Annotated in this window: 48 protein-coding genes and 1 other RNA gene; 30 read left to right on the top strand and 19 right to left on the bottom strand. The window is 58.6% G+C overall.

Annotated features, from left to right (window positions below):
• The 5 genes from ABEV74_RS06655 to ABEV74_RS06635 form a co-directional block, all read left to right on the top strand.
• A partial coding sequence (locus ABEV74_RS06655; RefSeq protein WP_430144574.1) for a DUF92 domain-containing protein occupies window positions 1–303 on the top strand: 303 nt, incomplete at its 5' end.
• A 148-nt stretch (window positions 304–451) separates the two neighbouring features.
• Window positions 452–1,153, top strand: a complete 702-nt coding sequence (locus ABEV74_RS06650; RefSeq protein ID WP_430144571.1) for an ABC transporter ATP-binding protein — start codon at window positions 452–454, stop codon at window positions 1,151–1,153.
• 1 nt (window position 1,154) lies between these two features.
• Window positions 1,155–2,225, top strand: coding sequence for an efflux RND transporter periplasmic adaptor subunit (locus ABEV74_RS06645; RefSeq protein ID WP_430144576.1), 1,071 nt, complete (start codon window positions 1,155–1,157; stop codon window positions 2,223–2,225).
• 28 nt (window positions 2,226–2,253) lie between these two features.
• A complete protein-coding gene (locus ABEV74_RS06640; protein ID WP_430144569.1) occupies window positions 2,254–5,142 on the top strand; it encodes an ABC transporter permease in 2,889 nt (962 codons plus the stop codon).
• Window positions 5,143–5,146: 4 nt separating this feature from the next.
• Window positions 5,147–6,046: an ATP-binding cassette domain-containing protein gene (locus ABEV74_RS06635; protein WP_430144566.1), complete on the top strand. Its 900-nt coding sequence runs from the start codon at window positions 5,147–5,149 to the stop codon at window positions 6,044–6,046.
• Window positions 6,047–6,287: 241 nt separating this feature from the next.
• Here ABEV74_RS06635 and pepF read toward each other — a convergent pair whose 3' ends face one another.
• The 3 genes from pepF to ABEV74_RS06620 form a co-directional block, all read right to left on the bottom strand.
• Window positions 6,288–8,081, bottom strand: a complete 1,794-nt coding sequence (pepF, locus tag ABEV74_RS06630; RefSeq protein ID WP_062497042.1) for an oligoendopeptidase F — start codon at window positions 8,079–8,081, stop codon at window positions 6,288–6,290.
• 278 nt (window positions 8,082–8,359) lie between these two features.
• Window positions 8,360–8,545, bottom strand: coding sequence for a hypothetical protein (locus tag ABEV74_RS06625; RefSeq protein WP_213528363.1), 186 nt, complete (start codon window positions 8,543–8,545; stop codon window positions 8,360–8,362).
• Between the two features lie 168 nt (window positions 8,546–8,713).
• Window positions 8,714–8,947: a hypothetical protein gene (locus ABEV74_RS06620; RefSeq protein WP_062494236.1), complete on the bottom strand. Its 234-nt coding sequence runs from the start codon at window positions 8,945–8,947 to the stop codon at window positions 8,714–8,716.
• 160 nt (window positions 8,948–9,107) lie between these two features.
• On the opposite strand from ABEV74_RS06620, the gene ABEV74_RS06615 reads away from it, so the two are divergent.
• Together ABEV74_RS06615 and ABEV74_RS06610 are read left to right on the top strand one after the other, a co-directional pair.
• The gene (locus ABEV74_RS06615) at window positions 9,108–9,848 is read left to right on the top strand and encodes a class I SAM-dependent methyltransferase (RefSeq protein WP_430144563.1); all 741 of its coding nucleotides are present in this window, start codon (window positions 9,108–9,110) and stop codon (window positions 9,846–9,848) included.
• A gap of 49 nt (window positions 9,849–9,897) precedes the next feature.
• The gene (locus ABEV74_RS06610; protein WP_062494232.1) at window positions 9,898–10,095 is read left to right on the top strand and encodes a cold shock domain-containing protein; all 198 of its coding nucleotides are present in this window, start codon (window positions 9,898–9,900) and stop codon (window positions 10,093–10,095) included.
• Between the two features lie 326 nt (window positions 10,096–10,421).
• On the opposite strand, the gene ABEV74_RS06605 is transcribed toward ABEV74_RS06610, so the two are convergent.
• The 4 genes from ABEV74_RS06605 to ABEV74_RS06590 all read right to left on the bottom strand — a co-directional run bounded on the left by ABEV74_RS06605 (window position 10,422) and on the right by ABEV74_RS06590 (window position 14,514).
• The gene (locus ABEV74_RS06605; RefSeq protein ID WP_430144560.1) at window positions 10,422–11,057 is read right to left on the bottom strand and encodes a C40 family peptidase; all 636 of its coding nucleotides are present in this window, start codon (window positions 11,055–11,057) and stop codon (window positions 10,422–10,424) included.
• 218 nt (window positions 11,058–11,275) lie between these two features.
• On the bottom strand, window positions 11,276–11,923 hold the full coding sequence (locus tag ABEV74_RS06600; protein WP_062494230.1) for a nitroreductase family protein: 648 nt from the start codon (window positions 11,921–11,923) through the stop codon (window positions 11,276–11,278).
• A gap of 66 nt (window positions 11,924–11,989) precedes the next feature.
• Window positions 11,990–13,180 (bottom strand): MFS transporter, encoded by a 1,191-nt coding sequence (locus ABEV74_RS06595; RefSeq protein WP_430144557.1) that lies wholly within the window; start codon window positions 13,178–13,180, stop codon window positions 11,990–11,992.
• Window positions 13,177–14,514, bottom strand: coding sequence for a hypothetical protein (locus ABEV74_RS06590; RefSeq protein ID WP_062494226.1), 1,338 nt, complete (start codon window positions 14,512–14,514; stop codon window positions 13,177–13,179). Before ABEV74_RS06590 ends, ABEV74_RS06595 begins: the two co-directional genes overlap by 4 nt.
• Window positions 14,515–14,732: 218 nt before the next feature.
• Here ABEV74_RS06590 and ABEV74_RS06585 point away from each other — a divergent pair, with 218 nt between their 5' ends.
• Genes ABEV74_RS06585 through pfkA form a run of 3 tightly spaced genes read left to right on the top strand, consistent with a single transcriptional unit; the run spans window position 14,733 to window position 17,195 of the window.
• On the top strand, window positions 14,733–15,050 hold the full coding sequence (locus ABEV74_RS06585) for a hypothetical protein (protein WP_062494225.1): 318 nt from the start codon (window positions 14,733–14,735) through the stop codon (window positions 15,048–15,050).
• A 30-nt stretch (window positions 15,051–15,080) separates the two neighbouring features.
• Window positions 15,081–16,166, top strand: a complete 1,086-nt coding sequence (locus ABEV74_RS06580) for a tetraprenyl-beta-curcumene synthase family protein (RefSeq protein WP_430144553.1) — start codon at window positions 15,081–15,083, stop codon at window positions 16,164–16,166.
• A 60-nt stretch (window positions 16,167–16,226) separates the two neighbouring features.
• A complete protein-coding gene (gene pfkA, locus ABEV74_RS06575) occupies window positions 16,227–17,195 on the top strand; it encodes a 6-phosphofructokinase (RefSeq protein ID WP_062494223.1) in 969 nt (322 codons plus the stop codon).
• 103 nt (window positions 17,196–17,298) lie between these two features.
• Here pfkA and ABEV74_RS06570 read toward each other — a convergent pair whose 3' ends face one another.
• On the bottom strand, window positions 17,299–17,754 hold the full coding sequence (locus ABEV74_RS06570) for a peroxiredoxin (RefSeq protein WP_430144550.1): 456 nt from the start codon (window positions 17,752–17,754) through the stop codon (window positions 17,299–17,301).
• 95 nt (window positions 17,755–17,849) lie between these two features.
• On the opposite strand from ABEV74_RS06570, the gene ABEV74_RS06565 reads away from it, so the two are divergent.
• Window positions 17,850–18,050 (top strand): DUF3906 family protein, encoded by a 201-nt coding sequence (locus ABEV74_RS06565; protein ID WP_062494219.1) that lies wholly within the window; start codon window positions 17,850–17,852, stop codon window positions 18,048–18,050.
• A gap of 145 nt (window positions 18,051–18,195) precedes the next feature.
• Here the strand turns inward: ABEV74_RS06565 and ABEV74_RS06560 are convergent, their stop codons facing one another.
• Together ABEV74_RS06560 and ABEV74_RS06555 are read right to left on the bottom strand one after the other, a co-directional pair.
• The gene (locus tag ABEV74_RS06560; protein ID WP_062494217.1) at window positions 18,196–18,390 is read right to left on the bottom strand and encodes a hypothetical protein; all 195 of its coding nucleotides are present in this window, start codon (window positions 18,388–18,390) and stop codon (window positions 18,196–18,198) included.
• 150 nt (window positions 18,391–18,540) lie between these two features.
• On the bottom strand, window positions 18,541–19,374 hold the full coding sequence (locus ABEV74_RS06555; RefSeq protein WP_430144547.1) for a YitT family protein: 834 nt from the start codon (window positions 19,372–19,374) through the stop codon (window positions 18,541–18,543).
• Window positions 19,375–19,508: 134 nt separating this feature from the next.
• Between ABEV74_RS06555 and cshA the strand changes: the two genes are divergently transcribed.
• The 4 genes from cshA to ABEV74_RS06535 all read left to right on the top strand — a co-directional run bounded on the left by cshA (window position 19,509) and on the right by ABEV74_RS06535 (window position 22,783).
• Window positions 19,509–21,038, top strand: coding sequence for a degradosome RNA helicase CshA (cshA, locus tag ABEV74_RS06550; RefSeq protein WP_062494213.1), 1,530 nt, complete (start codon window positions 19,509–19,511; stop codon window positions 21,036–21,038).
• Window positions 21,039–21,233: 195 nt separating this feature from the next.
• The gene (locus ABEV74_RS06545; RefSeq protein ID WP_430144544.1) at window positions 21,234–21,992 is read left to right on the top strand and encodes a YesL family protein; all 759 of its coding nucleotides are present in this window, start codon (window positions 21,234–21,236) and stop codon (window positions 21,990–21,992) included.
• A gap of 105 nt (window positions 21,993–22,097) precedes the next feature.
• Window positions 22,098–22,281: non-coding RNA, 6S RNA (gene ssrS, locus ABEV74_RS06540), on the top strand.
• 109 nt (window positions 22,282–22,390) lie between these two features.
• Window positions 22,391–22,783, top strand: a complete 393-nt coding sequence (locus ABEV74_RS06535; RefSeq protein WP_082655300.1) for a DUF1499 domain-containing protein — start codon at window positions 22,391–22,393, stop codon at window positions 22,781–22,783.
• 62 nt (window positions 22,784–22,845) lie between these two features.
• On the opposite strand, the gene tpx is transcribed toward ABEV74_RS06535, so the two are convergent.
• Window positions 22,846–23,364: a thiol peroxidase gene (gene tpx, locus ABEV74_RS06530; protein WP_062494207.1), complete on the bottom strand. Its 519-nt coding sequence runs from the start codon at window positions 23,362–23,364 to the stop codon at window positions 22,846–22,848.
• 95 nt (window positions 23,365–23,459) lie between these two features.
• Between tpx and ABEV74_RS06525 the strand changes: the two genes are divergently transcribed.
• Together ABEV74_RS06525 and gltC are read left to right on the top strand one after the other, a co-directional pair.
• Window positions 23,460–24,098, top strand: coding sequence for a rhomboid family intramembrane serine protease (locus ABEV74_RS06525; protein WP_062494206.1), 639 nt, complete (start codon window positions 23,460–23,462; stop codon window positions 24,096–24,098).
• A 23-nt stretch (window positions 24,099–24,121) separates the two neighbouring features.
• On the top strand, window positions 24,122–25,021 hold the full coding sequence (gltC, locus tag ABEV74_RS06520) for a glutamate biosynthesis transcriptional regulator GltC (protein WP_430144540.1): 900 nt from the start codon (window positions 24,122–24,124) through the stop codon (window positions 25,019–25,021).
• Between the two features lie 84 nt (window positions 25,022–25,105).
• On the opposite strand, the gene ABEV74_RS06515 is transcribed toward gltC, so the two are convergent.
• Window positions 25,106–25,792: a zinc metallopeptidase gene (locus ABEV74_RS06515; protein WP_430144537.1), complete on the bottom strand. Its 687-nt coding sequence runs from the start codon at window positions 25,790–25,792 to the stop codon at window positions 25,106–25,108.
• A gap of 34 nt (window positions 25,793–25,826) precedes the next feature.
• Entirely contained in the window at window positions 25,827–26,303 is a 477-nt protein-coding gene (locus tag ABEV74_RS06510) for a MerR family transcriptional regulator (protein ID WP_062494199.1), read from the bottom strand.
• 460 nt (window positions 26,304–26,763) lie between these two features.
• Between ABEV74_RS06510 and ABEV74_RS06505 the strand changes: the two genes are divergently transcribed.
• The 3 genes from ABEV74_RS06505 to ABEV74_RS06495 all read left to right on the top strand — a co-directional run bounded on the left by ABEV74_RS06505 (window position 26,764) and on the right by ABEV74_RS06495 (window position 30,009).
• Window positions 26,764–28,119: an ammonium transporter gene (locus ABEV74_RS06505; RefSeq protein WP_062494197.1), complete on the top strand. Its 1,356-nt coding sequence runs from the start codon at window positions 26,764–26,766 to the stop codon at window positions 28,117–28,119.
• 67 nt (window positions 28,120–28,186) lie between these two features.
• Entirely contained in the window at window positions 28,187–29,278 is a 1,092-nt protein-coding gene (locus tag ABEV74_RS06500; protein ID WP_213528375.1) for a DUF294 nucleotidyltransferase-like domain-containing protein, read from the top strand.
• Entirely contained in the window at window positions 29,275–30,009 is a 735-nt protein-coding gene (locus ABEV74_RS06495) for an exonuclease domain-containing protein (RefSeq protein ID WP_062494193.1), read from the top strand. Before ABEV74_RS06500 ends, ABEV74_RS06495 begins: the two co-directional genes overlap by 4 nt.
• On the opposite strand, the gene ABEV74_RS06490 is transcribed toward ABEV74_RS06495, so the two are convergent.
• Window positions 29,983–30,459: a M67 family metallopeptidase gene (locus ABEV74_RS06490; RefSeq protein WP_430144533.1), complete on the bottom strand. Its 477-nt coding sequence runs from the start codon at window positions 30,457–30,459 to the stop codon at window positions 29,983–29,985. The genes ABEV74_RS06495 and ABEV74_RS06490 overlap by 27 nt on opposite strands.
• A gap of 157 nt (window positions 30,460–30,616) precedes the next feature.
• The gene (locus tag ABEV74_RS06485) at window positions 30,617–31,915 is read right to left on the bottom strand and encodes an MFS transporter (RefSeq protein WP_430144530.1); all 1,299 of its coding nucleotides are present in this window, start codon (window positions 31,913–31,915) and stop codon (window positions 30,617–30,619) included.
• Between the two features lie 138 nt (window positions 31,916–32,053).
• Here ABEV74_RS06485 and ABEV74_RS06480 point away from each other — a divergent pair, with 138 nt between their 5' ends.
• Window positions 32,054–32,620, top strand: coding sequence for a TlpA family protein disulfide reductase (locus ABEV74_RS06480; protein WP_430144527.1), 567 nt, complete (start codon window positions 32,054–32,056; stop codon window positions 32,618–32,620).
• Between the two features lie 103 nt (window positions 32,621–32,723).
• Here the strand turns inward: ABEV74_RS06480 and cimA are convergent, their stop codons facing one another.
• Window positions 32,724–34,334: a citramalate synthase gene (cimA, locus tag ABEV74_RS06475; protein ID WP_430144524.1), complete on the bottom strand. Its 1,611-nt coding sequence runs from the start codon at window positions 34,332–34,334 to the stop codon at window positions 32,724–32,726.
• Window positions 34,335–34,544: 210 nt separating this feature from the next.
• Here cimA and ABEV74_RS06470 point away from each other — a divergent pair, with 210 nt between their 5' ends.
• From ABEV74_RS06470 to ABEV74_RS06460, 3 genes are all read left to right on the top strand, one after another.
• Window positions 34,545–35,813 (top strand): DNA polymerase IV, encoded by a 1,269-nt coding sequence (locus ABEV74_RS06470; protein ID WP_062494184.1) that lies wholly within the window; start codon window positions 34,545–34,547, stop codon window positions 35,811–35,813.
• A 107-nt stretch (window positions 35,814–35,920) separates the two neighbouring features.
• Window positions 35,921–36,157 (top strand): ferredoxin, encoded by a 237-nt coding sequence (locus ABEV74_RS06465; protein ID WP_062494182.1) that lies wholly within the window; start codon window positions 35,921–35,923, stop codon window positions 36,155–36,157.
• A 138-nt stretch (window positions 36,158–36,295) separates the two neighbouring features.
• Window positions 36,296–37,684 (top strand): L,D-transpeptidase family protein, encoded by a 1,389-nt coding sequence (locus tag ABEV74_RS06460; RefSeq protein ID WP_430144521.1) that lies wholly within the window; start codon window positions 36,296–36,298, stop codon window positions 37,682–37,684.
• 8 nt (window positions 37,685–37,692) lie between these two features.
• Here the strand turns inward: ABEV74_RS06460 and ABEV74_RS06455 are convergent, their stop codons facing one another.
• Complete coding sequence (locus ABEV74_RS06455; RefSeq protein WP_201024036.1) at window positions 37,693–37,830, bottom strand: hypothetical protein; 138 nt, start codon at window positions 37,828–37,830, stop codon at window positions 37,693–37,695.
• A gap of 231 nt (window positions 37,831–38,061) precedes the next feature.
• Between ABEV74_RS06455 and ABEV74_RS06450 the strand changes: the two genes are divergently transcribed.
• From ABEV74_RS06450 to ABEV74_RS06425, 6 genes are all read left to right on the top strand, one after another.
• The gene (locus ABEV74_RS06450; RefSeq protein ID WP_430144519.1) at window positions 38,062–39,159 is read left to right on the top strand and encodes a quinone-dependent dihydroorotate dehydrogenase; all 1,098 of its coding nucleotides are present in this window, start codon (window positions 38,062–38,064) and stop codon (window positions 39,157–39,159) included.
• A 15-nt stretch (window positions 39,160–39,174) separates the two neighbouring features.
• The gene (gene yjbM / locus ABEV74_RS06445; RefSeq protein ID WP_062494177.1) at window positions 39,175–39,978 is read left to right on the top strand and encodes a GTP diphosphokinase; all 804 of its coding nucleotides are present in this window, start codon (window positions 39,175–39,177) and stop codon (window positions 39,976–39,978) included.
• Window positions 39,975–40,505 carry a DUF309 domain-containing protein gene (locus tag ABEV74_RS06440; protein WP_430144517.1) on the top strand — a complete coding sequence of 177 codons (531 nt, stop codon included), beginning with the start codon at window positions 39,975–39,977 and terminating at the stop codon, window positions 40,503–40,505. Before yjbM ends, ABEV74_RS06440 begins: the two co-directional genes overlap by 4 nt.
• A gap of 152 nt (window positions 40,506–40,657) precedes the next feature.
• On the top strand, window positions 40,658–42,310 hold the full coding sequence (locus ABEV74_RS06435) for an RsmB/NOP family class I SAM-dependent RNA methyltransferase (protein WP_430144514.1): 1,653 nt from the start codon (window positions 40,658–40,660) through the stop codon (window positions 42,308–42,310).
• Window position 42,311: 1 nt separating this feature from the next.
• On the top strand, window positions 42,312–43,061 hold the full coding sequence (locus tag ABEV74_RS06430) for a pseudouridine synthase (protein WP_235593191.1): 750 nt from the start codon (window positions 42,312–42,314) through the stop codon (window positions 43,059–43,061).
• Window positions 43,062–43,311: 250 nt separating this feature from the next.
• The gene (locus ABEV74_RS06425; RefSeq protein WP_430144512.1) at window positions 43,312–44,109 is read left to right on the top strand and encodes a Cof-type HAD-IIB family hydrolase; all 798 of its coding nucleotides are present in this window, start codon (window positions 43,312–43,314) and stop codon (window positions 44,107–44,109) included.
• A 141-nt stretch (window positions 44,110–44,250) separates the two neighbouring features.
• On the opposite strand, the gene ABEV74_RS06420 is transcribed toward ABEV74_RS06425, so the two are convergent.
• Together ABEV74_RS06420 and ABEV74_RS06415 are read right to left on the bottom strand one after the other, a co-directional pair.
• Window positions 44,251–44,355, bottom strand: coding sequence for a dihydroorotate dehydrogenase (locus tag ABEV74_RS06420; protein ID WP_430144510.1), 105 nt, complete (start codon window positions 44,353–44,355; stop codon window positions 44,251–44,253).
• 210 nt (window positions 44,356–44,565) lie between these two features.
• Window positions 44,566–45,032, bottom strand: a 467-nt coding sequence (locus ABEV74_RS06415; protein ID WP_430144507.1) for an RsmF rRNA methyltransferase first C-terminal domain-containing protein, incomplete at its 5' end; no start/stop codon positions are given.

The raw sequence follows: 45,032 nt of genomic DNA, 5'->3' as shown, positions 1-45,032 counted from the left end.
GTCTTCATCGGCGTCGCCGCCGCTCTGCTCGCGGCGCTGCCGCCGCGCGAGGCCACGGCGCTTGCCGCCGTCGCCGCCGCGGCCGGCCTGGCCGGCGCCTTCGCCGACTCGCTGCTCGGCGCCACCGGCCAGGCGATGTACCGCTGCCGCGCATGCGGCAGCGAGACGGAGCGCGCCGCACATTGCGGCGTCGCTGCCGAGCGGTTTCGCGGCTTCGCCTTCCTGGACAACGACCGCGTCAATCTGCTGTCGTCCGCCGCGGCCGGCGCGCTCGCCTGGGCGCTCGGCGCCTTGCTCATTTAGCATGTCAAAAACGGGGCGAAATGAAAAGAAAAACATGTCTCCATGATGAAAAATCTGTTAATATTGGTGTTAGCAACCACCGCAACAAAAGCACTATGCGAATCGAACATCACGATCCAAAGCACCATTAACCAAAGGGAGTGAAGCGATGACGATGACGGCGCACGAAGATGCCGGCTCCGTGCCGATGGTCAAGGCCGAACGGGTGACCCGCGTGTTCGGCAGAGGGGCCGGAGCCGTGCAAGCGCTGAAAGGGGTCGACCTGGATGTGCCGGCGCGCTCGATGGTTGCGCTGCGGGGACGGTCGGGTTCGGGCAAGACGACGCTGATCAACCTGATCGGGGCGCTGGACCAGCCGACGGACGGGAACATCCTGTTCCAGGGGGATGTCATATCGTCCTGGGATGAGAAACGAAGAAGCGCGCTGCGCCGCAAGCGCATCGGACTGGTGTTTCAATCCTTCGGCTTGATGCCGCTGATGTCCGCCGTCGAGAATGTCGAATTCGGCCTGCGCATTGCCGGCGTCCCGGCTTCCGAAGTGCGCGCCCGCGCCCGCGAGGCGCTGGAGCAGGTCGGGATGGGGAGCCGGATGAAGCACAGGCCGGGCGAGCTGTCCGGCGGCGAGCAGCAGCGTGTTGCGATCGCAAGGGCGATCGCCCATCGGCCGGTATTGCTGCTGGCGGACGAGCCGACGGCCGAGCTGGATTCAAAAACCGGGCTGCAGGTCATCGGCCTGTTCCGCCAATTGGTGCAGCGGCTGAACATGACGGTCATTCTGACGACGCATGATCCGAACGTGATGGAAATTATGGACCGGACTTTTACATTGGAGGATGGTCGGATTGTTTGAAATGAAAGCGTTTAACCAAATGAGCGGAAGTCAGGACGCCGCGCCGAACGGGCGCATCCGGCATTCCCGTCGTTCTCTGCTGCTCGGCGGCTTCGCGCTGCTGCTTGCGCTCGTGCCGGCCGGCTGTTCGCTGCTGCCGACGGAGGAAGAGCCGATTCCGCCGCCGCTGATCAAGCCGGCGGAGGAGCAGTACGACACGGTCAAGGTCGCGACCGGCACGATCGAGCGCTATTTCCAGGGGACGGCGACCTTCGTTTCCCGTTCGTCCTCGCAGGTCTATTTTACGCAATCGGGGGGAAGGCTGGTCAAGCTGCACGCCAAAGTGGGCGAGACGGTGAAGAAAGGACAGCTGCTTGCCGAGCTCGATCACGGCGATCTGGAGCTGCGAACAAGCTTGCAGCGGCTCGCCGTCGAGAAGGCCGAAATCGAGTTGAAGCGCAGCCGGGAGGGCGGCGACCCGAACGACATCCGGATGCGCGAAATCGATCTGGAGAGCGCGAAGCTGACGCTGAACGCGCTGGAGGAGCAGATCGTCCGGAACCGGCTCACGTCGCCGATCAACGGCATTGTCACGTATGTGTCCGACATTCAGCCGGGACAAACGGTGAACGCTTACCAGGCGATCTACTCCATAGCCGATCCGAATCAGGTGCAGCTTACATACGAAGCGCAGAATACGTCCGACATCATCGCGGTGCAGCCGGGCATGCAAGCGGAAATCACGTATCAGAAGGAGAAATATACCGGCACCGTGCTGCAAACCCCTTCCTCGGCGCCGCTGTCCGGCGACGAGGCCGAACGCGAGCGCAGCGCCAGGAAGCTGATCCTTCAAACCGACGCCAAAGGGGAAATCGGCCAGTTTGCCGACTTTAAAATTTTTCTGGAACGGAAGGAAAACGTCATCATCATTCCCCGATCCGGGCTTCGAACGTATCTGGACCGCAAGTACGTTCAGGTGATCGACGGGGAGCGGCGGAAGGAAGTCGACGTCGAGGTCGGCATTATGACTTCCACGGAAGTTGAGATCAGGCGCGGATTGGAAGAAGGGCAGGAAGTCATTCTGAACAACTGATCTTTTCGTTCAAGAGAGAAGGCAGGGGATGGGGTTGGCCTTATTAACGATGATATTCCGCAAAATGCTCAAAAACCGCTGGCTGCAGCTCAATCTGTGGCTGGGGTTGACCGTATGCGTCGCGCTGTTCGCTTCGATGCCGATGTATACGGGAGCGATTTTGCAGCGGACGCTGATCAAGGAGCTGCAGCAGCATCAGAGCGACACGGGACAGTTTCCCGGCTGGCTGCGGGTGACGAGCTCGCTTTCCCCCGAAGTGCCGGTAAACGAACGGCCGACCCGTATCAGGGCGGCTGACGAACGGTTCCGAAGCGGGATCGGACAGTTCGGACCGTCTGTCATCGACTGGGCGATCAGGCGCAGCACGCAAAGCTATGAGACGATTCCGCAAAATGCGACCGAGGCCGAGCTGAAATCGAAAAAACCGGCCAACGTCGTCGCCTACTCCAACCTGGAGGATCAGGCCAAGCTGCTCGACGGGCGGATGCCGTCCGCCGAGCCGGTGGACGGCGTCATCGAAGCGGTCGTGACGCAAAAATTTTTGATGGAGTACAAACGGGATCTGGACGCCGTCTTCCAGGTGAACAATTCGGCCACCGGAGAGACGCTGCTGATCAAGCTGGTCGGCGTCATCGAGCAGAAACCAATCGAGGAGGCCTATCTCCGCTCGCGGGTGGAAGGCGGCGGACGGTCGTTCATCGTGGCGTTCGACCTGTTCGAGAAGGAAATAACGGACAAGGGACGGCTGCAAATCATCGGACTCGAATGGCAAGGGGCGTTCGACTACAACGAATTGAAGGTGGCGGGCATCGGGCGGCTGGTAAGCGAGGCGGGCCGGCTCGACCGTTACTTTCTGAACCGGCTCGGCATGCATACGATGGATTTTCCGGCGCTTGCGACCGTCGGCGAATATTTGAAGACCGAAGAGCGGCTGAATCAGCTGTTGTGGGCGCTGTACGCGCCGGTTATCATCATGCTCGCTTTTTATCTGCTGCTCGTATCGAATAAAATCGTCGAAGGGCAGAAAACGGAAATCGCGGTTCTGCGAAGCCGGGGCGCGAGCCGGCTGCAAATCGTGCTGGCCTATGCGGCGGAAATCGTCATTCTCGGCTTGCTGGCGTTCGCTGCGGGACCGTTCGTCGGCTACGGCTTTACGATTATGCTCGGCGCTTCCGACGGCTTTCTCGAATTCGTCAACCGCGCCGCCTTGCAGGTGGAGTTCAATTCGAAGGCGCTCGCTTCTTCGGCGCTGGCCGTCCTCGGCGCGATCGTGCTGACGCTGCTGCCGGTCGTGCGCGCCGCGAGGGTTTCGATCGTCGACCGCAAGCGGACGGTATCCCGCACGGAAGGCTGGACCTTCTGGCACAAGAGCGGTATCGACCTGATCCTGATCGGCATATCGGTCTATTTGCTGTACGGCTTCCGCCGGCGGATGGACGATTTGCAAAATCTCGGTCTGGACGCCGGCATGATGAGCATGGACCCGCTGTTGTTTTTGACGCCGGCGCTGTTCGCGCTCGGCGGCGGACTGCTGCTGCTGCGGATCTATCCGCTGTTCATCCGGCTCGTGTATGCGCTCGGCCGGCGCCGCTGGCCGCCCGCGCTGTACTCGGTGCTTATTCAGATCAGCCGCTCGTCGAGACAATATTTGACGATTCAGATGTTTCTCATTTTGACGGTCGCGACCGGGTTGTTCAGCGCTCACGCGGCCCGTACGATCAACGATTACGAGGAAAACAAGATCCGGTATGCGAACGGCGCGGACATTACGCTGTCGACGCTGTGGGAGAACGACGCGCCTCCGCCGCAGATGATGGGCGGACCGCAGCCGCCCGCAGCGGAAGCGGCCGAGCCCGCGCCGGCGCCGAAGCGGGTGCAGTATACGGAGCCGCCGTTCCTGCCGTTCACGGAGCTGGAAGGCGTGCGGTCCGCCGCCCGCGTGTTCCGCAAACCCGACGCCAATTATGCGAGCGACGGCAAGAATGGCGGGACGGCTACGTTACTCGGCATCCGGACCGACGAGTTCGGCGCGACCGCCTGGATGCGCGACGGCTTGCTGGACCGGCATATCAATCATTATTTGAACCTGATCGCGACTGATCCGAAGGCCGTGCTCATTTCCCGTTCGGTGGCGGAGGAAAGCGGATTGAAGCCCGGCGATCCGATCCGGATCGGCTGGAACGGACTCGACAGCGCGCTGTTCACCGTCTACGGCATCGTGGACTACTGGCCTTCGTGGAACCCGAACCCTCCGCCGACGGAAGCCGGCAGCGGGAACGCCCTGGCATCGCGCCCCCAATTGATCGTCGCGCAGCTGGCGACGATTCAGAACCGCCTTGCGCTGGAGCCGTACGAAGTTTGGCTCAAGCTGGAACCCGGAGCGTCAAGTTCGGACGTTTATGAAGATATCAAAAATAAAGGGCTGCGCATCACGAGCCTCAAAGATACGTCGCAGCTGCTGATCCGGTCCAAGAACGATCCGTTCCGGATGGCGATTAACGGCGTCATGACGCTTGGCTTCGTCATTTCCATTGTGATCAGCTTTTGCGGTTTTCTGCTGTTCTGGGTGCTTACGCTGTCGGGAAGAACGCTGCAGTACGGCGTATTGCGGGCGATGGGCATACCGTACGGGCAGCTGGTCGGCATGCTCGTCAGCGAGCAGATATTGACGTCGGGCGCGGCGGTTCTGATCGGCTGGCTCTGCGGCCGCCTGACCGGCGAATGGTTCGTTCCGCTGTTCCGGATGTCCTTCCATCCGTCCGAGCAGGTGCCGCCGTTCCGGGTCGTTCACGAGCTGGGCGATTATGCGCAGTTGTTCGGCGCCGTCGCCTTCATGCTGGCGGCCGGGCTTGCGATACTCGGATACCGGATGTTCCGTATCCGCGTTCATCAGGCGCTGAAGCTGGGGGAGGAATGAACGGATGATCGTATGCGACGGACTCGTTAAAATCTATAAGAGCGCGGATCTGGAAGTCGTGGCGCTGCAGGGACTCGATCTCCGCGTCGAGCCGGGGGAGCTGATGGCGATTGTCGGCAACAGCGGCAGCGGCAAATCGACGCTGCTCAACATGCTGGGCGGCCTCGACCGGCCGTCTGCGGGCAAACTGACCGTTGCCGGCAAAGATCTGCTGTCGATGAGCGACCGTGATTTGATCCGCTACAAGCGGGAGACGGTCGGCTTCGTCTGGCAAAACAATGCGCGCAATCTGATTCCGTATCTGACCGCGCAGGAGAACGTCGAGCTGCCGATTCTGCTGCGGGGCCGCCGCCGCAAGGCGAGGGCGCTGGAGCTGCTGGAAGCGGTCGGCCTGCAGGACCGCCGCCGCAACCGGCTGAGCGAGCTGTCCGGCGGCGAACAGCAGCGGGTGGCGATCGCCATCGCGCTTGCGAACGAGCCGCAGCTGTTGCTCGCCGACGAGCCGACCGGCTCGCTCGACACGAAGACGTCGGATCAGGTGCTCGATTTGTTTCGCAAGCTGAACCGGGAGCTCGGTCTGACGATCGTCATCGTGACGCACGACCCGCATCTCGCCCGCAAGGTGGACCGGGTCGTCGCGATTCGGGACGGCCGCACCTCGTCGGAGATGCTGCGGCGGCGCTCCTATGCGGAAGAGCTGGCCGAGCTGGAGCGGAAAGGAGCGGAATCTGCCGCGGCGGAGGAAGAGAGCCATGTCGAATATGCGGTGATCGACAAGGCCGGCCGGCTGCAAATACCGGCCTCTTTCCTCGAGGCGGAAGGCTTCAAGGACCGGAACAAAGTCCGGGTCGAATGGGAAGACGGCCGCATCGTGCTCCGGCCGCCGGATGCGGATGAAACCTGACGGCAGCATCGAATTGTTTCGGGAGATGGAGATCCGGTACTCCGTCAAGTCGTCTGGTCCGGCGAACTGTTTTCTTTCTCGTGGGACAGCGTGGGCCGCTATTGGCGAGGCGGGTTTCTGAAGCCGGGGGAAGACGGCCGGCTGTACGGCACGACGCTCGGCAGGCTGTTCCGCTTCGACATCCGGCGGAGGGCGCCCCGTTTCGCGGTGAAACGGGACGCCCTCGCTTTGTCGTACGTATTTATTTGGCGGTCAATTGCTCCATCTGCTCGATCAGATTTTCGAACACGCTCATCGCCTGCTCGACCGGCTCCGGCGTGGACATATCGACACCGGCTTTTTTCAAGATGTTGATCGAGAAATCGCTGCCGCCGCTTTTCAGGAAGCCGAGGTAACGGTCCACCGCCGGCTTGCCTTCGTCCAGTATTTGCTTGGCGAAGCTGGTAGCGGCGGAGAAGCCCGTCGCATATTTGTACACATAGAAGCTGGTGTAGAAATGGGGAATGCGCGCCCACTCCATCTCGATCTCCTTGTCGACGGTCATGTCCTTGCCGTAATACAGCACGTTCAGATCGTAATAGATTTTGCACAGCTCCTGCGGCGTGAGCGATTCGCCCTTCTCGGCCTTCTCGTGAATGATCATTTCGAATTCGGCGAACATCGTCTGGCGGAACACCGTCGTCCGGAACTGATCGGCATAGTAGGTGAGCAAATACATTTTCTCTTTCGGATCGGTCGTCTTGTTCAGCATGTAGTCCATCAGCAGCGCCTCGTTCAGCGTGGAGGCCACTTCCGCCAGGAAGATGGTGTACTGCGCGTTGCGGTAATCCTGATTAGCGTCGGAAAAATACGAATGAAGCGCGTGGCCCATCTCATGCGTCAGCGTAAACATGCTGTTCAAATTATCCGAATGGTTCAGCAGCACGTACGGATGCGTGCCGTAGGCGCCCCACGAATAAGCGCCGCTGCGCTTGCCTTCGTTCTCGTAGACGTCGATCCAGCCGTTGTCGAACCCTTCCTGCAGCGCGTTCAAATAGTTCGTGCCGAGCGGCTGCAGACTTTCCTTCACGATTTTCTTCGCTTCCTCGAACGGAATTTCCATCTTGAACTCTTCAACGAGCGGAGCGAACAGGTCGTACATATGCAGCTCGTCGACGCCGAGCAGCTTTTTGCGAAGCTTCATGTAACGGTACATGAGCGGAAGATGCTCGTGAACGGTGCCGATCAGATTCGTATAGACGTCCTTCGGAATGTTGTCCCCGTACAGCGACATCTCCAGAACGGACGGGTATTTGCGCGCCTTGGCGTAAAAAATGTTTTTCGTTACATTCGCGTTCAGCGTGGCGGCGATCGTATTTTTCAGTTTACCGTACGTTTCGTACATCGCCTTGAATGCTCCTGCGCGCACGTCGCGGTTTTTACTCTCCAAAAACTGTATGTATCGGCCGTGAGTCAGCTCGACTTCTTCCCCTTGCTCGTTCTTCACTTTCGGGAATTTCAGGTCGGCGTTGTTCAGCATGTTGAAAATCGTGCCCGGCGCCTGGCTGACGTTGCCGACTTGCGCCAGCAGCGCTTCTTCGCTTCTGGACAGAATATGCGCTTTCTGGCGGCGCATTTCCTTCAGCGTATGATGGTACTTGGCGAGAGAAGGATCGGCGATCATCGCATCCAGCGTTTCGTCCGGCAATTCCAGCACTTCCGGCGTAATGAACGAGAGCGCTTCGTTCGTTTCCACGCTGAGCCGCTTCGCTTTGTCCGCAAGCGCCTGGTAGACCGGCTCCGCCGTATCCTCGTGATGCTTCATGTTGGCGTAGACGTATAGCCGTTCCGTATGAAGGGACAGGTCGTCTTCGAGCTCGAAACATGCTTTCAGCTGCTGCGGATCGGCCAGTTTGCCCTGGTAGTCGGCGATTTGTTTGATCAGTTCCTTCGCCACTTCGTATTCTTTGTCCCAGGCGGCCTGATCCGGAAACAGATCCTCAAGCCTCCAACGGTGCTCCGGCGCGATTTCGGATCGTTTCGGTACGTGTTTCATCGTATTCCTCCTCGGTAAACTGGTTGATTGACCGCTTTCCGCCGAATGGCCGAAAACCGGCGCATCTTTGGCGAACCCCGCCAGCAGACAGAACGACAGTACCAGGGACAGCCATTTCAAGCGTCGATCACCTCTTGAACGGTTTATTTGTCCCTATTATGTCCACCTGCCGCGTTTTTACCTCTGCAAGCGCGGTCTTGCCCGCAGCGGTCCGGTTCCTCCGATTCCGTAAATCGGGCAAACGGCGGCCGTTGCCGACAGCCGGCAGGGCCGGCCGCTTACTGCATCCTCCCGAAGTTGAGCAGGCTGTAGACGATCAGAAAAAAGGCGAATGCAATGAGCGCGATAGCCGTCAGCGCCATTCCGCGGCGCAAAGAAGGCGGAATGGAGTCGCGCTTCATGATCAGCACAAGGCCCAGCGAAAAAGCTAAAATGACGAAAATGACAATGGCAGTCGTATCCATGCGCCAGCCCCATCCTCCCCGTTTAGACATGTATGCGCTGCGCGTACCCGTTATGTTCGCCGCAGAGGGGCGGTTTTCCTTCCCTTCCCGGCGCCCGTGCCGGAAAACGCGGCAAAAAAAGGACAAAACGGCTGCGCAGCGCCGGTTCCCCGAGGCGTTCAAACGCTATCAAATGCTTCTGAAGGCGGACAATATTTTTTCCCGCTCCTCCGGGCGCTCCTTGAAATCTTCCTCCCGGAAGCGGTTCTCCGCCCAGTTCAGCATTTCCGGCCGGCTGAGAAACGTATGGCATTCCTCGCCCCACTGGTCGGATATTTCGCGGACGATCAGCGCCTTGCCTTGCACTTCAACGGTCAACATATTGTATTTGTCCGTTTTGTAAATCTCGTATTTCTTGAACATGACAGCTTCGTCCCCTTTTCTTCGTTTCCCCTCATCATAGCCAATCGGGAGGATAGAAATCAATACGCAGCGGTGGTAAGATAGAATTCGCAGCCATCATTTTTCGGCATGGACAAGATCAGCGCAGAAGTGACGAGAAGAGACGAGGAGAGATGAGCGAATGAAAAAGTATGAACAATCCGGCGTGGCGATGACTTGCCGGGGCATGGAGGAGTATCGTCGAATGTTCGCGCTGACGGACGGCCTGCTAGCGGCGGGCGAAATACTGGACGTGGCCGCGGGCGCTTCGTCGTTTGTCGCCGACGCGACGCGGTCCGGATATCGGGCTGTAGCCGCCGATCCCCGCTACGGGCTGCCTCCCGGCGAATGGCTGGCCGAAGCGGCCGGGGAAATCGGCGTTTCGTCGCGGAAGATCGCCGCGCTTGCGGATATTTACGATTGGAGCTTTTACGGCGATCCGGCGCATCATCGGCTGATGCGGGAAGCATCGCTTGCCCGGTTTGCCGAGGACATCGCGTCGCCGGATGCGCAAGAGCGGTACGTTCCGGGCGCGCTGCCCGAGCTGCCGTTCGCGAGCGACCGGTTCGATCTGGTTTTGTGCAGCCATTTTCTGTTCTTGTACGGCGAGCAGTTCGGCGAGCATTTTCATGAGCGGTCGTTGTTGGAACTGCTGCGCGTCTGCAAGCCGGGCGGCGAAATTCGGATCTATCCGCTCGTGGACTTGGCGTGGAAACCTTATCCCGGGCTCGACGGACTGATCGAGCGGATCGTCAGGCAAGGCGCGTCGGCCGAACGGCTGCCGTCGCAGCTTCCGTTTATTCCGCATTCGGACCGGCTGTTGCGAATTGTCAAGGGCGGTGTTCACGACAGTCATTGCATTTTGACCGAGGAAACGTTATAATGGATTTACTCGTCGTATATAACGGCGGTCAATTTAGGAGGTTGTTCATTTGAAAGGAACAGTTAAGTGGTTTAACGCAGAAAAAGGCTACGGATTCATCCAAGTCGAGAACGGCGAAGACGTCTTCGTTCACTACTCGGCAATCCAAGGCGACGGATTCAAAACGTTGGACGAAGGTCAAACGGTTGAATTCGATATCACTGAAGGCAATCGCGGACCGCAAGCAGCTAACGTCACCAAGTTATAAGAAACAAGTTCGTACGAACTTCTTATAATAGCGAGTGCAGACAGGACAGAGAATCCCAGGAACGCCCGGGGTTCTCTTTTTTTGCGTTTGCCGGACGACCATTCGGCAGCGGAGGCGTTGTCCCGCAGGACACGGTGCGGCCGGCCTTTACATGGATGCGCTTTCGAGCTGGGCGAAAACCGTCGCCGCATGCCCGTAAGGGGCCGTACCGCCGGTTGCGGATTGTGCAGCCGGCAGCGATGGGAAGTTCGCACATGCGCGGCGAGGAGCGGATAGGATGGCGGACGCAAGCGAATATGCCGCGCCTTGCGGCCCGGCAATCGTATTCAGGACGTATAGAGCAAGTTGGAGGCGGGAGAAGCGGAAGCGTAGTCGAGCTGTTCGATAAAGGCTGCGGCATCGGTGTTGTTCAGCTTGTAATTTGCGGAAGCGTGATAGCGGCGCAGGTCGCCGGCATAGACGAGCTGCAGCTTGTCGCAAGCGAGAATGTCGGCCGGCGTCATCAGCGAAGGGTGCTTGTTAGCGAGCGGCATCCCGTGGTCGTGCAGCAGCCAGGAAACGAATTCGGTGCAGAAATAAGCCTGCTTGCGCCGCAGCGGTATATCGAGCATGACGCCGAACAACCCGAGAAAATTATACCGGTATCGATTGCTGTTGCATTTGAAATATTCGATGCGCCTTCTGATCCGTTCGTATACTTCGGGCTGCACTGCAAACGAAAAGATGACGCAATTCGTAAACCGGTTCTCGTCGCGAACCAGATTTCCGAACACTTCCTCTTTGGTGAAGCCGCCGAGAAACGGATTGCGGGGGTTTAATCTTCCGAAGCCGTACACTTCGCTTAAATGTTCGTCAAATGAAATCGAGGCATGGTTGAGCGAATGCCGGGTATAAAACCGTATGCATTTGGACAGCCAGGTGCCGGTATCGCTAAGGAGGATATAGAGCTTCTTATTCTGCATAGCAACCACCTTTGAACGATTGAACTATTCCTGGAAATATTGCTTGAAAAATCCTGATGATGTCATTGTATCGTTGCGGCCGGGGGAACCGAAACCGTCTGCCGGCGGGATCGGAAGCCGGACTTTGGTCGGGGGAGCAAATGCGGTAAAAAAAGCTGCCCTATATTCAAGACGATTAAGGGGCAGCTTTGGTTGCGGGAATTTGCGAGTTGAGCCCGTCAATCCACGATGGTCAGGATGTCATCGATTTCCTTGCGGGCGAGCTTGTTCGTTTGTCCGGACGGATGGCCGAGCGCGATGACCATATTGATGTCGCGGGAATCGTCAATGCCGAGATACGCTTTGAGCTGCTTCTCCGCGAGCAGCACCGGTCCGGTCATCGGGCAGGTCGCCAGACCCAGGGCATGAGCGGCCAGCATCAGGTTTTGCGCGGCGAGGCAGCTGCTTTTGATGCCTTCCTCCCGCCATACTTCATCCGGAACGAGGCCGATCGGGTCGAAAATCCGCTCCCGAAATTTCGATTCGTAGGGAGTGGCGAGACAGACGATGAGCGCAGGCGCATCGGAGAAGGCGGTCGCATACGGTCCGAACGACTTGAGAAGAAGCTTCGCTTCCCGCTCCAGTCCCCTGCCTGCCGCTTCCTCGGCCCGGATGTGAAGCTGCTCCCATGTCATCTCTTCGATCGCTTTGATTTTGGCGCGGTTCGTAATGGCGATAAATTCCCATGTCTGCGAATTGGTGTCGCTCGGGGCGTACCGCGCGCAATCGATCAGCTCGCGAATGTGCTGGACGGAGACCGGTTCCTCGGTAAACTTGCGGATGCTCCGGCGCTCGTGGATGACTTGTTTCAAATCCTCGTATTTCATCTTATTCAACTCTTTCGTCTTTTTCTACTTCCAATATTATAGAAAATGAACGGTTGTTGCAAAAATTCAGCCCGCCCGGCGGTCGGCCCAATGCTTGGCCAGAAAACCGGCCGCGGCGATCAGGGCGAGCGCAGCCCCCAGATCGAAAAAGAGCCCGCGTCCGAAATGCTGGTAGACGTAGCCGCCGACAATGCCGCTGGCGATGCCGGCGAAGCCGGCCCAGACGATCGTATAGACGGCCAGTCCGGAGGAACGGTATTCGTCCGGGATGACGCCCGACAAATAGCGCAGCGCGGTGGCGTAGTAAATGCCGAACGTGACGCTGTGCATCGCCTGGATCACGACAAACCATTCCGGCTGCCGCACCTGGCCGAGCAGCAGAAACCGGAGCGCATACAGCAAGCTGGCGATGAACAGCAGCGGCAGCTCGCGGAATTTGTGGCCGTACTTGCCGAGCAGGTAAAATACCGGAATTTCGCTGACGGCCGATATCATCCAGGCGGCGCCTACCAGGGCGTCGCTCGCTCCCATCTGGCGCATCATCACGGCGAGAAATCCTTCGTTCAGCCGGTGCACGACCGAGAAGATGAACACGAGCGTGAAGAAGATGAGCAGATCCGGCTGCCGGATAATGCGGAAGAAGCCGGAAAACTCGATCTTGCGCAGGCTGCCGCTGTAATCCTTGAGCAGCGCGGACAGACCGAAGGTGATCCCGATCGTGGCGAGAGCGACCGCAAGCGTCCATTCGGAGCCGATCTCCTTCAGCAGAAGACCGAGCAGCAGAGCGGCGCTGGCGAATCCGAGGGAGCCGAAGATGCGCACGAGCGTAAACGGCACGCCGGTGTGGCGGACCGAAAGCAGAATGAGACTGTCGGTAAGCGGATTGACCGGCGTCTGAAAAAAATAAAAGCCGATCATCGCCGCACAGATCAGCGTGAACTGATCAAGCGGAAACAGCAGCGCAATCATGGCGAGCTGTCCGAGCAGAAGCAGCATCAGCAGCTTCTTGATCGTGCGATATTTGTCGCTGATCATCCCTGTCAGCAGATTGGCGAATATCGAGATGAAAGGGCCGGTCGAATAAATAATGCCGATCTGCTGCTCCGTAAAGCCGCGGTCGAGAAAGTAAAGCGGGAAATAGGAGACGACGACGGCCGTGGTCGTGTAAGAAAAGAAGCTGAACGACCGAAGCATAAACGTTTCTTTGGCCGCAGAGGCGGAACGTGTCTCGGCGGCCGGTGCATCTGCAGGTTTCAAATTGATCTCTCCACCTTGTTTCGTTTATCTCTAAGCGCCGTATCGATCGGATGGACGCGGCGCAGCGCGAAGCCGACAAAGGCGAACTCGGCCGCAAGGCCGAACGACTGCGCAAGCGCGCCGATCGCTCCGTTCCATGACGGATTCAACCCGATCAGCACGACCAGCATCAACACGGTCATGCCGAGGTTTGCGGCTTGCGAGCCGAAGATGAGCTTCGTCTGGCCGCGAACCATGACAAGGCCGTTAAGGGCGTCCAGCCACGGCATGACAAGCGCAAGCGGAATAAAAGCGCGCAGGGCGCTCAGGCTTTCGTCCCGAAGCTCGCCGCGCACGGCCATCGCGTGCTCCAGCAGCCATTCCCCGACCGGCGTGAACGCGAGCACGGCAATGAGCAGCGCGGGAACGAAACCGAGCGTCAGGGTGAAGCGGCGGACCGCTCCCGGATCGATTTTATAGAAATTAAGCACGATCTGGTGAAAGTAGCTGAAGAAGCTGGTCACCAGATTGACGAGACTGCCCGCGATGGCGAAGGAAGCGATGGCGAGCGCGGCATCGCCGGTTTTCCCCAGCCAGGCGTTGATCGTCGGACCGATCCAGACCGTAATGAAGGCCGACAGCAGAAGCGGGCGGTAAAAAGAAAAGACCTGTCCCTTCGATTCGACGGTATGTTCCGGATCTTTCGCCGGAAGCCGGCGGATGAGCCGGCGGCCTTCCGCGAAGCTGATCGCCGCCTCGATCATCATGCCCGCAAGGAAGATGATCGCGCCGACCCGGCCGCTCGTCACGCCCGTTCGAATAAAGTAGAGCGACAGCAAATACATGCCGGCCAGCCGGATCACCATGCCGATGGTCAGCCACTTGGTGCGCAATTGGAAAATGATGACGCCTTGATACAGACAACGAATGCCGGAAAAGACGCTGACGAACATCAACACCCGGTAGACGTCGAGAACATATGGATATTGCGAAGCCGATACGCCGAACAGTCCCATAAAGATCCATTCGCCAAGCGACGTATAGCTGACCAGAAAGCCGAGCGCCATAATGCTGACGAATACCGCTTGTCCGACGAACAGCATCGAGGAGAACGAAGTGCGGTCGCGCACCAGGGCGGAGCAGGTCTGCCTGAGCAGCACGGCCGGCCGCTCGGTGATCGTCAGCAAGCTCATGGCGACGGCATAACTGGCAATGATCGTCTCGGGATCGGGCGCTCTCGCAAGCGTGCCGTTAATAATAACGTGAGAGATGGTAACGAGACTGGCGGATATGCCGAGCGGCAAAAAAAACGTCCACAGCCGCTTCATCGGCACCCGCTGCGCGGATTCGTTCATGCGTTGCGGTTCCCTCCCGGGGTCGTTGCTTCCAGCAAGAAATTCGCTATGCTTTCTCTTTGAAAAGCTTTCTATATGAAATATATGTGAATCAGTATATCACGCCTCGGGCGGCTTGAGGGCCTTTTCCGCGAAAAAGTCCGGACTCGCCGCAGCAGATCAATTATCGCTGGATTAATAAGTCTTGGATATGGTACATTTATGTCTGGAGGTTTACCATGGGGAACTATCGGTTTGTATGGGACGAACGTCTCGGCATTCCGCTGCCGAGGCTGGAAGCGGAATGGGAGGCGTACGACGAAGACGAACGAAAAGCGATTGTCGAACAGTGGGAGACGATTCGCGGCACGATACCGGAGCGGGTGCTCCATCTGGAGCGGATCATCGTCGCCAAGCAATCGCAGCTTGAAGAAGAGGAAGACTTCGAACGTTCCTGCCGGCTGAACGGCGAAATTGCCGAACTGGCCAGCCGCATCCACGATCTGCATATCTGGTACCGCATCGATCAGGAGGTCGAACCGCGTACCCATTTCTGACAGATGGAAGGAGAGAAGGAGGCGCGGCCGATGGACGACACTGGAGGGCGCTTCAGCCTGCGCGTTCCGCAGGAGCCTCTGCTGCTCATGTATCGCGTCTATAAGTACGTGCTTCCCGATGTTTCGGCGGAGCTGGCGAAACTCCGGTCGGCGGCGGAGCGCATCCCTGACGCCGAGCTCCGCGCCCAGGCGCTGGCCAGCATGGAGGCCAAGCGATTCCATTGCCAGGGCGGCGCGGTCTACGCGGCGGCCGACCCGGACATGCGGCATGTCCTTATTCCGCTGATCGTCGCGCTGCAGACGATCAGCGATTATCTGGACAATCTGTGCGACCGGAGCACGTCGCTCGATCCGGACGACTTTCGTCTGCTGCACCGCGCGATGCTGGACGCGGTCGATCCGACGTCGCCGCTGACGGACTACTATGCTTACCGCAACGAACGCGACGACGGCGGCTATTTGCATATGCTTGTCGAGACATGCCGGCAGTGCGTGAGCCGGCTTCCGTCCTTTGCCGTCGTACAGCCGTACGTGACGGAGCTGGTCGGGCTGTACGGCGATCTGCAGGTTTACAAGCATATCCGGTTCGATTTGCGCGAATCCCGTCTGCTCGAATGGTGGGCGCTTCACCGGGATCGCTGCCCGCAGCTGTCCTGGAATGAATTCGCCGCGGCGGCGGGATCGACGCTCGGGATGTTCGCGCTGTTTCTCGCCGCGTCGCGGCCCGGCCTGACGGACGAGGCCGCCAGGACGTTCCGCGACGCCTATTTCCCGCATGTCTGCGGGCTGCATATTCTGCTCGATTATTTGATCGATCAGGAAGAGGACCGCGGAGGCGGCGATCTGAACTTCTGCCGCTACTACGACAGCCAGGAGACGCTCGTCCGCCGGATCGGTGCTATTGCGGCGAATGCCCGCCGCGATGTGCGGCGGCTGCCGGCGCACAGGTTTCACCGGCTCATTATCGAGGGGCTCCTCGCGCTTTATCTGTCGGACCCGAAAGTGCGCAGTCAGGCCGATGTTCGCCGGGTATCCCGCCTGTTGCTGCGCAACAGTCCGATGACGCGATTGTTTTTATTGGTCAACAGCAAGTGGATCCGGATTCGGAACGTTTAGGTCAAAGGAGCGCTTGCGATTGACCGGTCTTCCAAGAAACACACGAGATGGAGGTATAATATGTCAGCTGTTAAATCGATTGCCGTCCTGACTAGCGGCGGCGACTCGCAAGGAATGAACGCCGCGGTGCGCGCCGTCGTGCGGAGCGCATTGTACCACGGCCTGGAAGTGTACGGAATTCAGCGGGGATATCAGGGGCTGATCAACGACGATATCCGGCCGATGGACCTGCGCAGCGTCGGCGACATTATTCAGCGGGGGGGAACGATTCTGCAGACGGCCCGCTGCAAGGAATTTTTGACGCCGGAAGGCCAGCAGCGCGGAGCGGAGGTGCTGCGCGCGCGCGGGATCGACGGGCTGGTCGTCATCGGCGGCGACGGTTCGTACCAAGGAGCCAACAAGCTGAGCAAGCTCGGGATCAAGACGATGGGGCTGCCCGGCACGATCGACAACGATATTCCGTTCACCGACTTCACGATCGGATTCGATACGGCGGTCAGCATCGTCGTCGACGCGATTAACAAACTGCGCGATACGATGACGTCCCACGAGCGTTCGTCGGTTGTCGAAGTAATGGGCCGCCATTGCGGCGACATCGCGCTGTATGCCGGTCTGGCCAGCGGAGCCGAGACGATTCTCGTTCCGGAAGTGCCGTTCAATCTCGACGAGGTGGCGATGCGGATGCAGGAGAACTTCCGTCACGGCAAGCGGCACAGCATCATCGTCGTTGCCGAAGGAGTCGGGGACGGCGAAGAGATCGCCGCCAGAATCGCGGAGCTCAGCGGCATCGAACCGCGCGTGACTTGTCTTGGCCATATTCAGCGCGGAGGTACGCCGACGCACAACGACAGGGTGCTCGCGAGCCGTCTTGGCGATTTCGCCGTGCAGAAGCTGATCGAAGGCGAATCCGGCAAAGCGTGCGGCATCATTAAAGGCGAGCTGGTCACGACGGATATCGATCTGGTGACGAGCACGAAGAAGGAATTCAATATGGAGCTTTACAATCTGGCGCTCCGCCTCTCGCAATAAGGAGAGCCGCGGGAGAAGCCGGGCAAGCTGAAACGGCCGACCGCCCCGGTCCGAGAATGGGGGCGTTCGGCCGTTTCAGCTTCGGGAAGCTTGGCCGCCTATGTCAATGCCGCTCCTCATGCTGAAGCCGCTCCAGCACGGCCAGTATTTCTTCGGTCGGGCGGTTGCCTTTGGCCGCGAATGCGATCCGGCCGCTGCGGTCGATGACATACACGATGCGCTGCTGCGCGATCAGTCCGAACAGCTTGCCTACATCGTACGCCTTGCGAATCGATTCGTCCCGATCGGCGACGATCGGAAAATCGAAACCGTGTTTGCCCGCGAAGCGGAGGTGCTGTTCGGTAGAACCGGCATTGACCCCGATGACGAGCGCGCCGAAGCGGTCGTAGTCTTCCTTTGCATCCCGAACGGCGCACAGCTGCTTCGTGCAACCGGGCGTGTCGTCCATCGGATAAAAAATAAGAACGATCGGCTGCCGACCGATATAGTCCGCAAGACGGACGTTTCCTTTCGTGCTTTCCGCTTCGAACAGCGGCGCTTCCGCACCGACGCTTAGCATAAGTATCCCCTCCATTTAAATGGCGATTGGCCTATCCGCGCTCTGCGCGACGGCTTGCTTTCATTATACACGTAGGCGTAAGGAGAGAAGTGGCGATGATGTTGTATAAAATCGAAATTCAGTTTCCGGAACAGAAGGCGTATCTCGTGCTGCTGGCCGAAAACGACCAGAAAGCGTTTGCGGCGCTTGAGGCGCATATCGACCGGCATTATTTGAAGGCGCCCGGGCCGTACGAAGCAGCGATCGTCGAGAAAAAGCGGCCGGAGCCGGGCAGCGGCTACCTCATCGAAGGATAACAGACGCTTGAAGCAAGAAGGAAGCCTGCGCCGGCAGACGCCGCACAGGCTTCCTTCTTGCGAGCTTTCGCAAAACATAAAGCTTCGCCCTTGCGAAAGCGAAGCCGTTCTTGCGTGGAACCGTCACGGATCGTAAGATCCGTGTTCAGTGCAAAAGCGTTTCCTTCTGCACTTCGCAAATGCTGTACTGCACAATTTCGATTACATCTTCGGGCTCAAGGAGCCCCATTCCATCCCGCAGCACAATGTTGAGCTGACGTTCGCGTTCGGTCAGGCAAGGGTACAGCTCTGGTGCCAGTTTCTCGACGATCCGCGACAGTGTGACAGTTTCCATAACCATCTGCAATCACCCTTTCATGTTCATGATGAGGGTAGAACGTATGGCAAGAAACGCAAACCACGGGATACTATTATTATAACAGTTAAGCCTGCAAAAATATAGAGAGCGTATTGGAATTCCATCTTTGCCCTGCGGCCGAAAGGCAAGCCTTCAATCGTCTATCCGCCGGAATTCGCCCATAATGCCGGCCGTTTCCACAATGTTGACGAATGCCCGGGCGTCGACGGACCGGATCAATTTGCGAAGCTCGTGCAGCTCGTAACGGGTCGTGACGGTCATGAGCATATCTTGCTTTGCGGAAGAATATCCGCCCCTAGTCGGAATGACCGTAACCCCCCGCGGGCGGGTCAGCAGCCGCTGAAGCATCTCGTCGGTTTTCGTCGTGACGATAAAGGCGGTCACTTTAACGTGCCGGATATGCACCAGATCGACGACTTTGCCGGCGGTAAAAATCGATACGAGCGAATAGAGCGACGGCTCCCAGCTGCGGGTGATCAAACCGAGCAACACGACGACAAGGCCATTCAGCAAAAAAATGACCATGCCGACAGGGAAGTCCCGCTTCTGCGTAACGATGGACGCCACGATATCGAACCCGCCGGAAGACCCGCCGTAGCGCAGGGCGATGCCGCTGCCCAAACCGAGCAGAATGCCGCCGAATACCGCCCCGAGCAATATATCGTTGGCGATCGGAGCGACCGGGATGATCTGCATGAAGAAAGTGGCGGTCAATACAGAATAAATGCTCCATCCGATGAACCGCCGGCCCAGGCGATACAAGCCCCAGACGAGGACCGGAACGTTAAGGGCGAGATAGAGCCAGCCGATATTCCCGCCGACGACGTAGCCGATGATCATCGCGAAGCCGGATAGACCGCCGCTTAGCAGTTGATGGGGAATGAGGAGCCGATTGAAGCCGAAGGCGATGAGCAGGGAACCGATCGTCATAATGAGCGCCGTAATGGCGAACCGGACGTAGTTCATCCTTATCACATCCTTCCTGACCATCCGACGAACTTAGTATGCGTCATTGCGGTGAACTGGTATTCGTGTTTGCATGTGTGTTATAATGAATTGAATTTTCAAGAAGGCTGAAGATAAAAGGAGTTTGAAGAAGTTTGAAAACATTCGCTGATTTCGGCCTGGAACCAAAAGTGTTGCAGGCGATTACGGAGCTTGGATTCGAGGAAGCTACGCCGATTCAATCCAAGTCGATCCCGATTGCGATGACCGGAAGTGACCTGATCGGCCAAGCGCAGACCGGCACAGGCAAAACCGCGGCATTCGGGCTTCCGCTTATTCACAAAATTCCGGCAAGCGAGGATCGCATCGTGGCGCTCATCATGACGCCGACGCGCGAGCTTGCCATTCAAGTCTCGGAAGAAATCGGCAAGCTGTCGCGGTTCAAAGGACTGCGTACGCTGCCTATCTATGGCGGACAGGAAATCGGCCGTCAGATTCGCGCCTTGAAGAAACGTCCACAAATTATTATCGGCACGCCGGGACGGTTGCTTGACCATATCAACCGCAAAACGATCAAGCTGGACGACGTTCAAACCGTCGTGCTGGATGAAGCGGACGAAATGCTCGATATGGGTTTCATGGAGGATATTACGGCGATTTTGTCGCTCGTCCCCGAAGAGCGGCAAACGATGCTGTTCTCCGCTACGATGCCGCCGAATATTCAGAAGCTCGCCCAGCAGTTTCTGAAAAATCCGGTACATGTCTCCGTTATTCCCAAGCAAGTAAGCGCGCCTCTGATCGAACAATCCTACATCGAGGTTCAGGAACGCCAGAAGTTCGAAGCGCTATGCCGGCTGCTTGATATCGAATCGCCGGAACTCGCAATTATATTCGGCCGTACGAAACGCCGGGTGGACGAGCTTAGCGAAGCGCTTCAGAAGCGCGGCTATTCGGCCGACGGCCTGCACGGCGACCTGTCGCAAAACCAGCGCGACAATGTGATGCGCAAATTCCGGGACGGCAGCATCGACGTCCTTGTGGCGACGGACGTTGCCGCGCGCGGGCTTGACGTATCCGGCGTTTCGCATGTTATCAATTTCGACCTTCCCCAGGATCCCGAAAGCTACGTGCACCGGATCGGCCGTACCGGCCGCGCCGGCAAGGAAGGATCTGCGTGGAGCTTCGTAACGCCGCGCGAGATCGATCATCTCCGCTTTATCGAGAAAGTGACGCGCCACCGTATTGCGCGGAAGCCGCTGCCGACGATGGCGGAAGCGATCGAGGGCAAACAGAAAGTGCAGGCGGAACGGCTGCTTGAACTTGTTCATCGCGACGATATTCAGGAATATAAGGGCATCGCCATTCATTTGCTGGAGCAGTACGATTCCGTTCATCTGCTTGCGGCAGCCATCAAGCTGCTGACCGGAGAGAAGAAGGATGTCGATATCGAGCTGACGCCGGAAGAGCCGATTCGGGCGAAGAAGCGCAGACCGGACATCCGTTCGAGCGGGCGCCGTTTCTCCGGCGGATCGTTCGGCAGCAACCGCGGCAGCGGCAACTACCGCGGCCGGGGCGGCAGCAACCGCACATACGGAAGCGGAAGTTCCCGCGACGGGGGCAAAGGCCGCTTCGACAGCCGCGGCGATTACCGCAAATCGAAATCGGAAGATTATATGGACCGCTAAACGAAGGAAGCCGGAGAATGCCGACCGCGCCGGCGGGCGCCGGGCTTTCCCCGGCTTTAATTTTTTGGCGGGTGTCCGTGGCCGGCCGTATAGAATGGCCGGTAACGGCTCTGCATCCCGACAGGTCTCTGGCATATCGGTCCGCTATGTATTATAGTTAGGGTAAACATCTGTTTGCGCAGGGGGAACCGCTATATGGAAATGAGAGGCGTCATGGGTGGCTTTTATAAAATATCCGAATGGATTATGCGGTTGTCCGTGACGAATGTATTATGGTTAATCTGTTCGCTTCCTTTTGTGTTTTTTATTTTCACCACCCTGTTTTCGGAAAATGTGGATCAATTGTACAGCGGACTCTTCATTTCCGCAGTCGTTGCGCCTTTTACGCTGTTTCCGGCTACGGCCGCGATGTTTACGGTTGCCCGCAAATGGGTGATGGGGGAAGTGGACGTGCCGTTGTTCCGCACTTTTTTCCGGGGCTATAAAGAAAATTACGTGCAGAGCATGGTGGGCGGCATTTTGTATGCGCTTTTGTTCGTCATTCTGATTATCGATTTCCGCGTTTATTTGAACGGCATGACGTCGCTGCAGCTCATTTCGTATGTATTTCTCGGACTGATGTTCGTGCTGGCCGTTTCGCTGTTCAACTTTTTCTCGATGGTCGTCCACTATCATATGAAAACGCTGCAATTGATCAAAAACGCCATTCTGATTACGATCGGCAAGCCGTTGCGCTCGCTCTCGACGCTTATTATGGCCGCCGTCGTCGTCTATATCAGCTCAAAATTCACGTTCCTGATCCCGTTCTTCATGGGCAGCGTTATCGCGTATTTGTCGTTCTGGAATTTCTACATTATTTACCAGAAAATTCAGGAGCAGGCGGAGAAGGCCGCCAAGGCCGAAGAGGAAGCCGCGCTGGAGAACGGCGAGGACCGGACGGAGGAAAGCAAGTAGCCGGGCGCGTACAAGCCGGCTGGTTACCAATGTCTTTCCTTGCAGCAATTCACGCACGGCGCGACGTTTACTTTTTCCCGCGAACAGACTATAATAAGAAAGCAGAAAGTCCTGCGGTGTACGTTTCGGCTTAGTCGTTGTTTTGAACCAATGGCTGTTTCAAGGGAGTTCTATATTGGAACGAGGCTGTCATGCCCTCGAAAAGGGACTTCAAATTCGTTCCTGCGGACACCCACCTGCGAGTGCGGGTTCAGAAACATGCAGGTCGGACGGCATTTGCGGGGTTTCACATCCAAAAGTTAGGGTTCTGATTCAACAATCAGGGCCTTTTTTCATGGTCTTTTTCATGGTATGATAAGAAATAGCTTACATAGATGCCGGAGGGGGAGGATCTTGTTTTGTTAAAGCGGACCTTGGTCGGGCTGCTGCGCAGTCATGAACTGACAGGAGACAAGGCGAAAGACCCTTTGCTGAAATCCCACTATTACAAGCTGTCCAAAGAGAAGGCTTGGGAAGAAGTAACGTCCACGCTGAAGAAGATGCAGGGCTACAAAGTGTTGCACGAGGTGCCGTCCGTCGGGGAAATCGTCATGGAGAAACGAACGCTAAGCGGCCGTACGATGGATATTACGGTATCGGTGATCAGCGTGTCCCCGGTGTTGTCGGCCGTTGATATTTATTCGGCATCGCGCGGATCGTTCGGGGATTTGGGATCGAACTACAGGGTTATTCTGGAAATTTACAGAACGCTGGACAAGAAACTCGCGGCATACAAGACCGACGGTCGATAAGAACCAAACAAAGCGAGGAAGGAGCCCCTTCACTCGCTTTGTTCATATATGGATCGAAAATATCAGCTGATCGCTTTCACCGCTTCGAGCGCTTTCTCGTAATTCGGATGCTCGGTCATTTCGGACAAATATTCGACGTACTGGATCGTATCGTTCGCATCGATGACGAAGATCGACCGCATATCGAGCGCCAGTTCCTTGATCAGAACGCCGTAGGCTTCGCCGAAGCTGTTCGTTTTGTAGTCGGAAAGCATGACGACTTTGTCCACACCGGCCGCTCCGCACCAGCGGGCTTGCGCCATCGGCAGGTCGACGCTGACCGTCAGCACGACGACATTGTCGCCCAGCTTGGCGGCTTCTTCGTTAAAGCGGCGGGTTTGCGCGTCGCATACGCCGGTGTCGATCGAAGGCACAACGCTGATCAGCTTGATTTTACCGGCAAAATCGGCAAGCGTGACCGTTTCGGTCAGCGATTTGTTCAAGGTGAAGTCCGGCGCCTTGTCGCCTTTTTTCAATTCGGGACCTACGAGGGTAATCGGGTTGCCTTTGAGCGTTGCAACGCCCGTACGTTCTTGCGGCATGAATACGTCCTCCTTCAAAATTGAATGGTGGATACCAAATTCATTATAATCATAAGGAAACAGGCTTGTCCAATCGTGAAGAGGGGGCGCGAAGCGTGATTTTTTTGCGATATGAAAGTTTCCGCGGCTACTTGCGGTTATACCCGGTCAATTCGGCGCTCATTGCGCTCAATCTTGTCATGTTTATCGTACTGCTGTTTAACGGCGGCTCGCAAAACCAGGAGACCCTTGTCCGGTTCGGAGCGTTTCTGTACGGGTATAATGATCCTTACGGCTTGGCCGAACCGTGGCGCTACGTGACATCGATGTTTTTGCATTACGGATTCGAGCATTTGCTGTTTAACATGTTTTCGCTGCTCGTCTTTGCTCCGCCGCTCGAACGTCTCGTCGGCTCGGCTCTTTACGCCGTCTTCTATCTGCTCAGCGGCATAGGCGGCAACGTCCTGAGCGTGATCATGGACAGCAAGCCGTATGTCATGGCGGTATCGGTGGGCGCATCCGGCGCCATATACGGCGTGTTCGGAGCGTTTCTGTTTCTGGCGACGATGCGCAAACATTGGCTGGACGAAGCGTCGCGCAAGACGATCTATACGATGCTGATTATCGGCATCGTGTACTCTTTGCTGATGCGCGGCGTTAATCTTTGGGCCCATATTGGCGGAGCGATCGTCGGTTTTGTCCTGTTGTATGCGCTTGACCGGAGAGTGAACAGACGGTTGGGTCGACGACCTTAGGGACAGGAGAGATTAGAACATTTATGGAACTGCGGCAGCTTTATTATTTTGTGAAAGTGGCAAGAAAGGAGCATGTGACGCAAGCTGCGGAGGAGCTTCATGTGGCGCAGTCGGCGGTTAGCCGGCAAATTCATCAGTTGGAAGAAGAGCTTGGCGCGAGGCTGTTCATTCAGAAAGGCCGGAATTTGCAGCTGACGCCTGCCGGACAGCTTTTCCTGAAGCGGGTGGAGGAGATTCTGGCCGACCTGGAGCGGGCCGTTCTGGAAGTCCAGGAGTTTCTGGACCCGGAAAAAGGGGAGATCCGCTTCGGATTTCCGCACAGTCTCGGCATTTCGGTCATTCCCCAGGTGGTGGCGTCGTTTCGCAAGCTCCATCCGAATGTGCGCTTTCGTTTTCGACAAGGGATGTATCCGTCGCTGATCCGCGACTTGATGAAGGGTGAAATCGATCTGGCTTTTATATCCCCACTGCCGGACGACCACGAAGGGGTGGCCGGGGATGTGCTGCTGACCGAAGAGCTGTTCGCGATATTGCCGCCCGGCCATCCGCTTGCCGAAAAGGAATCGATCGATCTCATCGAACTGAAAGACGAGATGTTCGTCCTGTTCAGCGAAGGCTACTCGCTCCGCCCGATCGTATGGGAAGCTTGCCACAAGGCGGGGTTCAAGCCGAAAATCGGTTTCGAGGGCGAAGAAACCGAGACGATCCGGGGACTTGTCGCAGCCGGAATGGGCGTCAGCCTGCTGCCGGAGATGGCGCTTCAGCATCAGGGACCACTTCACCCGGCAATGGTAAGGCTCCGCTCGCCGCAGGTGACGCGGACGGTCGGCGTCATCTGGCGGGCGAACGAGAAGCTTCCGCTCGTGGCCAAAGTGTTTCACCGTTTTCTGCTTGATTTCTTTGCGAAACGAAAGACGGATTAGGCCGCCCTGCCGTGCGCAGGGGCGGAACAAACGCAAAACCGCCGCATGCAGGACGCATGCGGCGGTTTTGCGTTTTTGTCGCCGTTATTCTTCGCGGCTGGAAGTAAAGATCATAATATACTTGATCAATTCAAGCAGCGAGATCAGCGCTGCGGCGACATATGTCAAGGCCGCGGCATTCAGCACTTTGGCGACGCCGCGCTCTTCGTCGTTCGTAATGAACCCTTCGGCGATCATCAGGTCGCGCGCGCGGCTGCTGGCGTTAAACTCGACAGGCAGCGTGATGAGCTGAAACGCGACGGCAACCGAGAAGAAGATGATGCCGAGGCCGATCAGACCGGTTGCATTGAACAGGAAGCCGGCAATCAGCAAAAACGGCGCAGCGCCCGAGGCGATATTGACGACCGGGAAAATCCGGTGGCGCGCCACCAGCATCGGATAATGAACCTTGTGCTGGATGGCATGGCCGACTTCGTGGCAAGCTACCGAAATAGCGGCGATCGAGCTTTCATAATAGACCGGCTCGGACAGCCGGACGACACGGTTAATCGGGTCGTAGTGATCGGTCAGCGCCCCGCGCACCGGCTCGATCGGGACGTCGTGCAGGCCGTTGGCGTCAAGCATGCGGCGGGCGGCTTCGTAGCCGGTCATGCCGCTCATGGCTTGTACTTTGGCCCATCTGTTAAATGTGCCTTTAACCCGGAATTGCGCCCAAAGCGACAACCCGAAAGCGATAATGATGAGGAAATCCATCGGGTGAAAAAAATACATTCGTATCCCTCCATCTGAGTCGTTGTAGTATGTGCTACATAAAAGGTCCTTTATTCGATAAGAACATCAGCGCTTCGATGCATGCCGCCGTTTGCGGCATCAGCCGCGTAAGAAGCCGGTTTACCTGCCGGGGCTTCATCTTCCGGATAACAGGCTCAAGCTCCTTCACTTCCCGTTCCAGCTGTTCCAGATGAAGCTGCAGATCGGTAAGTTTCTTCGAAACTTGCTCCTCGGGCGTAACCGCGCTCCAGCTGTCAAGCAGATGCTTGATTTCTTCGAGCGAATATTTCTGCCGCTTCAATTGTTCAATACGCTCAAGCCGCAGTAAGGTTTCATCCCCGTACAAACGATAATTTTTGGCTGACCGGCTTGCCGGTTCGATTAAACCGATGGAGGTATAATAATCGATTGTCCGCGGACTTACGCCTGCGAGCTTGGAAAGTTCCCCGATCCGGTAGAGCCGCTGCTTATCCCCATCTTCATTCACCACCTTTTCCGGTACTGCAGTCATGCTTGATTACCGCTCGGAAAGCATACGCGCATGGCGCAAATAGGACCAAAGACTTTCCGACGGCATGAAAAGCTTCCGCTGGAATGCGGCCGCTTCTCGTCGAACAGATTTCGATGAAAGCCCAATTTTTATTTTTCATTTCTTATCCTATGATAATCGGAAAATAACCATACAGTCAAACGTTATGCTTTTTTTGGGCGAATACAATCCGGCAATCAAGTCATGAAAGGTTACATAACAAAACCGGATTGTACGTGTCAAGCCGCCTTTTTCTGAAAGAACAACGGATATCCGCCGTATCCTTGAGCTAAATCCTAACATTCAGATCATTTCGAAGGACGAACGTTAGATTTATTTGCAAAATGATCGAAAAATATATTGTCAAAACGAGACCTTATGACTATAATGACATTAAGATTTTCATTTAAAGTAATAAAACATGACACGAGGAGTGATTGTAGTGCTCAAGAGATTATTGTTGACATCGAGCCTGCTGTTGCTGGCTTTTCCGGCGATGGCTTTCGCGGAAGAACCTGCGGCCGCCACGCTGGATATGGGGCTGAACACGATTTGGATCATGCTCTCATTCATTCTGGTATTGCTGATGCAAGGCGGCTTTATCCTGCTGGAATCCGGATCGACCCGTATGAAGAACGCCGGCCATGTGGCAGGCAAAACGATCTTCACGCTGGGACTCGGGACACTGGTCTACTGGGCATTCGGTTACGGTATCGCCTACGGCGGCGACAGCCCGCTCAGCAGTTTGTTCGGATGGGGAGACTTTTTCTACAACCCGGCGATCGCCGCCGGTGAGGGCGACGCCTTCCCGCCGGCCGTATACTTCCTGTTTCAGCTGGCTTTCGTCCTGATCTCGCTTTCGATTGCATGGGGCGGCTTCGCGGAACGCGCCAAACTGTCCTCATATCTGATCTTTACCTTGTTCTTCGCGGTGATCATCTATCCGGTGATCGCGCACTGGATCTGGGGCGGCGGCTGGCTGGCCGAAGACGGCGCGCAAGACTATGCGGGCTCGACGGTCGTGCATCTGACGGGAGCGATCGCCGCCTTTGCCGCCACCGTGCTGCTCAAGCCGCGGATCGGCAAGTTCAACAAGGACGGCTCGGCGAACGAGATTCCCGGACATAATCAGGTGTACAGCGCACTGTCCGTACTTCTGCTGTGGGTAGGCTGGTTCGGCTTCAATGCGGGCAGCGCGCTCACAATCGGCGACGGCTTTCTCGGATATGTCGCCTTCACGACGATGCTTGGCGCAGGGGCGGGCGCCGTATCCGCGCTGCTTATCTCGTGGGCGGTTCAAGGCAAAGCCGACATTACGACGATGTTGAACGGAACGCTGGCGGGGCTTGTCGCCATTACGGCTTCCTGCGCCTTCGTCGAACCGTGGGCGGCGGTCGTCATCGGTCTTGCGGCCGGCGTGCTCGTATTTTACAGCGTGAAGTTTTTCGAGAAGCTGAAAGTGGACGATCCGATCTATGCCCTCTCCGTGCACGGCATGGCCGGCATCTGGGGGACGCTCGCCAACGGCATCTTTGCGACGCAAGAGTTGGCGGAGAAGGTCGGCGTCGGTCAAGGCGGTCTGATCGATACGGGAAGCTGGAGACAGCTGTGGGTGCAATTTGAAAGTGTCGTCGTTTCCGGCGCATATGCGCTGGTCCTGTCGTTCGCCATTCTCTACGTCATTAAGAAAACGGTCGGCTTCCGCGTAACGGAGGAGCAAGAAATTATCGGTCTCGATATGAGCGAGCACGGCTCGTACGGCTATCCGGAACAAATGAAAAAAGTCGAGAGTTTTTAAGGCTGGAAATGGTATAATCCCCTGAGATGCGATCGATGTTCGTTCATAGAAGAGGGGAGAGAGGCCGATGAACGATTCGGATTGGAGCCGGCTGCTCATGCGGATCGGTTCGGCCGAAGACGCGCGGGACTTGCGCGGCATGCGGAACGAAATTTACGCGCTGTCCGCCGCCTGTCCCGCATCCGGCGCAATCGACGGCTATTACAGGCGGCTCAATGCGGCGCATGACGCGATCGTTCGCCGGGCGGTCCGGCTGGCGGAAGCGGAAACGGCACGGTCGGGGATCGGATCTCCGCCCGTGCCTTACGCATATATGCTGTTCGGCAGCGGCGGACGCGGGGAACAGACGCATGCAAGCGATCAGGACAGCGGCCTAGTATACGAGGATCGGCCCGAGCGTGCGGAGGAGGCGGAGACTTATTTTGCGCATTTGTCCGGGACTGTCGTCCGCATGCTGGTGGAAGCGGGTTATCCGCCCTGCGAAGGCAACGTAATCAGCCGCAATCCGGCATGGCGCCGCTCGCTTGGCGAATGGAAGCGGCAGCTGGACGAATGGTTCGCCGATCCGACCTGGGAGGCGGTCCGCTACTTGCTGATTGTGGCCGACGGCCGCTGCGTGGCGGGGGACGAACGGCTGGTGCGGGAATTGAAAGAGTACTATTACGGCAATATGCCCGTTCACCCCGTTATCGTGGGCCGAATGCTGGACAATACGATGCGGCACAAAGTATTGGTCGGCGTATTCGGCCAGCTGCTGAAAGAACGGTACGGCGAGGATTCGGGCAGCCTGGACGTGAAATACGGCGCCTATATCCCGATGGTAAACGCCGTTCGGCTGCTGGCGGTGCAGGCGGGGCTCCACGAAACGTCGACGCTGCGCAGGCTGGAAAGGCTGCGGGAGGCCGGCTGGCTCGACGAGGACGAGAAGTCTGCATACGAAATGGCGTTTCTGCTGTTCCTCCGGCTGCGGCTGATGACGACGGAACGGACGGAAGACGGGGTAAGGACGAGCAACGGCATGGTCTCCGCCGCCAAGCTGACCAAAGACACGGTAGACGAGCTGAAAGAAGCGCTGCGCATCGGCAAACGGCTGCAGCGTGTTGTCCGGAAACGGACATTGGGTGAGCCGGGCGGTCCGCACAGAGGAGGTCGAACATGAAAGAGCAGAAAGGCGTCGGACGCATGTGGCATCTGTACAAGCTCGGAGGTTTCGCGCCGGCTGTCGCTTCGATGCTCGGCGCCCAGAACGCGCAGCAGATGGCGTTCATCCGTTCGGTTGCGAAGGAGCAGCGCAAACAGTCGATGCTGGATACGCCGCTGCAGGAGCTGGAAGCGGTCGTCTTCGATCTGGAGACGACCGGTTTTAATCCTTACGGCGGCGACGAAATTATTGCGATCGGAGGCGTGCTGATGCGCGGCGGCGAACGGGTGGCCGATGGGACGTTCTACACGCTCGTCAATCCGCGCCGCCGCATACCGCTTCATATTATCGAGCTGACCGGCATTACGAACGAGATGGCGGCGGAGTCGCCGGATTTGCTGCAGGCGCTGCACGATTTTATGGAGTTTGTCGGGAAGAGGCTGCTGATCGCTCACGGCTCGAAGCATGACAAGCAATTTTTAAGCGCGGCGTTGTGGAAAACGTCGAAAGTCGCGCTGAATCACCGGGTGCTCGATACGATGATGGTGGCCAAATGGCTGGAACCGGGCCGGCCGGCCTACGGGCTGGACGAATTGCTCGAAAGCGCGGGCATTCCGATCGAAAACCGGCATCACGCGCTGTACGATTCACTGATGACCGCCGAGCTGTGGCGGTCGTATTTGCGCCGCATCCGCGAGCGCAATATTATAACGCTCGGCGATCTATACGCTTATTTGAGCAACCATTAGCGGATCGAAACGTCCTGCGGTCACCCGGTAAGCGCGCAGCTCGGGGCTTTCCGGCCGGCGAAGCGACAAGATCCAGCACGTGAGCCCGCTCAATCCGGCCGCTCCGGCAGCATCCTGCAGCGACGGAACCGGTGCAGTCCGGGGATGGGTATGGTACCAGCCGACGACCGTGTGGCCGTCCGCCTGAATGCGGCAGAACGTCTCGACCCATTCGGCCGGGTCGAACGCGAAGGCGCGCCCGGGCGCCGGATGGGCGTTGCGGAGCGCTATTGCCGCATCTGCGGCGGCCGGGCATCCGTCCGACGCGCCGCGGCGAATGAGCAGTCCGCACGCTTCCTCCGGCCATGAGCGCCGTCCGTGAAGGAGAAGCGTACGGTAAGCGGCGTCCGTAATATAAGCTGTTCGTTCGGGATGGCGACAATTCGATTGCAGATCGGCGATATTCGGCATAAGCGGCAGTTCCTTTGCTGCGGGCGAAGCGGGAAAGCATGAAAGCTTAAAAGCTTCGGCCGTCATTTTGTCATGTCTGCCGTTTATTATACCAGCTTCGCGTCCGCCCGGCTTGATCGTTTGCCGCGGAAGAGCCGTCGGGCTGTACGGACCGGGACTAGCCGCTCGTCTTGGCCGGCGGACGGATCAGCCAGCAGACGAGGCCGAGACCGAGCAGCGACAGCGCCGCCACCGAACCGAACAGCACCGCCACGGACAAGCCGGCCAGCCAGGTGAAAATCGGCGGGCCGAAGGCGACGCCGAAGAAGCGGAGACTGCTGTACAGCGACGTGATCATGCCGCGGTGGCTGCGGTCGACCGCTCCCGTAATGAGTGTGTTCAGGCAGGGGAGCATCATTCCGGTGCCGATGCTGCTTAACGTCAGCAATCCGATCAGCAGGACGATGAGCTTGTAGCTGAAGATGGCTGCGGCGAGCGAAGCGGCCATTAGAACGAGCCCGATGATCATCAGCCTGCGCATCAGCTTCCCGTTGTTTTTCAGTACGCGGCCGGTCGTATAGGCGGTAATGACGAGGCCGAGCAGCGGGATGGCGAGCACGCCGCCTTTGGCGATGCCGTCGATATTGTAGGGCGGCTTCTCCAAAATATCGGAAAGATGAAACAGTACGCCGAACAAAATGAACAGGCCGAGCGAGCCGACGAAGAAGCAAGGCAGCAGCCATCTGCCCTTTTGCCTGAAAATGTCCTTGATGTCGGATACATAGGTTTTGACGCCGATCTTTTGGCGATTATCGGCTTTCGGCTCCGAAATAAGCGTCCAGACGGCAACGAGCGAAGCGGCGCAGAAGACCGGGAACGCGAAGAAAGGGGCGTACCAGACGATGAGCGCAAGCAGCGAACCGAGTATCGGGCTGATCACTTTGCCCGCCCCGTTGGAAGCCTCGATCAGACCGAGCGCCTCGCTTTCCTCGCCGTTCTTGTACTTGTCGCCGATCAGCGCCATCGCGATCGGCGACGTGCCGGCCGCCGCCAGCCCCTGCAGCGATCTGCCGGCAATCAGCGTCGCGTAGGAACCCCATATGGCGCCAAGGGCGCTTACGATGCCGGCCGCGCCGTATACGGCCAGAGAAGGCAAAATCACCTTCTTGCGGGTGTAGCGGTCGGATAAATAGCCGAGTATCGGGATGAAAATGCCTGCGGTAACCGAAAATAACGTAATCACGAGACTGGCTTGAAATGACGAAATGTTCATTTTCTTTTCCATGTCCGGCAAAATCGGCACCAGCATCGAATTGCCGAGCACCAGGACGAGCGGCACCGTAGCGAGCGCCGCGTATTCCGCCCATTTGCCTTTGCCGCCGCTTTTGGCTTCCGCCCCGTCTTTGCCGCTCTTGAAATCGGCCGTTCTCAATCGTCCGGTCCCGAATGAACCGATTCCCCGCTTCGTTTTCTCCATTGCCCGAGACTCCTTTGTTTTCGTCTGGTTTGACGGTTTAGTGATAAAATGCCCTTCCGCTTGAGTCTCCATTCCCCGAATGTTAACATGAATAGGAGAAGGCGATGGCGATAAAGACAGGGAAAGAAGGGAACGCCTTTGAAGCGCACAATCGGAATTTTGGCGGTCGTTGCGGTGCTGGCGGCGGTCGCGATCTATCAGTATGCGAATGAGCGAAAAGAACTGGCCGGGCCGGACGGAGCCGCGCCGGCTGCCGTTTCGGACGAGGAAAAGCCGAAACCGGGCTATGCGGCGCCGAAATTTACGCTGCCGAACCTTGCGGAGGAAGAGGTGGCGGTAGGCGGGCCGTCGGATAAACTCGTCATGATCAATTTTTGGGCGTCCTGGTGCGGCCCTTGCGAGCTGGAAGCGCCGGATTTGCAGAAGATCCATGAAATATACGGGGACCGTTTGACGTTATACGGCGTGAATTCGACAAAGTATGACCGGGAACGCGATGCGCGGAAATTTGTCGAACAGATGAATCTGACGTTTCCGATTTTGATGGACCGGGAAGGAACGGTAACGAAGCTTTACAAAGTGGATCAGGAATTCCCGACCACGGTGCTGGTGAACCGGGACGGCCATGTCGTGGAGCGGGTCACCGGCGTCATTCCGCTCGATCAATGGAAAGCGATAATCGAACAGCACTTGTCCGCCTCTTGAACCGGCGGGGAAGACGCAGCAAGGGCTGCGCCCGTATTGTCTGCCGTGACGATACAGGCGCAGCCCTTGTTCGTTTGAATGTGCGGTATAGGCGCGCGGCCTTTTAATGGTTGACCAATCCGAGCTGTTCGCGTACCGGGGTCGAAACTTCGACGGGCTCCATCCCGATTAACGCATAGCGGAAACTGTCGACGAGCGCCTCCCAGCTGGCCTCGATGACGTTGCTGGACACGCCGACCGTGCTCCATGTGTTCTGGAAGTCGGTCGATTGGATGAGGACGCGCACCTTGGCCGCCGTCGCATCTTTCTCGTCGATCACTCTGACCTTATAGTCTGTGAGATGGATGTCGTTGATTTTCGGATAAAATTGCACGAGCGCCTTGCGCAGCGCATGGTCGAGCGCATTGACCGGACCGTTGCCCTCGGCTACCGTATAGACGCTCTCGCCGCCGACCGTAATTTTGACGATCGCTTCGGACACCATATGATCCTTCGATTTCTCCACAAGCAGCTTCAGCGATTCCAGCTCGAATATGACGGGTACTTCTGCGAACGCTTCGCGAAGCAAAAGTTCCAGCGAAGCATCGGCCCCTTCGAACTGGTAGCCCTGATGCTCCAGATCTTTGATGCGGTCGATAATTTCCTTCGTTTTGTCGTTGTTGGCCGTAATATCGAGCCCGAGCTCCTGCGCTTTGGAAATGATGTTGCTTTGTCCGGCCAGTTCGGACACGAGAATGCGCTGCTTGTTGCCGACCAGCTCCGGCTTGATATGCTCGTACGTTTTGGAATCCTTCAAAATCGCCGATACGTGAATGCCGCCCTTGTGGGCAAAAGCGGCGTTGCCGACGTACGGCTGGCCGACCGGCATCGCGACATTGGCGATTTCGCTGACATAACGGGCGGTGCTCGTCAGCTGCTGCAGCTGCTCGGCCGAAATGCACGAATAGTTCATTTTCAGCTGCAGGGTCGGGATAATCGAGCATAGATTGGCGTTGCCGCACCGTTCGCCGTAACCGTTGATCGTCCCCTGGACTTGCTTTGCGCCGGCTTGTACGGCCGCGAGCGAGTTGGCGACGGCAAGCTCGCAGTCGTTATGGGTATGAATGCCGATCGGCGTCTTCAGCTCGCCGCAGACGCGGGTCACGATATCGTAAATTTCGCCCGGCAGCGTTCCGCCATTCGTATCGCACAGAACGAGCCAATCGGCGCCCGCTTCCTGCGCCTTGCGCAGCGCGGCAAGGGCGTAGTCCGGGTTATGCTTGAACCCGTCGAAGAAGTGCTCCGCATCGAATATCGCTTCGATCCCGCGGCTTTTCAGAAAGGCGATGGAATCGTAGATCATGGCGAGATTTTCTTCCAGCGTCGTCTGCAGCGCAGTATGGACGTGAAAATCCCATGTCTTGCCGACGAGCGTCGCGGCCGGCACGCCCGACTCGATGATGCGAAGCAGGCTCGCGTCGCGCTCGGCTTGCGCGTTTTTGCGCCGCGTGCTTCCGAATGCGGTAATTTTCGCCCGCAGGTTCAGGGATTTGACCCGTTGGAAAAATTCGATGTCTTTGCCGTTGCTGCCCGGATTGCCGCCTTCTATATAGTGGACGCCCAATGCGTCGAGTTTCTGGGCGATTTTCAGTTTATCGTCGGCCGACAGGCTGATCCCTTCTCCTTGCGTGCCGTCGCGCAGCGTTGTGTCAAAAATCGAAATGGCATTGGTCATTTCCGGGACGCCTCCTCATTTCATTCACGAAGCCGGATTAATGGCGAAAAAAGCCGTTCTCCGGTCAATATTCCCTATTATAGCACTACAGGGACGAAAAGTAGAAGGGTTTCAGCCGCCTTTTCCGGTTGATTAACCGGAGCGGCTTCGGTATGCTGAAATCAATCGCAGAAAACCGGAACGTATATTCGGAAGGAAGGGGAAGAGAGCATGGCCAAGGCTGGCGGGCGCATTATTTTGCATATCGATATGAATGCTTTCTATTGCTCCGTGCATGAAGCGGAAGACCCGGAAGCCTACAAGGACAAGCCGACGGCGGTGGCGGGAAGCGTGGAGCTGCGCAAAGGAATCGTCGTCACGTCGTCCTACGCCGCCCGCCGCCGGGGGGTCAAGACCGGGATGACGGTCCGCCAGGCGCTCCGGCAATGTCCCGAGCTTGTGCTCATCCGACCGGATTTCGACCTGTACCGCAAATACTCGCGCGGATTTATGGATATAGCGCGGCAGTATACGCCGCTTGTGGAGGCGACGAGCATCGACGAATGTTACCTGGACATTACCGGCTCCGGGGCGTTCGGAGAACCGCTCGCCATCGCCGAGACGATCCAGCGCCGCATCCGGACGGAATGGCAGCTGCCCTGTTCGATCGGGGTCGCGCCGAACAAGCTGCTGGCGAAAATGGCTTCGGACATGCGCAAGCCTAACGGGCTGACCGTGCTGCGCATCCGCGACGTGCCGCGCCTGCTGTGGAACAAGCCGTGCGAGGCGCTGTTCGGCATCGGGGGGAAGACGGCGGCCAAGCTGCGCAAACTGAACATTCGCACGATCGGGGAGCTCGCGGCCGCCGACGAGGAGCTGCTGATCCGGTATTTCGGGGTGTACGGCTCATGGATGAAAAATGCGGCGCACGGCATCGATCATTCGCCGGTGCAGCCGGTGCGCGGGCGCAATAAATCGATCGGCCATACGACGACGCTGCCGAGCGATGTGCGGGAGAGAGCGGAAGCGCATCGGGTGCTGCTTAACCTGGCCGATCAGACGGCGCGCCGTATGCGGCGGCAGAAGCTGATGGCGTCGACGGTGCAAATTACGGTGCGCCGGCCGGACATGTCGACGATTACCCGTTCGGAGACGCTCGAATCGCCGACCGAAACGACCGCCGACATCTATGCCGCCGCTTGCCGGCTGTTCGACCGGCATTGGCCGGAAGGAGAGCCCGCCCGTCTGCTCGGCGTCACACTGCAAAATTTGACGCCGCGCGAAGAAACGGCCGTACAGCTCGATCTGTTCAGCTACCGGGAGCAGCCGCGGAAGGAGGCGCTGACGAGAGCGATGGATCAGCTGCGTGACAAGTACGGCGAGGATGCGGTGTTGACGGCCGGCATGCTCGGCGACGATCCGTCGGCGCTCATCCGCAATAAACGAATTCGCGGAACATCCTTGCAAATGGACGAGCATTTGTTATATAGTGAGGAATGAAAAGACCAGAAAAGCTATGAACTTTGGTCGTATTTGACGCATAGAATTGCTTCCTGAAATAGAAACAGAAAGTAAGGCGGCAAGGGGAATTCGAGGAGGGAACACCATTGGCCAAATTTACCTGGGTAGACAAAGATACATGCATCGCGTGCGGCGCTTGCGGAGCGACGGCTCCCGATATTTACGATTACGACGATGACGGTCTGGCGGAAGTCATCTACGGAGGAGACAACAACCGCGGCGTGACGGAAATTCCGGAAGATCTGTACGACGATCTGCAAGACGCTGCGGACGGCTGCCCGACCGATTCGATCAAAATCGCGGACGAGCCTTTCGACAACTGAATGACGCATCAATCGGCTTGCGAAGCCTGCTCCTTTCCCTTTCCGGGCATGAGGGAGCAGTTTTTTTTTCTGTTCGATTTACGATCCCGGCCGGAATGCCGATACTTATGATAAAAGAGGAAACGGCGGGGGGCGCGAATGGAAGGCTCGACCGATATCGATTATTTGAAAACTTATGTCAGCAAGCATCCCGACAACCGGATGGCCTGGTATTTGCTTGGGAAAGCTTACGAAGAGCGGGGCAAGGAAGCGAAGGCGAACTACTGCTTCCTGCAATCCGGCGATGTGTTCGAGGCGTTCGAACGGAAGCGGCATCCGCTGGCCGACGAACCGGAAGTGCTGATCGGAGAATGGAACCGCCGGCGCAAGCGGCGGACGGCCTTGCGCCGCGCTATGCTCGTCGCCGCGCTGCTGCTGCTCGGCCTGACCGGCTCTCCCGCCGCACCGGAGGAGCGAATCGGTCCCGCGGAGCTAAGGCCCGGCGAGACGGTTGAGGAAGGGCAGGGGAGGCAGCGCCTGACGGAAGGGGAAGAAGCGTGGAGCATGGGCACGGCCGCCGGGCTTGCCGTAGCCTTTGCCCCGCGCGGCTCCGAGCCGGCGCTGACGGCGCTGCTGGGCGCCCGGGATGCGGATTACGGCATCGCCGCGAAAATGGAGGAGGCCGGCGTCTGGCGGCGCTGGGACGGGGATACGCGCATTTTGCTGACCGTCAGACGGGAGAACGGCGACGGACGATGGCTCGTCCGGACGCATGATGCCGCATGGTGCCGCTGTATGCCGGCGGAAACGGGCGATGCGCCGAGGCTGCTGCGCGAGTGGAGCGGACTGCAGGAGCAGCGCTGGACGCTTGCGAGCGCCATCGCGCACTACGAGCGGCTGCGCGGACGGCTTCCGCGCGGTCTGAGCGAGCTTGTGCGGCCGTATCCGGACAATATGCTGTCGGGGGATACGCCCGAAATGCGCGCTATGTTCCCCGAATTGCTGCGTTCGTTCGCCAAGGCGGACAACGGCACGGCGGACAGCGGCGGCGGAGATTCGTCCCTCGGACTACCGGACGGGACGGCAAGCGCAGCAAGCGGGCTGCCGGACGAACCGCTGCGCATTCTCGTCGATACGTCGCGCCACCGGCTGGCCGTCGTCACCGGTGATGTGATCGTCCGCGTCTATCCGGTCGGACTCGGAGGGGAGCGGACGCCGGAAGGAACGTTCGCCATTACCGAAAAGGTGAAAAACCCGAACGGGCGGGACGACGGGCCGTTCGGCAGCCGGGGGATGACGCTGTCCGACACGCCGTATGCGATCCATGGCACGGACGAGCCGGAGACGGTAGGGGGCGACAATTCGCTCGGCTGCGTCAGAATGCTGCGGAAAGATCTCGAAGAGCTGTACGATCTTGTGCCGATCGGCACGGAGGTCGTTATTAAAAAAGGGATCATTCCCGCCGCTCCTGCCGTTCCGCGCGAACGGTTCGCGCTGGAGCCGCAGGAGGATGAGACCAATCCCGGTAAAGTGTACGACTGGCTGTAACCTTTCCGTCAGTTGAAAATAAGCAGGAGGGCCATGCCGATGATGACGACGCCGATGATCGAGGCGGTCCAGATGATCGCTTTTCGGTTCGGTTCTTCCGGCTGCCTCGATCGGAGTGTGGGCGGTTTTCGTTTGGCTGCGCTCATGCGTAATCACCTTTCTTACTATTATTCTATTATAAAAAATAATGCCGTATATATAATCCCATTGTAATCGTTTCCCGATAAAGCCGCAACCGTGCCGCCTCCCGGTTTTCAGGCGGCCGACGGTCCGGAACGTCCGGCGGCTTAGTCGTCCGGCGGCTCTTTTCTTTTGACCCGGAACGAGATAAACTGGTTGGTAGTACCTTTTTTATCGCGAGAACGGAGTGAGCGAGTTTGCTTTATGAAAAAATAGCCAAGCCGGTCCTGTTTCGCATGGACCCCGAGAAAGCCCATCACCTCGTCATCGACGGGCTGTATGCGGCCGGCCGGGTGCCGGGCATGACCGGCTTGATGCACGCCATATGGGGGGTGCGGGAATCGCCGGAGCTCGCCGTCGAGCTGTTCGGCCTGCGGTTTCCGCATCCGGTCGGCCTTGCCGCCGGCCTCGACAAAAATGGCAAGGCGGTCGACGGCTTCTCCAGCATCGGCTTCGGTTTCATGGAAGTCGGAACGGTCACCCCGAAAGGCCAGCCCGGGAACGAGCAGCCGCGGCTTTTTCGTCTGCCGCCCGACGAGGCGCTCATTAACCGGATGGGCTTTAACAACGACGGCGCCGAAGCGATGGCCGAGCGGCTCGCCCGCCGAAAGGTGCGGCGGATACCGGTGGCGGTCAACATCGGCAAAAACAAGACGACGCCGAACGACCGGGCGCACGAGGATTACCGCGCCTGCATCCGGACGCTGTACGACAGCGGCGATCTGTTCGTCGTCAATATCAGTTCGCCGAATACGCCCGATCTGCGTGCGCTTCAGCACGGGGACGAGCTGCGCAGGCTTCTGGACGCCGTGAACGGAGAAATGGCGGCGCAGGCGGCGAAGCGCGGTCAGCGGGCCAAGCCGGTGCTGGTCAAAATCGCGCCCGATATGACGGACGAGCAGCTCGCCTATACGGTCGAAACGATCGCAAGCAGCGGCATTTCCGGCATTATCGCCACGAATACGACGTTGTCGCGCGACGGGCTGACGCATCCGAACCGCGGCGAAACAGGCGGACTGAGCGGCAAGCCGCTCAAGGACCGGTCGACGGAGGTCATTCGCGCCATATACCGGCAGACCGGAGGCAAGCTGCCGATTATCGGTTCGGGCGGCATTTTTACAGCTGCCGATGCATACGATAAATTTCGCGCGGGAGCGAGTCTCGTGGAAATATATACTTCGCTGATATACCGTGGGCCGGGCTTGCTGCGCGAGCTGACGGACGGGCTGAAAGCCTTACTGCGGCGGGACGGATACCGCAATATTGCCGAAGCGGCGGGGGCCGATCATATTTAGACAGGAGGCGGCCGAATGGACGGTAGAGATTGGAATCTGTTCTTGCAGCCTTACGAACAAGCGGTCGAGGAGCTCAAGGTCAAATTCAAAACGTTGCGCACCGAGCTCAAGATGAGAGAAGCTTATGCGCCGATCGAATTTGTCACCGGCCGTGTAAAAAAAATATCGAGCATACTGGCGAAAGCGAAGCTGCTGGGCGTCCCGATGGACCGGCTGGAGGTCGGCATTGAAGATATCGCCGGCATCCGCATCATGTGCCAATTCGTCGACGATATCCGGCGCGTCGCCGATTTGATCCGGGCGCGCAAAGATTTGACGCTCGTTTACGAGAAAGATTACATTACGAATTTTAAAGACAGCGGCTACCGCAGCTATCATATGATCGTCGAATATCCGGTGCAGACGGCGCTCGGCTTGAAGCGGGTGCTGGCGGAAGTGCAAATCCGCACGCTGGCGATGAATTTCTGGGCGACGATCGAGCATTCGCTTAACTATAAATATAAGCAAAGCTTGCCGGAGGATGTGCGGGAAAGGCTGAAGAAGGCGGCCGAGGCCGCGTTCCAGCTCGACAACGAAATGTCCAGCATCCGGAGGGAAATTATCGATTCCCAGCGCGAGTTCGAGGAACGCTCGAACATCGTCTCGCGGGTGCTGAACGGCATACAGGATCTGTACTTTTTCCGCCGCGTGCGGGAAGCGGCGCAATTTCAGCTCCGGTTCAACGAACTGTACGAAGCGGAGGACATTATCGCGCTCGAGCGGCTGTCTGACGATATCCAGGCGGCGATTTTGCGCGCCAAGAAAAGCGGACTGACATGACGGGCGAAAAGCGCGGCGAAGGCTTTCACGGCGGCGGAGATGCCGGCGGCGCGCAGCATCCGGCGTATGACGAGAAGTATGCGCGGTACATCGCGTTGTTCAACTTCCGGCAGGCGTATTACGAGTGCCATGACGAAATGGAGGAGCTGTGGCTGGAGGAGGGACGCGACCCGTTCTGGCAAGGGTTGCTGCAGGCAGCCGTCGCGCTTCATCATTGGCGGGGAGGCAACGTATCCGGCGCGGTGAAGCTGTTTCGCGGGGCGATCGGCAAGCTGTCGCGGTATCCCGCCATCGAACGGGGGCTGAATGTGGCGGATTTGCTCGAGAAGTCGGAAAGGGCGATGAGGACGCTGTCCGCCTGGCTCGCGGATTGGCGGAAGGCCGGCGGCGATACCGCGAAGCCGGGAGAGCTTCCGGCAGCGCCGCCGTTCGAGCCGTTCGCGCTGACCGTCGCCGATCCCCGTCTTGCCGACCTCGTTTCCGAGACGGAGGCGCGGCTGCCGAATACGGAGGAAGAGTCATATTGAGTTGATCGGACCGGTCATGATGATGTCGATACCGTCCCTTGTCGGGGCGGTATTCGAACGTGTACGGTTCGCACAGCGTTCCGCGCCGACGGCAAAGGCTGCGCCGGGAATCGTACTACGCGGGTGCGCGGTAACGGTCTAGGAGGTTTTGCATGAAGTTGCCCGAACGATTTGTCGAGAAAATGAGACGGCTGCTCGGACCGGAAGCCGAAGCGTTCTTCGCTTCGTACGACCGGCCGCGCCATTACGGCCTGCGGGTGAACGGGCTGAAGGCGGAACCGGAGCAGTGGCGGGCCGGATCGCCGTTCGGCGGGCGGCTTGCGCCCGTGCCTTGGGCGAAGGGAGCCTATTATTACGACGGCGAGGACCGGCCCGGCAAGCATCCGCATTATTATGCCGGACTCTATTACATTCAGGAGCCGAGCGCAATGGCGCCCGCCGAGCTGCTCGATCCGAAGCCCGGCGACCGCGTGCTTGACTTGTGCGCCGCCCCGGGCGGCAAATCGACCCAGATCGCTTCCCTGCTGCAAGGGCAAGGTGTGCTGGTCGCCAACGACAATGCCGGAGAACGGACGAAGGCGCTTGCCAAAAACATCGAGCGCGCCGGCGTGCGCAACGCCGTCATTACGAACGAAGAACCGGCGGCGCTGGCTGCCCGCTTCGCCGGCTGGTTCGACCGGGTTCTGGTCGACGCGCCTTGCTCGGGGGAAGGGATGTTCCGCAAGGACGAATCGATGATTGCGGAATGGGAGAAGCATTCGGTCGAACGATACGCCGTCATGCAGCGGGATATTTTGCGCCATGCCGCCGCGATGCTGAAGCCGGGAGGCACGCTCGTCTATTCGACTTGCACCTTCTCGCCGGAGGAGAACGAAGCGCAAATCGCCGCCCTGCTCGCCGACGACCCGAAGCTGGAGATCGTGCCGGTGGCGCATGCGTACGGCTGGTCGCCGGGGCGGCCCGAATGGGTCGGCATGGCGGCGGCCGGACAGGACGGTATCGATGCGGACAAGCTGGCCGGGCTGGCGGGCACGGTGCGGCTGTGGCCGCACCGCACCGAAGGCGAGGGGCATTATGTCGCCGTCCTCAGGCGGCGGCCGGAGCCGGACGCGGATGGACAAGGCGAGGCGGGAGAGCGCATAGCCGGACGGGAGGAATCCGGCAGGGACGAAGCCGGCAGGGAGGAACGAATCGGACGCCGGTCGGGGCGAAGAGCGGAACGGAACGGCGGCAATTCCGGTTATGAAGCGGCGCGCCCGCATGCCGGTTTCAAGAATGGCGGAAAGACGGACAAGTTTTCCCGCCGGGACGGCGCGCTTTACGGCCGCTTACGCAAAGACAGCACGGACGGAGGGCGAAACGGACTGGCGTCCGACCCGATCGCCTGCTGGATGGCGTTCGCCCGCGACCATCTCCGCGGCGCCGAACGGTGGGAAGGCCGGCTTGTCAATTATGGGAGCCGCGTCTACCTGCAGCCGGACGGGCTTCCCGGTCTGGACGGACTGAAGGTCGTCCGGGCGGGCTGGTATTTGGGCGATGCGGCACGGGGACGCTTCGAGCCGTCGCAAGCGCTGGCGATGGGGCTGAAAGCCGAAGAGGCGGTGCGAACGGTCGCGTTCGACTCCTCCGGAACGGACATTGTCCGTTATCTGAAAGGAGAGACGATTCACCTCGGGGCGGATCGCGCCGGAAGCGGCGGCAACGGGTATGCGCTTGTGCTGGCCGACGGGCATCCGGTCGGCTGGGGGAAGATCGCGGACGGCATGCTGAAAAACGCGCTGCCCGCAGGATGGAGGATGATCTGACGTGGCCAGGACGATCCGGCTGGATAAAATGCTCAGCCATATGGGATACGGTACCCGCAGCGAAGTGCGCAAGGCGGTGAAGCAGGGGCTCGTCACCGTGGACGGAAGACCGGTTAAAGACAGCGGTATGGCCGTCGATGCCGGGACGCAGGATGTCCGGTTCGGAGGAGAGCGGGTTCTGTACCGTGAATTTATTTATTTGATGATGAACAAGCCGCCCGGCGTCATATCGGCGACGGAGGATGCGCGGGAGCGGACGGTCGTCGACCTGCTTTCGCCGGCGGACGCGGCGCTGCAGCCGTTCCCGGCGGGGCGGCTCGACAAGGATACCGAAGGGCTGCTGCTATTGACGAACGACGGGCAGCTTGCGCATCGTCTGCTCTCTCCCCGCAAGCATGTGCCGAAAACATACGAAGCGAAGGTGGCGGGGAGCCGGACAGTCGGCGATGCCGATGTGCAGGCATTCGCGGCAGGCGTCAAGCTGGACGACGGCTATGTCACCATGCCGGCCGAGCTGGAAGTGAAGGAAACCGATGAAGGGCCGGATGGCCGGGCGATATCCGTCGTCCGCCTGACGATCCGGGAAGGCAAGTACCACCAGGTAAAGCGGATGTTCGAGGCGGTCGGACTGAAGGTCGTTCATCTTCGCCGGCTGTCGATGGGGCCGCTGGTGCTCGATGCGTCGCTTGCGCCGGGCGACTATCGCGAACTGACGGAGAAGGAGTTGCGGCTTCTGCAGCTGGACGGATGACCGATCGGGAACGCGAAAGCGGATTTCGGCGGCGCATGTGCGGGCTGATGGGGAGCAGTTGACAGGCGCAAGCTTATGAGCGCAAGCTGATAGGCGCAGCCCGGTGGAAAGAGCCGGGTTGAGGAAATATCAGCTTGTGAAAGAACGGGCTTGAAGCGAGCCTGTCTGAAAGTCGACAATCGGGTACGGCTTTAGGTTGAGAAAGCATCTTGTTCATAAGCATGGAAAATGAATTGGAGGCGGCAGGGAGATGGGTTTACATTACGATATTATCGCACTCGACGTGGATGGAACGCTGCTGACGGACGATCACAAGCTGACGCAGGGCACATGCGAAGCAATCCGCGAAGCGGCGCGTCGCGGTGCGGAGATCGTACTGTGTACGGGAAGGGGGCCGGGCGGGGCCATCCCGGTTCTGGAGGAAATCGGGCTGGAGGGCACGATCATCACCCATAACGGCGGGGCGACGGTCGAGACGGCGAAACGGAAAGTAATCCATCAGTATACGCTGCGCGAAGAGCAGCTGCAGGTCTTTGTCGACTATTGCCGACGGCACGAACTTCACTTCGACATCAGCACGGCATTCGAGGTGCTGGTCGAGCGGTTGACGCCGGAGATCGAAGAAATATACGGGCAGTTCCATATTCGTCCGACGCTGCGGCAACCGGGCGCGGCGCTGCCCGGTGAGCCGGTCAAAATGACCGTGTCCGGGCCGAAGGATATGATCGATGAAGTCGAACGGGACTGGAACGGCTGGAACCATGAGCTGCAATGGATACGCAGCGGGGAATATTTCATCGATGTGCAGCACCGCTACGCAACCAAAGGAAGGGCGCTCGAGCAGCTGGCGCGCATTCGCGGCGTGGACCGCAGACGGATTATGGCGATCGGCAACTATTATAACGACATCGGCATGCTGGAGATGGCGGGACTCGGCGTGGCGGTCGCCAATGCGCCCGAAGCGGTGAAATCGTCGGCGGACGTCGTCACGAGCTCTAACGCGGAGGAAGGGGTTATGCGGGCGCTGCTGGAATACGCCTGGGACTAGGCGGCCCCAGGGAGCTGCGAGGCCGGACCGGTAGCGAAGACGGAGGCTGTGCAGCGAGATGGTTTGCGAATGTGCGGCAATACGGGCGAAAGCCGCCGGGGCCAGAGACCCCGGCGGCTTTCGATTGTTCTTGAGAAGTGATTAGTACAAGATTCCGCGGGTTACGATAACCAGCAGAATAAACAGGACCAGGATCACACCTACCGATGTAAAACTACCAAAGCCGCCTCCGTAAGCACCAGACACGTAAATTCCTCCCTGTATAGTATTCCGGTGTGGGTCGTCCATACTTGCATGTTGCTTACTAGCCGGTATACAGTATCATATGGCAATCGGCGCAAAAAGATTGACCCATATCCCGATTACGACCAACTTGGGCGATTGCTCCAGACGCCGGCGCAGACGGGGAGAACAGACACCTGGCCGCCGGCGGCAGAAGCCGTGTGCCCGGCTATGTTACGGCCGTCTGAGCCCTTTGGGCAGATGGTTTTTGATCTGTCCGCCGCTCGCCTTGCCCCAGCCGAGCGGCAGGCCGCCCGCCGCCACGAGGCCCCAGCCGCGAATGCCGTCCGGCGCGGGGAGCGTCTCCCCGCGCAGATAGGCGGCGATTTCCGGGGCCTCGGGCGGATAGGTCTGCACCCAGGCGGCCGCGTCCGCGGCCACGGCGAGCGCGAGCGCATGCGCGGGCTCGAAGCGGCCTTTGCGGACGTCGCCGAGGTGCAGACCCGGGCGGGCGACCTTGAGGCCGTCCAGGTCGCCCGCCCCGAAACGGCTGCCGGCGTCATGCGGCAGCCAGTAGAGCGCGTCGCCGAAGCGGAGCGGCTCGCCCGGCCCGAGCGTCAGGCCGGGCAGCGCTTCCGCGGCGAAGGCGCGCAGCAGTGCGAGCGCGGCGGCGTGGTCGCCGCCTCCGCGCGAGTCCCGGC

Source organism: Paenibacillus cisolokensis (genome assembly GCF_050481165.1).
Classification (GTDB): Bacteria; Bacillota; Bacilli; order Paenibacillales; family Paenibacillaceae; genus Paenibacillus_AH; species Paenibacillus_AH cisolokensis.
Note: the sequence above shows the minus strand (reverse complement) of the source record. Positions and strands in the feature narration are given on the sequence as shown.

Coding starts and splice junctions, on each gene's coding strand:
- ABEV74_RS06560 (WP_062494217.1), bottom strand. CDS start 18,390: ATGGTTATGGAAACTGTCACACTGTCGCGGATCGTCGAGAAACTGGCA.
- ABEV74_RS06485 (WP_430144530.1), bottom strand. CDS start 31,915: ATGGAGAAAACGAAGCGGGGAATCGGTTCATTCGGGACCGGACGATTG.
- ABEV74_RS06435 (WP_430144514.1), top strand. CDS start 40,658: ATGAAGTTGCCCGAACGATTTGTCGAGAAAATGAGACGGCTGCTCGGA.
- ABEV74_RS06440 (WP_430144517.1), top strand. CDS start 39,975: ATGACGGGCGAAAAGCGCGGCGAAGGCTTTCACGGCGGCGGAGATGCC.
- tpx (WP_062494207.1), bottom strand. CDS start 23,364: ATGCCGCAAGAACGTACGGGCGTTGCAACGCTCAAAGGCAACCCGATT.
- ABEV74_RS06565 (WP_062494219.1), top strand. CDS start 17,850: ATGATGTTGTATAAAATCGAAATTCAGTTTCCGGAACAGAAGGCGTAT.
- ABEV74_RS06650 (WP_430144571.1), top strand. CDS start 452: ATGACGATGACGGCGCACGAAGATGCCGGCTCCGTGCCGATGGTCAAG.
- ABEV74_RS06510 (WP_062494199.1), bottom strand. CDS start 26,303: ATGACTGCAGTACCGGAAAAGGTGGTGAATGAAGATGGGGATAAGCAG.
- ABEV74_RS06470 (WP_062494184.1), top strand. CDS start 34,545: ATGGCCAAGGCTGGCGGGCGCATTATTTTGCATATCGATATGAATGCT.
- ABEV74_RS06585 (WP_062494225.1), top strand. CDS start 14,733: ATGGGGAACTATCGGTTTGTATGGGACGAACGTCTCGGCATTCCGCTG.
- ABEV74_RS06620 (WP_062494236.1), bottom strand. CDS start 8,947: ATGTTCAAGAAATACGAGATTTACAAAACGGACAAATACAATATGTTG.
- ABEV74_RS06625 (WP_213528363.1), bottom strand. CDS start 8,545: ATGGATACGACTGCCATTGTCATTTTCGTCATTTTAGCTTTTTCGCTG.
- ABEV74_RS06605 (WP_430144560.1), bottom strand. CDS start 11,057: ATGCAGAATAAGAAGCTCTATATCCTCCTTAGCGATACCGGCACCTGG.
- ABEV74_RS06600 (WP_062494230.1), bottom strand. CDS start 11,923: ATGAAATACGAGGATTTGAAACAAGTCATCCACGAGCGCCGGAGCATC.
- ABEV74_RS06555 (WP_430144547.1), bottom strand. CDS start 19,374: ATGAACTACGTCCGGTTCGCCATTACGGCGCTCATTATGACGATCGGT.
- ABEV74_RS06580 (WP_430144553.1), top strand. CDS start 15,081: ATGGACGACACTGGAGGGCGCTTCAGCCTGCGCGTTCCGCAGGAGCCT.
- pfkA (WP_062494223.1), top strand. CDS start 16,227: ATGTCAGCTGTTAAATCGATTGCCGTCCTGACTAGCGGCGGCGACTCG.
- ABEV74_RS06455 (WP_201024036.1), bottom strand. CDS start 37,830: ATGAGCGCAGCCAAACGAAAACCGCCCACACTCCGATCGAGGCAGCCG.
- ABEV74_RS06490 (WP_430144533.1), bottom strand. CDS start 30,459: ATGCCGAATATCGCCGATCTGCAATCGAATTGTCGCCATCCCGAACGA.
- ABEV74_RS06425 (WP_430144512.1), top strand. CDS start 43,312: ATGGGTTTACATTACGATATTATCGCACTCGACGTGGATGGAACGCTG.
- ABEV74_RS06570 (WP_430144550.1), bottom strand. CDS start 17,754: ATGCTAAGCGTCGGTGCGGAAGCGCCGCTGTTCGAAGCGGAAAGCACG.
- ABEV74_RS06645 (WP_430144576.1), top strand. CDS start 1,155: ATGAAAGCGTTTAACCAAATGAGCGGAAGTCAGGACGCCGCGCCGAAC.
- ABEV74_RS06635 (WP_430144566.1), top strand. CDS start 5,147: ATGATCGTATGCGACGGACTCGTTAAAATCTATAAGAGCGCGGATCTG.
- ABEV74_RS06515 (WP_430144537.1), bottom strand. CDS start 25,792: ATGTATTTTTTTCACCCGATGGATTTCCTCATCATTATCGCTTTCGGG.
- ABEV74_RS06495 (WP_062494193.1), top strand. CDS start 29,275: ATGAAAGAGCAGAAAGGCGTCGGACGCATGTGGCATCTGTACAAGCTC.
- ABEV74_RS06500 (WP_213528375.1), top strand. CDS start 28,187: ATGAACGATTCGGATTGGAGCCGGCTGCTCATGCGGATCGGTTCGGCC.
- yjbM (WP_062494177.1), top strand. CDS start 39,175: ATGGACGGTAGAGATTGGAATCTGTTCTTGCAGCCTTACGAACAAGCG.
- pepF (WP_062497042.1), bottom strand. CDS start 8,081: ATGAAACACGTACCGAAACGATCCGAAATCGCGCCGGAGCACCGTTGG.
- ABEV74_RS06615 (WP_430144563.1), top strand. CDS start 9,108: ATGAAAAAGTATGAACAATCCGGCGTGGCGATGACTTGCCGGGGCATG.
- ABEV74_RS06460 (WP_430144521.1), top strand. CDS start 36,296: ATGGAAGGCTCGACCGATATCGATTATTTGAAAACTTATGTCAGCAAG.
- gltC (WP_430144540.1), top strand. CDS start 24,122: ATGGAACTGCGGCAGCTTTATTATTTTGTGAAAGTGGCAAGAAAGGAG.
- ABEV74_RS06545 (WP_430144544.1), top strand. CDS start 21,234: ATGGAAATGAGAGGCGTCATGGGTGGCTTTTATAAAATATCCGAATGG.
- cimA (WP_430144524.1), bottom strand. CDS start 34,334: ATGACCAATGCCATTTCGATTTTTGACACAACGCTGCGCGACGGCACG.
- ABEV74_RS06590 (WP_062494226.1), bottom strand. CDS start 14,514: ATGAACGAATCCGCGCAGCGGGTGCCGATGAAGCGGCTGTGGACGTTT.
- ABEV74_RS06640 (WP_430144569.1), top strand. CDS start 2,254: ATGGGGTTGGCCTTATTAACGATGATATTCCGCAAAATGCTCAAAAAC.